Consider the following 57,671-nt stretch of genomic DNA (forward strand, 5'->3'; position numbering starts at 1 on the left):
GGAAGGCGGCGGTGGAACGTCAGCACGGCCCAACCGCGCTGATTCTGTCGCGTCAGAATTTACTGCAACCGGAACGCAACCCTGCGCAGGTTGCAGATATCGCGCGGGGTGGTTATGTGTTGCAGGATTGCGACGGCACGCCGGAAGCGATCATCATCGCCACCGGTTCGGAAATCGAAATCGCTCTTGGTGCAGCGGATAAACTGACGGCGGATGGTCATCGTATCCGCGTGGTATCCCTGCCCTGCACCGACGTGTTCGATAAACAGGAGGCGGCTTATCGTGAATCGGTGCTGCCTTCTGGCGTTAAAGCACGCGTGGCGGTGGAAGCCGGGATTACCGATTACTGGTTCAAGTATGTTGGCCTTGACGGATCCATCGTCGGCATGACCACCTTTGGTGAGTCGGCACCAGCCGGTAAACTGTTCCCGGAATTTGGCTTTACCGTGGAAAATATCGTCAGCCATACCGAAGCCTTACTCAAGCCGCACTAATTGACCCGGCCCCCGCTGTGGGGCCGTTTTTGATCACAGCCTGAAACAGAAAAAAATCTTACTTGACCTCTTTCCGCCCCTCGCAAACTGATTACTATAAGACGTTCCTTTAATTAGCCTGGCGGACGCTTTCCCGTTGAAAAAACGTACACCCTTTTTACTGAGCTTACTGGTTTCGCTGCTTCCGTTAAAAAGCATGGCGCAGGCGTCTCCAGACCCCTTGCTCGCTTCGCAGATCGTTGATCGTTACGCTGAACATATCTTTTACGGCAGCGGTGCCGTTGGCATGGCACTGGTGGCGATTGATGGCAACCAGCGTGTTTTCGCCAGCTTCGGCGAAACCAGCCCCGGCAATAACACCCGGCCACAGCAAGACTCGGTGATTCGTATTGCCTCGCTCAGCAAGCTGATGACTAGCGAAGTGATGGTGAAAATGGCGGAGCGTGGTCAGATTCGTCTCGACGATCCTTTAAGCAAATACGCACCATCGGGCGTGCGTGTGCCAAACTTCAACGGCCAACCGATTCGCCTGATTAATCTTTCGACCCATACCAGTGGTCTGCCGCGTGAGCAGCCCGGTGGCAAACCGCATCGTCCGGTGTTTGTCTGGCCAACCCGAAGTGATCGCTGGCAGTGGCTGTCGCGTGCTGCGCTGAAAGCGGCACCAGGTACCAATGCAGCCTACTCCAACCTCGGTTATGACCTGCTGGGCGATGCGCTGGCGAAAGCAAGCGGTCAACCCTATCCAGCCCTGTTCCAGCAGTTGATCACCCGCCCACTGGGGATGAAGGACACCACCTATACCCCCTCGCCAGATCAATGCAAGCGTCTGATGATTGCTGAAAAAGGTGCCAGTCCGTGTAACAACACCCTCGCAGCGATTGGCAGCGGCGGCGTCTATTCAACGCCGGACGATATGGGCCGCTGGATGCAACAGTTCCTCAACTCTGCGGTCAACAAACGCACGCCGCAAATCGATCGTTTGCAAACGTTGATTTATCGCCGTGACCAGTTGAATAAAGTGGAAGGGATGGATGTCCCCGGACGTGCCGATGCGCTGGGTATGGGCTGGGTCTATATGGGGCCGAAAAACGGTCGCCCAGGCATTATTCAGAAAACCGGTGGTGCGGGTGGGTTCATTACCTATATGGCGATGATACCGCAGCAAAATGTCGGGGTGTTTGTGGTGGTGACGCGCTCGCCGTTAACCCGCTTTACGCCGATGAGCGATGGCGTCAATGATCTGCTGGCCGAACTGGTGGGTAACCAGAATGGCTCACCGATGATGGTACAGGCAATCCGTTAACGCGATTACGGTGCCGTCTCCGACTGGCTGACCCACAAGGTTGGCCAGTCATCGCTGCTGTGCCAGGCATCACAGGTCTTCTCTTCCGCATACTCCGCCAGCACAAATTCATTGCCATCAAACTGCCAGCGCGTAGCGATGCCGCAATCCCCCAGGCCACGCCCCTTGCTAAAGGTATAAAGGAAGCCGCTGCTGGCATCGTATTCGGCATTCACCAGCTCCAGTTGATTATCACTGCGTGACGCTGGTGTGAAGGGTAAGGTCAGCGTCAGACCGCGCGCCACATAGGGTTGACTACGTGTAACTTCAAAGGCCAGATCAATCACGTTATACGCCCCGGTTTCACAGCTCACCAGCAGCAACGCTTTATCGTCGGTGAGCGGCGCGACGCTCACTTCACGCCGCATCGGATCGAGTGAACAACTGTCGGTATTGATGCGCCAGGTACCATAGTCGATCAACCCACTGGCTTCGTCATGGGTGAGTGGCGCAGGCTGCGGCAAAGGCGCAGGCAACCGGGGTAACGCTGGCTGCGGCGGTACATCCCATACCACCCGATCGCCGCGCTTTATCCAGGCACTCAAACCGTTCACCCTGCCCTGCACCTCATCCATCAGCAGCAACGCCGCTTTCATCCCGTGCAATGAAACGGCTGCTTTGGCCTGCCAGGTGAGCTGGAGGGTATCCGCGTCCAGCGTTTGTGCCAGAAACTCATCAATAGCGATAGGATTGCTGGTGGCGAGATGATGCGGTTCCACACTCCAGTGTTTGAGATCGGGTTTCAGCAGACGCTGATCGAGCAACAGATTGTCCTGTAAGGACGCACCGGGAAGTTCACCAGTGTAAGCGCTGCCATAATCAATGCGCAGCAAAGGACGATCATCGACACCCGCATGCCGGGAGAGGGTCATGACCAGGCCATTATCACCAGGAAAACTGCGCGCTACGCAAAAAGCCGCATTGTTGCAGGTCAGCTGCCAGTCAGAAAATGACTTTTGCAGTGGATCCGCCTGCACTCCCGCAGCAAACAGAAAAAGCAATAAAAGCAGCGATTTCATCCAATACGACATTAAGAAAACCGATCCCCAAAATCTTAGAGAGAAGATGATAGCGCAGTGGCAGCGCTGACACCGGGCCTAATATGTGAGCTGGCCCTAAAAGCGGTACTAACTGCCGAAAAAGACGTCGCCTGGGAGCGATCTGTGCGGGTGGTGCGAGGGGTCATCATCCTTGTCCAACGCCGCGCGCTCAATCGGATTTGTCGCACAATGCGTCAGCCAGCCCGGCACACGGTCAGGGATTATGAGAGAGATTGTCTGGAGTCGAGAAAGCGTCACATTATCGCCATGTTGGAGCATGTTAATTTTAACGCTGGCAAAGTGCCAATTCAGTGCGAAGTCATCAAGGAAGAGGATGAATTATGCTTAGTACTTACAATTCCACACGTTCCACAATACAACCTTCACCCGTCAATGAAATCATTACTACAACGCCAGCTATCATTAATCAAATCTCCACCATCAACGAAAAAAATACCGTTCCCTATAGTCAGCAACCGCTGGAGTCACTAATTTCACCGTCATTGTCTCCCGCTGCGACTTCGTTTGGCATACATGTCACCCCGTCATCCTCCAGTCCAGCATGCTTTACTCTCCAGCCAAGAATAAAAGGTTTATCAAATATAAATGGTAAGCAGCATATAGAGCGTTTGTTTAAACTTAATACTTTCACCGACTCCATTTTTCGACTTACCACTGAAATGGCTGGTTCAACTAACCCTCTGGTAATCCAATACAAAGATTGCCTGTTAAATTTCAAAGCCGAAAACGACAACATTATAAAAAGCATAAATAAAAAAGCAAAGGAAACCTACAAAATAAATAAAGCAACTTTAAAGAAGCTAAGTAAAACCATTAACAACAAGAGCATTGGGGAGTTTATTCAAAAAATATTGGCCATCCATCAGGCAAAGACAAGTAAGGTATTTGCAAGATACTTCAGCCAAATCGATATGTTTATGACAGTTTATGAAAAAGAAAAAAACAACACAGAAAAAATCAAATCATTATGGCGGGCCATCATTGATGAAGGAGATAATCCCCTTAGGGATTTTTTGGTGGGGTTTAACTTATGGGATTACCTCCGCGACAATGTAAACCATATGTTGGAGACTAACGACGATGACACTTTTCCTGACTTCATAGCACGTCAATACCAGTTGTATGATGAATTAAAGACCCTTTGTGCTCCTTCAACACCTTCCCAGGAAGAAAACAATCTATATCGCCATCAATTTTGCGATCTGCATCTCAATGATAAAAGTGTTGCCGCAGCAATAGAATCAATGCAGGAAAATAAGGGCTTAACCTTCGTGTTAAGTTGTACGGATCATGGCAAACAGTTATTAGAACAGCTCAATAACTATAAGGTATTGTTAGCTCAGGACAGCAGAACAAAAAGAGAAAAACAAATAGAAGTTGAACTGGCAACAATAGCTCCGGAACGTGCAACGTCGAAAAAAACCAGCTTACTAAAAGCGCTATTTAACTCCATACCAATTTGCATTAATTTACTGGATAGTACTGATGATCTGAGGAGTGAACTACGCGCATCCAGAAATTGGGGGCTGGATATATCAGCATCTCTTGATTCAGGTCTGAAATCAATTTATGACACTGCCTATTCCGGAGTGAGAAAATCACTTACGACGTTACTTAAAAATGAAAAAATCCTTAATGAAGTTGTCAGTGCAATAGGCATAGCACCGGAAGTAAAAGCTGTTACTCCTCAATTCATGACGGAGGAATTATCGGTATCAGAAGCGTTATGTGTTGCTAATACATTGTATAACAACCGCGTCATTGCAGATAATATGGGTAATCTTACTCAATTATATCACGTAATGAGAGAAAAATTCCTCCATCCCGATATGATTCAGGAACTCACCTTTAATCAGTTAGATCACGAAGGTCACGTAGTTATTAAGGCATTACTGCTGGCTGCTCTACAGAACTGTATTGCTGATCCTGAAATGGACTGGATGGCACAGTGGCATATATTACTGGGATTCGCCGATAAAAAACATGCCGAGAATATCGATGCGACCGAGCAAACGGTAATGATGCACGACAATCATAAAATCAGGCATTTTGTTAAACTTGATCATTTCGATACCATTTTAGAGTACGTTTCAAATAGAATAAACAAAGAAAAATTAAGGTGGAAATTTAAACAAAGCATTAAACTTGACCTAAAAATCATCAAGCTGATAAATCCAAATATCACAACCGAAGATTTGCAGATAATATCTTCTGATATGATAAACTATTTACTTTGTGACGGATGTTTTTCTGATGCCGATTTAAGACCTTTCACTTTTCGCACCAAACTTGCCAGCCTGCTAAAAGTGGCACCACAAAAGTTCCTCAGTGATATGGCAGAAATAAATTATACACCGTCATATCATTTTAGACATCACGCTCATCAGACAGATAACCTCTTTACCGCAAAGCAAATCAGTAACGTTGATCATTTAGTGGTTATTATTCAGTACCTCCAGGAGGTGGTAGCTGAAACGACAACGACACTTGAACACCTTGAAAGCGTGGAGTATATCGTAAGGTTTGCTGACCTTAACGGATTCAGTGACGCCGAGCAGAACACGTTGAAAGAAGAATTTATTAAACAAAAGAACAGATTAAATCAGCAACCTTATAATATTGAGTTGAAAGAGAAACTCAAAGAGTTAGCCAGTACGATTTTGGAAAATGTGGAGTTGAATAGTTTAATCGAAGAAGATAATGACGAACCGTTTAACGAAATCATTCCTCTTCTGGACAATTATTTTTCATCCTACCAGGCTAAAGACATTAATAAATTTTATGCCAAGATGCAGGAAATGGGTCTTCCGCTGAACAGTGGCAGTCAGGAAAAAACAACCCAATTCCTGAGCGAAATGCTAAATGATGGTAAAGAGCATCCTAATTATCATTCCGAAGTGATATCCGTTATTGTTCACGAATTATTTTCTTCCATTCCCTTATCAGACCCAGCAGCTACTTCACAAAGTGTACAAGTAGCTACGCAGTTTAATACCCTGTCAACACAGTTATTGGCACAGATGGACAGCATTTTAAACGATGAAATAAAAAAATCGATTGATTTTTTTAACCCGGAACACGATCAGGCTGCATTTAATTTACTGGCTTTATGCCAAATTATTGATAACCCCGATGCTATCGAAAAAGCGTTGAAGGAGTACATTTCCAAACCTAACGAAAAAAATACTCATACCAGGAAACTCCGCTTAACACCCGATCAATTTAAACTGTTAAAACATGGATTATATAACTTATTCAAGTCAAGTAGTAGCGACTACGCTTCAGATATAGAAAAGCTATTCGATAAAATGAAAGAATTAGCAAAAGAAAGCAGCGAAAGATACGCTATCTACATTTACGATCTATATGTGAAATTTAAAAAAGTATTTAGTGACAAAGAAGGTAAAACCCCGAGCCAATTATTTTTTGAGATCCAGGAGCTTGATCAGGAAAAAGGTATCCCTTCACTTATCAAGATGGAACCTGATGTCATTAAACGTACTACCGCCAGACTATCGAAAGAAACCTTTATCTTAGGCGATATGAATGCTACCAGTCATGCTGATTTCCTCCATGCATTAAACCGCAGGCATCAACTTTCCCCCTCGCTCTATTTTAAATTCTTCAGGCTTAAACCCTGGCTTTCATTCGTATCCAAAATACGTGACGATGAGATTGAATGTAACCAAAAAAGAATAGAGGCCCTCAACTTTTCGCTGAATGCGAGCACAATAAATGCGGCGATTCAAGCAGGAGTTCTCTTAACGGAACACGAACGCCAGAGGGCACTCTATCGAGAAAAATGTGAAAGGGAAGATGCCATAAGAGATCAACGTCAGATTGAATACAGAAATGACCGAGACCTATGGAACCAACAGATGACGCTCGAGTCGAATATATTCCTTCAACATGTGATGGATTTCTCCAGGGAGTTTATTTTTTGGTGGCAGCCAAGATATATTGTTTACAAAACCATAGTACGTGACGGGCATAAATCGATAATTATATTTTCCAATGATGAGTTTTTCCAAAGTGAACATAGCCATGAATATGATATTGGTCTGACAATGATACGTACCAAGAATGTCGACATATTGGATGATAAAAAGAGACCTGATCAGAATAAGATTTTAAAAGCCATTAAGAAAACCAACCCCGATTTTAAATTTGCAAATACACAAAGGATACGCACTGAAGCCAACCATAACATCAGAGTAAACATTGTTAAAAATGGAGAAGTTGAACCAAAACATGTCGCGACTCTCACACAAACACATACTTTAAATACTGAAATCGTTATAAACACGATAACTGCTGACTTTATGCATGCGATCCCCAGCGTTTATCCTACCTCTAATAATAACAAACTCTCTTATCATGAATTCTTTTTTCAGCCGGATACCCTTCGTGATATCCATCCAGTTGTAGCGGAGAGTGTATATAAAGAAAAGCAGACCTTTCTGCCACCATATGTTGCTGACCCTAAGCCCTCAAACAGCGCCGCCACCACAGCCATGATACCTGCCGCCAATACTGCCAGATCATGCAACCCCATCGACAATCAACTTAGAGAGATGGTAAGCCCTTTTACCCGATTTCGTCCTGAGAACGTCTCTTTACCTGAACCCTTTCTCAGCTCATTGCAAGAGCGAATGTTGGAGCATCTCGCCCTTACCATCGGGAGAGATATCGTGACAATAAATCATAAAAATGAAGTGACCTACTACTACTCAGGCGGAAATATCGTTTCATATAATCTAAAACTGGAGATTTCTGCTAATGATGCGAAACGGGGAAATTATGCCGCAGCGTTACCCGATAAAATCATAGAAGACGTTCACAAAAGAGAGGTCATATTACTGAAAGTAGACGGCCAGAAATATAACGGCATACAGGTTCAGTCAACCGATGCTGGCTTCGTATCGAGTATGATACCTAACCAACCTGATTACCGTGATTCCGTCATTAATAGTGCGTTGCATAAGCTGGTCGAACCTGTCAGACCTTTAGTTGAGGAAATGTTTCCGGCTGTAATGAATGCGGCCTATGTCACCACACATGGCACAGTTCCTGATGGAAACATAACTACTTACCCATTAGTCAGAAAATTTCTGGAACAGTTAAACCACACAGCTGAACAGGAGAGTGAAGAGGATAACCAGCCGGGAACCTCCGGTTCTGGCAGCCATTAAACTCCAACGGCGCGATAAATCGCGCCGTTACGCTTTATGCCTGGCGTTAGCATCAGGCGTGCAGCCATCCTGCCAGTTGCGCATGTTGCAGTAACATAATGGTTTTACCGTCACGGATACGACCATTTTTCACCATCGCCAGCGCTTCAGGAAACGCCAGTTCGAGCACGGTAATTTCTTCGTCTTCAACACCGCCGCCTTTGTTCGCGCGTTGAGCTTCGCTGTATTCAGCAGCGAAGAAGTGCAGAATCTCGGTAACGCCCCCTGGTGACATATAGGCTTCCCAGAGTTTTTCCACTTTACCCACCTGATAACCGGTTTCCTCAATCGCTTCCTTACGGATGCAGTCTTCAGGCGTATCGTCGTCCAGCAGGCCCGCGCAGGCCTCAATCAGTTCGCCACTCTCATTACCGTTCAGGTAGGTGGCAATACGGAATTGGCGCGTCAGCACCACGCTATTTTTTTCACGGTTGTAGAGCAGGATGGTTGCGCCGTTGCCACGGTCGTAGACTTCACGTTTGTGACGCAGCACTTCGCCATTGTTACGGGTAAGTTCGTAGGTAAAGTTGCGCAGCACAAACCAGTTTTCTGACAGCAACTTGTCTTTGATGATATTGATCTTTAACGGCATGACCACTCCACTGCAAATTTTGAGGGAGCCTGAAAGAGTAAAACGTTATGGCGGGGAAAACTATCTGAATTGTTTCTCGCGCAGATGAAAACAGCGCGATTAATCGCGCCGCTACGCACCTTTCTGGTAGCGGCGCGGTTTACCGCGCTGTAAACATCAAAATCCGTTCTTTTCCTCTTTCATATCTGGCAGGTGATGCGCAATCCCTTTATGGCAGTCGATACAGGTTTTGCCTTCCTCCACCGCTTTGGTGTGCATCTTCGCCGCGACCGTCTTCTGCGCGGTAAAATCCATATATTCAAAGTTATGGCAGTTACGGCAGGCTTGCGAATTGTTGTTCTTCATCCTGCGCCATTCGTTTTGCGCCAGTTCAAGCCGCTTTTCCTCAAACTTTTCAGGCGTGTCGATAATGCCGAACACCTTGGCATACACCTCTTTGCTGGCCTGTAACTTACGCCACATTTTTGGCCCCCACTCGTGTGGCACATGGCAATCCGGGCAGGTCGCACGCACGCCGCTGCGGTTGTTGTAGTGCACCGTCTGCATATATTCCTGATAGACGTTGTTACGCATTTCATGGCAACCGATACAGAATTGCTCGCGATTGGTCATCTCCAGGCCGGTATTAAATCCGCCCCAGAAAATGATGCCTCCGGCGAAACCAATCAGCAGCAACGTGCCAAGCGCCAGGCGGCTGGGACGACGCCACCAGCGCCAGATGCGGAGAATCATCTGCTTCATTGACCAAAGCCCTCAGCCGGACGGAAGGTGTTTTCCACCACCGGTTTGGCATCGGTCTGCGGCACATGGCATTGCAGACAAAAATAGCGGCGCGGTGAAACCGTACTACTGACCAGGCCATCACGATCGGTAAAGTGCGTTGGACTGACGCGGGGCGCACCGGTGGTGAGGTAACTTTGCGTACCGTGGCATTGCAGGCAGCGGTTAACGTTTTTCGTCACCTGGTAGCCATCAACGCTATGCGGGATCACCGGTGGTTGATTGACATAGTTCAGCGGCTTGCGGCTCTGCTCTTTGGGCTGATGGATCGTGCCCTGCTGCGTGGCCGTCACCTCCGGTGACTGTTGCAAGTCCACGCCGTTATCGGCCCAGACCGCGCCGCCCAATGTCAGGGCAGCCAATGTAAGAAGTGTGATAAGAGGTTTCATTGCATCCTGCCTTAAATTTTCACCAGCTTAACGGCGCATTTTTTATAATCGGTCTGTTTCGAAAGCGGGTCGGTGGCATCCAGCGTGACGTTGTTGACCAGCACCCCGGCATCGAAGAACGGTGAAAACACCAACCCCTGCGGTGGCTGATTACGGCCACGCGTTTCGACGGTGGCCATCGCTTCACCCCGACGGGAAACCACGCGCACTTTCTCGCCCCGACGCAGACCACGCGCTTTGGCATCCAGCGGATGGATATACAGCAACGCCTGCGGCACCGCACGATGCAGCTCCGGCACACGGCGCGTCATAGTGCCGGTATGCCAGTGTTCCAGCACGCGGCCGGTACAGAACCACAGATCGTATTCCGCATCCGGTGATTCAGCAGGCGGCTCGTACGGCAGGGCAAAAATGGTCGCTTTGCCGTCTGGTTTGCCGTAGAAGCGCACGCCCTCGCCTGCTTTGACGTAGCTGTCATGACCTTCGCGATAACGCCAGCGCGTCTCTTTGCCGTCAACCACCGGCCAGCGCAAACCACGCGCCTGATGATAAGTGTCGAACGGTGCCAAATCATGGCCGTGACCACGACCAAAACTGGCGTACTCTTCGAACAATCCTTTTTGCAGATAGAAGCCGAAAGCACGGGCATCATCGTTCAGTTGGTCGTCGGCGACCTCACTCAGCGGGAATTGGTTAACCTGGCCATTGGCAAACAACACGTCGTAGAGGGTTTTGTCACGTAGCGCCGGCTGTTGGGCGATCAATGCCTCCGGCCACACTTCCGCCACGCGGAATCGCTTCGAAAAGTTCACCAGTTGCCACAGATCGGATTTGGCGTCCCCAGGCGCTTTGACTTGCTGATGCCAAAACTGGGTGCGGCGTTCAGCATTGCCATAGGCACCCTCTTTTTCCACCCACATGGCGGTGGGCAGAATCAGGTCGGCTGAGAGCGCACTGACGGTCGGATAGGGATCCGACACCACCACAAAGTTGCGCTCATCGCGCCAACCCGGCATACGTTCCTGCGTCAGGTTCGGTCCGGCCTGCATGTTGTTGTTGCACATCGACCAGTAGGCATTGATTTTTCCGTCTTTCAGCGCGCGGTCCTGCGCCACTGCGTGGTAGCCCGGTTTGGCCGGGATGGTGCCGGACGGCAACTTCCACAGTTTTTCTGCCAGCGCGCGATGCTTGTCGTTGGTCACCACCATATCGGCAGGCAAACGATGGGAAAACGTCCCCACTTCACGCGCCGTACCACAGGCTGACGGTTGCCCGGTCAGAGAGAAGGGGCCGGTACCAGGGCGTGAAATTTTGCCGGTCAGCAAGTGCAGGTTGTAGACCAGATTATTGGCCCACACGCCACGCGTATGTTGGTTGAAACCCATCGTCCAGTACGACACCACCTTGATGTTGGGATCGGCATACAACTCGGCCAGTTTCACCAGTTGATCTTGCTCGACACCGCTCATGGCACTGGCTTTTTCCAACGTATACTCCGCGACAAACTTCGCGTACTCGTCGAAACTGATTGGCGTCGAGGCATCGCTGTCCGGATTTTTCGCCTTCGCCTGACGCGGGTCGGTCGGACGCAAACCATAACCGATGTCAGTCGCACCCTGACGCAGCGTGACGTGGTTTTCCAGGAAGGTTTTATCCACCTTGCCGTTCTGAATGATGTAGTTGGCGATAAAGTTGAGGATCACCAGATCGGTCTGAGGCACGAACACCATGCCGTTATCCGCCAGCTCAAAGCTGCGATGGCGATAGGTCGACAGCACGGCAACTTTGACGTTTTCATTGCTGAGACGACGCGCCGTGATACGGGACCAGAGAATCGGGTGCATCTCGGCCATGTTCGATCCCCACAACACAAAAGCATCAGCCTGCTCGATATCGTCATAGCAGCCCATCGGTTCATCCATGCCAAAGGTACGCATAAGCCCAACCACCGCCGACGCCATGCAGTGACGCGCATTGGGATCGAGGTTATTACTGCGGAAACCGGCTTTCATCAGCTTGGAGGCCGCGTAACCTTCCCACAAGGTCCACTGGCCAGAACCGAACATACCAATGGATTCCGGTCCGTTGGCCTTAAGCGCAGCCTTAAACTTCTCCTCCATGATGTCGAACGCCTGTTCCCAGCTAATCGGCGTGAATGTGCCATTTTTGTCGAAACGCCCTTCGGTCATCCGCAATAGCGGCTGGGTCAGACGGTCCTTGCCGTACATAATTTTGGGCAGAAAATAGCCTTTAATGCAGTTCAGGCCACGGTTCACCTCCGCCTGCGGATCGCCCTGTGAAGCAACCACACGACCATCCTGAGTGCCCACCAGCACGCCGCAGCCCGTTCCGCAAAAGCGACAGGGCGCTTTTTCCCAACGAATCGGTGCCGCCAACGCCGTGGCGGCTTTGGTAACGGTAGGGATGACTAATCCCGCAGCGGTTGCAGCTGCCGCCGCCGCATTGGCTTTCATAAAATCACGACGACTCAGTTGCATGAGGTTTCCTTGGCAAGTTCTTCAAATTCGTCCTGCTGGTGATACACCAGCGATACCGCCAACACGCCTGGGATATTGCGCGTGGCTTCAATGTTGCTTAGCAGCGTGGCGCTATCGGACGCGCCCAACGTGACCGCCAGGGTGCCGCGTGCGGCGTCTTGAGCGGCGATGTCGCTGTCGGCCCAGGTCAGTAGCTCCTGCGTGACCGCAGCACAAGCCGCCGGTCGCGCCTGAATCACCAGGCCACAGACGTGCCAACTGTTATTCGGGTTCATGATGTAATCCTGTGGCTGAAACCGGGCAAGGCGCGATGCACGCACCACAACCGGTGCAATGCTGCGGCGTGGTTTCGGGTTGTGCGATACCGTTGGCAGTAAGGCGAAAAACGATGGCCTGCTGCTCACAATTTTCCTGACAACTGCGACAATTCACCCCCTGAAAGGTGATGCAATCACGGCTGATGCGGATACGTTGCTGCCACGGCTGCTGCTCGCGCGGATAAAACAGCGCCTGTGGGCAGGCATCGGCGCAGGCGGCACAGAAGGTACATTCACCTCGTTGAAAATCGATCTGCGGTACCGCACCGGGCGCAAGCTGTACAATCTGCGTTTCGCAGGCGGTTACGCAGTTGCCACAACCGTCACACCCGGTCTGATGGCGCCACCACGGCAATGCAATCGCCCCCGTGACAGCTTTACGCTGCCCGGTGAAGAATTGGCGTCGTGACAGCCCCATCGGTACACCTTAATTCGGGTTAGAAAATTAGGGCTTAAAATAACCTGACACAATGGAGGGCTATATCACCCGAAAGGAGTAATTCCCGGAGTGGGATCAAGGGGGGAGCAGATGGTGATCAGACGGGTCCAGGTGCCAGAAAAAACGCGGCATTACGGTGGCAAAAACAAAAAAGGCCGTCGGAGAGACGGCCTTCTGATAACACATCATGCGCGTTTAGCGTGAAGAATCTTCCGCCAGGATACGCGGTGCGTCATCCGACTCATCGACATGATGATCATGTTCTTTCATCGCTTCTTCGTGTACGCGCTTACGCACACCAAACCAGCCCAGCACCAACACCACCGCAATCAGCGGGATGGAGGCAATGGTGTAGGTGCCATTCGGGTAGTCAAACGCCATCAACACCAGCACGCTGACCAGGAACAGCAGCGTCAACCAGGAGGTGACCGGTGCCCACGGCAGCTTGAAGCTGACATCTTCCGCTTTGCCTTCTTTGATGGCTTTGCGCAGACGCATCTGGCATACCACGATAAAGCCCCACGAAGAGATGATACCCAGCGATGCCACGTTCAGGACGATCTCAAATACCTGAGACGGTACGTAGTAGTTCAGCACCACGCCCACCACATAGACAGCGATGGTCACCAGGATACCGGCAAACGGCACCTGCTGGTTGCTCATCTTCGACATAAACTTCGGTGCAGAACCGCCCATCGACATCGAACGCAGAATACGACCGGTGGAGTACAGACCGGAGTTCAGGCTGGACAACGCCGCACTCAGCACCACGATATTCATAACGCTACCGATATAAGGCACGCCCAGTTTGGAGAAGAAGGTCACGAACGGACTCTGCCCGGCCTGATAAGCATTCCACGGCAACAGCAGCACCAACAGCACCACCGAACCCACGTAGAACAGGCCGATACGCCAAATCACGCTGTTGATCGCTTTTGGCAGCATGGTTTTCGGGTCTTTACACTCCCCCGCCGCCGTGCCTACCAGCTCGATCGAAGCGAAGGCAAACACCACCCCTTGCACCAGCACCAGCGCAGGCAGCAGACCATGTGGGAACAGGCCGCCGTTATCGGTTATCAGGTGGAAACCGGTGGCATTGCCGTCCAGCGGCTTACCGCTGCCGAGGAACACCACGCCAACCACCAGGAACACCACGATGGCCAGCACCTTAATCAGCGCAAACCAGAACTCCATCTCGGCGAACCACTTCACGCCGATCATGTTCATGGTGCCAACAATTGCCAGCGCACCAAGGGCAAACACCCACTGGGGAACATCACCAAACGCGCCCCAGTAATGCATATACAGCGCAACGGCCGTGATATCGACGATACCGGTCATCGCCCAGTTAACAAAGTACATCCAGCCCGCCACATATGACGCTTTTTCACCAAGAAATTCACGCGCATAGGAAACAAAGCTGCCGCTGGAAGGACGATGTAAAACCAGTTCGCCCAACGCACGCAGAATGAAGAAAGAGAAGATACCGCACACCAGATACACCAGTGCCAGAGCCGGACCTGCCATCTGTAAGCGCGCACCTGCGCCTAAAAATAGCCCCGTACCAATAGCACCGCCGATGGCGATCATTTGAACCTGACGATTACCCATAGCTTTGTGGTAACCGGTGTCGTGGGAATTCAGCCAGCGTCGTTTCGCAGCGCGTTGTTCGGCCGCGGTTTTTTTAGTAGGTTTCATAGCTTTCCTGTTTATCCTGACCATCAATCACCGGCTTACCAAACGTTTGCGTAGCACGGTGCGAAATGGGGTAAAACCCCGGTTGCAGGCGGCGGAACGATGTCGCGCAGCGATCCGGGAAATTACGGCGATGAATCCTACCCGTTCTGCAAGAACGAAGCAAAATATACCGCCAGATTGCACAGAATGAATTGAGATTATCCTTCACAGTGCACAAAAAAACCGGCCAGAGCGTCTGGCCGGTGAAGATTGCGGCAGGAAAAAATCGGGGAAATTAACGATAAATCTCGGCGGTACCACTCCACATGCTGGAGTCACCTGGATTTTGCACGCCGATGACACGGTAATGGCTGGCACCCATCTCTTGCGCTTTCTGTGACAACTGACGTGTCGCATCATCCAGTGAGCCACTGACGCCACTGACGGAGACGCTACCGATACTTTGCATATTTTGAGCTTGTTCCGCGTTTAACGCTGTCGCGGCCAGCGAACTAAAACTTGCGGCGGCTAGCAGTGCACCAGCCAGAACAGCATATCGAGTCTTCATGGGATGCTCCTGTTATCTTGCGGGGAAACCGACGGCCTACGCAAAAAGTATTAGTCAGCCAGGCAAAAGCGGGATGGTGCAAGCGGTAAAACTGTTCAATTTTTCGACAGAGGTTTCAGATTTATCCTGGGAAATGTAAATTGCGGTTACTTTATGTGCGAAGAGTAACCTGATGTCGCGAGATAACGTCGCCGACATGACAACGCTGCTTTATAATTCCGCGCTCGCAACAGGGTTTTTATCGTGATGGTTAAACGTCCCGTAATACGCACTATCGCTCGCGCGCTGAGCGCAATTGTCCTGCTTTCGCTGCTCACTTCCGGGCTGGCGTTGATGACACTTTCCAGTAGCTTACGTGATGCTGAGACAGTCAATGTCGCCGGGTCGCTGCGAATGCAAATTTATCGCCTGGCCTGGGACAGCACGCGCGATCCCCAACAGCTAACTCATCATATTGGTTTATATGAACAAACCCTGGACGCTCCGGCATTGAGCAATCTGGAGCGCGCGTGGGTACCGATCGAAGTTCGCAACCGTTACCACTATCTGCGCGATAACTGGCCGGAACTGAAGCAACGATTACAAACGCAGAACACCCTGATTTATCAACAGCAGGTCGCCAGCTACGTCGGTGAAATCAATCGTTTTGTGTTGTCCGTACAGCATTACGCCGAGCTAAAAATGCATCTGGTGGTTGCCAGCAGCCTGTTTGGTTTTCTGGCGATTGTCGGGCTGGCACTCTGGACCATCCGTTTTATTCGCAGCAACGTGGTGGGGCCGCTCGACGCGCTGGTCACCGCCAGTCAGTTTGTCGAACAAACTCGCTTCAGCTTTCCTCCCCTGCCCGTGGCACAGCCTAACGAACTTGGTGTGCTGGCCCATGCCTTCACGGCGATGGCGGCCAGATTACAATCACACTATCGCCTGCTGGAAGATGCGGTGCAGGAGAAAACCGAGAGCCTGACGCAGGCTAACCGCACGCTGTCTCTGCTCTATGAAAGCTCGCAAATGCTTACCAGCAGCGCCCTCAATCCCGATGTATTTCAGGGTTTTATCGAGCAACTTCAGCAGCGCGAAGGTTTTAACGTGGTGGTGCTGGAGAGTGACAACCAGACATTCCAGACCGGAAGCAGTGATGCCAACTGCCGCTGGCAGCGCATCACATTGCGTCAGGATGAGCAGCCCTTCGGCGAATTGCGTTGGCAATCGCCGCAACGCGCGTCGTCCGGGGAATTGATGCAGAGCCTGGCGAATATGTTGGCTCGCGCCCTGTGGGTCTGGCAGACGCAGAAGCAATATCAGCAAATGCTGTTAATTGAAGAGCGCGCGACCATTGCCCGCGAACTTCACGATTCGCTGGCGCAGTCACTCTCCTTTTTACGGATTCAGCTTACGCTGCTGCGACGCACGGTCGATGGCAGCCAGTTGGCAGCGCAAAGTATTATCAGCGAGTTTGACCGGGCGCTGGCAGACGCTTATCAACAATTACGTGAGTTGCTGACCACCTTCCGCCTGACTATTGAGCAGGCAGATTTGGTAGCAGCTATGCAGGCAATGATCGTACCCTTACAGGAACAATCCCAGGCGGCGATCCAGTTTGACTATCAACCTGGGCTACAAAGCCTCGATGCACAACAGCAGGTGCATGTTTTACAGATTGCGCGCGAGGCCTTACTCAACGCCATTCGCCATGCCGGTGCGCAGCAGATTCGCATTTGCTATCAGCGTATCGCTGAGGAGGATCATCTGTTAACCATCGAAGATGACGGTATTGGTATCCGTAGCACGGAAGAACCGCCGGGCCATTACGGCCTGACAATTATGGCAGAACGGGCAGCACGCCTTGCCGGCACGCTGCTGATTACCCCGCAGGAACGCGGCACGCGTGTCACCTTACGTTTCCCGCCTCGCCCGACCTACCTGCTGGAATAACACGATACATGGACTGTTTATTGGAGAGAATATGGACCAGCCCAAACTGACAATCATGATAGTTGATGACCATCCCCTGATGCGCCGCGGCGTTCGCCAGTTGCTGGCGCTGGAGCCACGGCTTCAGGTGGTGGCCGAGGCCAATAATGGCACGGAGGCGCTGGCAGAGGCCCGTCGCCTGTCGCCTGATGTGATTCTGCTCGACCTGAATATGAAAGGGATGTCCGGGCTGGATACGCTAAAAGCGTTACGCCATGAGGAGATCTCTGCCCGCATCCTGGTGTTGACCGTTTCCGATGCGCGTAGTGATATCTACGCCATGATTGATGCCGGGGCAGATGGCTATTTGCTGAAGGACAGTGAACCGGAGCAATTGCTGCAACAAATCCTGTCCGGCGCCCAGGGGGAGAACGTATTCAGTGAGGTGGTGGAGGAGTATCTCGCCAATCGCCCACACAGCTCCAATCCGTTCCGCCAGTTGACCGAGCGCGAACTCGACGTACTACAGGAAGTGGCGCGTGGTTTGTCGAATAAAGAGATTGCCACCACGCTGCATATCTCTGAAGAGACGGTCAAAGTGCATATTCGCAATCTGCTGCGCAAACTGGATGTACGCTCACGCGTGGCCGCCACCGTGCTCTGGCTGGAGAGCCGGAACGTCTAGCACATCACATAAAACCGTCGGGACATTTACACTTTCTCCATAATTTCTCCACGATTATCTAATTTGCGCCGCGTAGAGTAAGCAGCGGCAGGAGATTCTCCCGAGATAGCGCATCCCCTCCGCCAGCGTGGGCCCACACGGGTTCACGCTTCTGATAATAAAAGTAAAAAATACGCAGCTGAGGAGTGTCGGTTCCATGTCGAATTTTTTTATCGACCGCCCCATTTTTGCCTGGGTTCTGGCGATTTTACTCTGCTTATGCGGCACTCTGGCGATCATCTCGCTGCCGATTGAGCAATATCCTGACCTCGCACCACCGAACGTGCGCATCACCGCCAACTACCCCGGTGCTTCAGCGGAAACGCTGGAAAACACCGTTACCCAGGTGATTGAGCAGAACATGACCGGCATCGACAACCTGATGTATATGTCATCGAACAGCAGCAATACCGGTCAGGCCCAAATCACCCTCACCTTTACCGCAGGCACCGATCCGGACGAAGCACGCCAGCAGGTTCAGAACCAGCTACAGACAGCCCTGCGCCAGTTGCCCTCGGCAGTGCAATCCCAGGGTGTCACCGTCAACAAAACGGGTGACAGCAATATCCTGATGATTGCGTTTGTTTCTACCGACGGAAGTATGGACAAACAGGATATTTCAGATTATGTCGCCAGTAACATTGAGGATCCCCTCAGCCGTATCGATGGTGTCGGTGAAGTTGATGCCTACGGTTCGCAATATTCCATGCGTATCTGGCTCGATCCGAACAAACTGAACGCCTACGCGTTAACAACCGATGATGTCGTCAGCGCTATTGAATCGCAAAACGCTCAGGTTGCGGTAGGTCAGTTGGGAGGCTTGCCCTCGGTTGAAAAACAGGCGCTGAATGCGACGGTCAATGCCCAGTCGATGCTGCAAACCCCGGAACAGTTCAAAGCCATTACGCTAAAAACCAACACTGACGGTTCTGTGGTTACCGTGGGTGATGTGGCGGATGTTGCGATGGGGGCAGAGAAATATGACTATCTCAGCCGTTACAACGGCCAGGCAGCGTCCGGTTTGGGCATTAAGCTGGCTTCCGGCGCCAATGAGATGAACACCGACAAACTGGTACGCGCCCGCATCGCCGAATTATCACAATACTTTCCACACGGGTTGGAAGCAAAAATCGCCTACGAAACCACGCCGTTCGTCAAAGCGTCGATCACCGATGTGGTGAAAACGTTGCTGGAAGCGATTCTGCTGGTGTTCCTGGTGATGTATCTGTTTATGCAGAACTTCCGTGCCACGCTGATCCCCACCATCGCAGTTCCCGTGGTGTTACTCGGTACCTTTGCGGTGCTGTATGCCTGCGGCTACAGCATTAACACCTTGACCATGTTTGCCACGGTACTGGCCATTGGTCTGCTGGTGGATGACGCCATCGTGGTAGTAGAAAACGTCGAACGTCTTATGAGTGAAGAAGGTCTTTCACCCCGCGCGGCCACGCGTAAATCAATGGGACAGATTCAGGGGGCTCTGGTTGGCATCGCGCTGGTACTGTCGGCGGTATTTGTCCCGATGGCGTTTTTCGGTGGCACCGTTGGCGCGATTTACCGCCAGTTCTCCATTACCATCGTCTCCGCCATGATCCTGTCGGTACTGGTGGCATTGATTTTGACCCCCGCCCTTTGTGCCACGCTGCTCAAACCGCTGGAACAAGGGCAACATCACGGTCGGCGTGGTTTTTTTGGCTGGTTCAACCGTCATTTCAACACCAATGCAGCACGCTATGAACGGGGTGTGGCACGGATTCTGGTTAAAAGCGGTCGCTGGATGCTGCTTTATTTGGCGATCATTGGCCTGATGGCATTTATGTTTATCCGTCTGCCCACGTCGTTCCTGCCGCAGGAAGACCGTGGCGTATTTCTGACGCAGGTACAACTTCCGGCGGGATCAACACTCCAGCAAACCTCTAACGTGGTCGCTAAGGTGGAAAAATATTATATGACCGCCGAGAAAGATAACGTCTTATCGGTGTTTTCCACCATTGGTGCTGGCCCTGGCGGTAACGGTCAGAACGTGGCGCGTATGTTTATCCGCCTGAAGGATTGGGATGAGCGTCCGGGAGCTGACCGTACGTCTTTTGCCATCATTGACCGCGCCACCAAAGCCTTTAACAAAATTCGGGAAGCCCGGGTGATTGCCAGCAGTCCTCCGGCGATTACCGGCCTCGGCAGTTCATCTGGCTTTGACCTTGAAATACAGGATCATGGTGGAATGGGTCACACCGCCCTGATGGCAATGCGCGATAAATTACTGGATGCGGCAGCACATGACCCGGCGTTATCACGCGTACGCCATAATGGCCTGGATGACAGCCCGCAGTTGCAGATTGATGTTGACCAGCGCAAAGCGCAGGCATTGGGCGTTTCGATCGATACCATCAATGACACCCTCACCACCGCCTGGGGCTCATCCTATGTGAATGACTTTATCGACCGCGGTCGTGTTAAGAAGGTCTATGTCCAGGCCGCGCCGGAATTCCGCATGCTGCCAGACGATATCAATAAATGGTATGTGCGTAACAGCAGCGGCACTATGGTGCCCTTCTCGGCCTTTGCCACCAGCCGTTGGGAAGTCGGCTCGCCACGCCTGGAGCGCTACAACGGCTACTCCTCACTGGAAATCGTCGGTGAAGCGGCGAATGGCGTCAGCAGCGGGACGGCAATGGATGCGATGGAGAAACTGGTCAGTCAGCTGCCTTTGGGCGTTGGTTTCCAGTGGACCGGTGCCTCTTATCAGGAGCGGCTCTCCGGTTCGCAGGCCCCGGCGCTGTATGCCATTTCGCTGCTGGTGGTGTTCCTGAGTCTGGCGGCGCTGTATGAAAGCTGGTCGATCCCGTTCTCAGTGATGCTGGTAGTGCCACTGGGCGTGGTGGGGGCATTGATTGCCACCTGGCTGCGTGGACTGGAAAACGATGTTTATTTCCAGGTCGGGTTACTGACCGTCATTGGCCTGTCGGCGAAGAACGCCATTTTGATCGTGGAGTTCGCCAATGAGATCAACAGCAAAGGTCGTGAGCTGATTGAGGCCACACTGGAAGCCTCGCGTCAGCGTCTGCGTCCGATTTTGATGACTTCGCTGGCGTTTATCTTTGGCGTGCTGCCGATGGCGATCAGCGCGGGTGCGGGTTCTGGCAGCCAGCACGCGGTGGGTACCGGCGTGATGGGGGGCATGATCTCCGCAACGGTGCTGGCCATCTTCTTTGTGCCGCTGTTCTTTGTGCTGGTGCGCCGCCGCTTCCCGCTGAAAGAGAAGCCGCATGATTAAGCCCTGATCCGTAGCGGCGCGATTTATCGCGCGCCTTTAACCTTCATGCAGCAATAACAATGCGCGATAAATCGCGCCGCTACTGGATGAAGCAATGTGTTCTGGTCATGGACGATAAAAAAATTAAGGCAGCCGTTGGCTGCCTTAATTTATGTTTGGTAAGAATTACAGCAAGTTGGGGATTTGCCCTGCTTTTCTCTTCGCGTGTTACTTGCGCAACATCGCGTCAATAAATTCTTTCCAGTTCCCCAGTTCAGTGTCAACCATAATACCCTCTCTTATTGTGCTGGCGATAATACGCCGTTTTTTTCTACAGGTGAATACGTTTCCACCTGTTATCTGTATCGGCAAAAGCAGGCAAAAGCGTTAATTTGCTCAAATTGCGTACTGACGCACATTTCAGCAAACCCCTAACGCAACGGGAGAAAATTCCTGGTGACAAGGCGTAGCACATTTTTCGACTTAGGATAATTCTGATCAGGCTTATGGTACGGAAGGGAACTATTCAGGACGTTAATGAAAGCGGTTACTGGTCCTGAATATATCCCGTTGAGTAGCGGCGCGATTAATCGCGCAACAGGGGGAAAAACAAAAACAGCGCGATAAATCGCGCTGCTACGAACACATAAGATCCAGACCTCCGGGTCGCCCCGGAAGTCCACTTTAAGCATCAGAAACGATCAAGGTTCATCACTTTGGTCCAGGCAGCCACAAAGTCATGCACAAACTTCTCGCGGCCATCGCTGCTGCCATACACTTCCGCCAGCGCGCGCAGAATCGCGTTAGAACCAAACACCAGGTCAGCACGGGTGGCGCTGTATTTGGCGACGCCGCTGCTACGGTCACGCCCTTCATACAGACCTTTCGCCTGATCTACCGCTTTCCATTCGGTCCCCATGTCGAGCAGATTGACAAAGAAGTCATTGCTCAACACGCCTTTGTTGGCGGTAAACACGCCGTGTTCGCTACCATCAAAGTTGGCACCCAGCACACGTAAGCCACCTACCAGTGCCGTCATTTCCGGTGCGGTCAGGGTCAGTTGTTGCGCTTTATCAATCAGTTGCGTTTCCGCCTCTTGCGTAGTGCCTGCACGCTGATAATTACGGAAACCATCGTAACCCGGCTCCAGCAGGGCAAATGCCTCGACATCCGTCTGCTCCTGGGTGGCATCGACACGACCGGCAGTGAACGGCACCTTAACCGCAACATTCGCCGCTTGCGCCGCCTGCTCAACACCGACCACACCGGCCAGCACAATCACATCCGCCAGCGATGCTTTACCGGAGGCCTGTTGGATTGCTTTCAGTTTCGCCAGCGCAGGCTGGATACCGGCATTCACTTCCCAGCTGTTCTGTGGTGCCAGAGCCACGCGTGCGCCATTGGCACCACCACGTTTGTCACCACCACGGAAAGTCGACGCGGAAGCCCAGGCCACCGCAACCAGCTCACCTACGGTCAGACCGGAATCGGCAATCGCCGTTTTCAGGTTGTCGATATCGGCTGCGGTTGGATTGTGTGACGGGTTCGGCAGCGGATCTTGCCAGATCAGTGCTTCTTTCGGCACTTCCGGGCCTAAGTAGCGTGCAATCGGCCCCATATCGCGGTGAGTCAGTTTGAACCACGCACGGGCAAAGGCTTCGTTAAATGCCTGCGGATTGTTCAGGAAACGACGCGAGATCTTCTCGAACTCCGGATCAAAACGCAGCGTCAGGTCAGTCACCAACATGGTCGGCTTACGTTTTTTCGCCGGGTCAAAGGGATCTGGAATGATATCCGGTCCATCCACGGCTTCGTACTGAATCGCCCCCGCCGGGCTATGGGTTTTCACCCACTCATATTTGAACAGGTTCTCGAAGAAGTAGTTGCTCCACTGGGTCGGCGTTTGCGTCCAGACCACTTCAAGGCCCGAGGTGATGGCATCCGCACCGACACCGCTGTTGTAGCTGCTTTGCCAGCCAAAACCCTGAGATTCCAGCGGAGCCGCTTCCGGCTCAGCACCGACATGGCTGGCAGCACCGGCACCGTGGGTTTTGCCCAGCGTATGACCACCGGCGATCAACGCCACGGTTTCTTCATCATCCATACCCATATTGCCGAAGGTGGCACGGATAGCAGGTGCCGCCGAGGCCGGATCGCCACTGGCGTTCGGACCTTCCGGGTTGACGTAAATCAGACCCATTTCGGTGGCTGAGAGGGGATTTTTTGCCAGCGCTTCTGGATGGCGGTGGGCCAGCCAGGTTTTTTCATCGCCCCAGTTCACATCCAGATCCGGTTCCCAGACATCTTCACGTCCGGCACCGAAACCGAAGGTGCGGAAACCCGCATTTTCCAGCGCCACGTTACCGGCGAGGATATAGAGGTCAGCCCAGGAAATTTTCTGACCATATTTTTGTTTCACCGGCCACAACAGGCGGCGCGCTTTATCCAGGCTGACGTTATCCGGCCAGGAGTTCAGCGGCGAAAAGCGCTGCTGACCGCGCCCGGAACCACCGCGCCCGTCGGTCATACGGTAAGTCCCCGCGCTATGCCAGGCCATACGAATAAACAAACCGGCATAGTTACCCCAGTCGGCAGGCCACCAGGGTTGAGAGTCGGTGAGCAGCGCTTTCAGATCGGCTTTCAGGGCAAAATAGTCAAGCTGGCTAAAGGCTTCACGATAGTTGAAGTCTTCACCGAGGGGATTCGAACGATTGGAATGCTGATTCAGTAAATCGACACGCAACTGCTTGGGCCACCAGTCACGGTTGTTGGTTCCGCCCCCCGCAGCAGGCAGGTCTGCACCCTGATGAAAGGGGCATTTGGCTGCTGTCGGGTTTGTTTCGTTTGAATTGCTCATGTTGCTCTCCGCTTTTTTAATTTGCGACTAGATTAAAACACCTCAATTGATAGGTAATACTCATTTAGATCAAACGATTTGATAGTTATTATCTTTATACAATAGTGGGCCTGCGCTTAATTGCCAGTGAGGATACAAGATCGCTGTTATCCCGTCTGGCAACCTTGTTACAATCCCTGGCCGACCACGCAATCCATCTTCACGCTAAAAGAGTAGTCAAATACTATGTTCCAGCTCTACGGCATTAAAAATTGTGACACCATTAAAAAAGCCCGCCGATATTTAGAGGCTTCTGGCATTGATTATCGCTTCCATGATTATCGGGTAGATGGCGTGGACGATGCGCTGTTGCAGTCGTTTATTGACACGCTGGGTTATGAGCCGTTGCTCAATACCCGTGGCACCACCTGGCGCAAACTGCCGGAAGCAGAACGCGAAGCGGTACAGGATGCTGACAGCGCCAAAGCCCTGATGCTGGCGCAACCTGCCATCATCAAGCGCCCGGTGCTGGCGGCGGCCAATGGCGACCTGCTGGTGGGCTTTAATGAATCCCTTTATCACGCGTTTATCCAGGAGAAGTCATAACATGTTTTGTCCGGTTATTGAGCTGGCTCAGCAGCTGATTCGCCGCCCTTCCCTCAGCCCGGATGATGCGGGTTGTCAGGCGCTGCTGATTGCCCGACTGGAGGCGATTGGCTTCCAGGTGGAGCCGATGCACATTGGCGATACCCTTAACTTCTGGGCAACGCGTGGTGAGGGTGAAACCCTGGCATTTGCCGGCCATACCGATGTGGTGCCGCCCGGTGATGCTAACCGCTGGATTAACCCCCCGTTTGAACCCACCATTCGTGACGGCATGTTGTTTGGTCGCGGTGCCGCCGATATGAAAGGATCGCTGGCGGCGATGGTGGTGGCGGCAGAACGCTTTGTTGCGGCCCATCCCAATCATAAGGGGCGTCTGGCCTTTTTGATCACCTCCGATGAAGAAGCCAGCGCCGTTAACGGCACGGTGAAGGTGGTTGAACGCCTGATGGCGCGCAATGAACGCATGGACTACTGCCTGGTGGGTGAGCCATCCAGCACCGAAGTGGTCGGTGATGTGGTGAAAAATGGCCGTCGCGGCTCCATCACCGCCAATCTGACCATTCACGGCGTGCAGGGGCATGTGGCTTACCCGCATCTGGCGGATAACCCGGTGCATCGCGCCATGCCTGCGTTAAATGAACTGGTGGCCACCGAGTGGGATCAGGGGAATGAATTCTTCCCACCAACCAGCATGCAGATTGCCAACGTCAAGGCAGGCACCGGCAGCAACAACGTGATCCCTGGCGAATTTTTCGTTCAGTTCAACTTTCGCTTCAGTACCGAACTGACCGACCAGATGATCCGTGAGCGTGTTGCCGCTCTGCTGGATCGCCACCAGTTACGCTACACGCTGGAGTGGAATCTTTCCGGTCAGCCGTTCCTGACATCACGCGGCAAGCTGGTGGATGCCGTGGTGAACGCGGTGGCACACTATAATGAAATCAAGCCGCAGTTGCTGACCACCGGCGGCACCTCCGACGGACGTTTTATCGCCCGCATGGGGGCGCAGGTGGTGGAACTCGGTCCGGTGAACGCCACCATTCATAAAATCAATGAATGCGTGAAGGCGTCAGATTTGCAGATGCTGAGCCGTATGTATCAGCGCATCATGGAACAGCTGATCGCCTGAGACACGCATAAGGAGTGGGCAAATGGAATGGTTGAAAGAGTATTGGTGGATCCTGGTGATCCTGCTGATGGTCGGTATTTTGATGAACGTCTACAAAGACCTGAAACGTATCGACCATAAAAAATTTATGGAAAACAAACCGGATCTGCCGCCACATCGTGATTTCAACGACAAGTGGGACGACGACGACTGGCCCAAGAAAAAATAACCGTTACCCCATCTTGCACATCCCCTTCTCCCGCTCGCGGGAGAAGGTCGGGATGAGGGAGCAAGCCGCACCAAACTGCGCGATAAATCGCGCCGCTACGGGGCTATTGGTTACACCATCATCACCACATCATCATCGCCGGGTTTCGCACCGCTCAGCGCTTCGTCAAAGTAGCGACGCGGCACGGTATAGCGCAGATGATTCAACGCCAGTTCCATACTGCGATCGTCGATGGCATGAGGCAAATCCTCCACAATATCCAGCGTGACGTCACCGCCCAACGCCGTTAAACGCTGTGCCGCGTCCTCAGCATGCTGCATCGGGATCTGATCATCATAGTCGCCGTGAATCAGATGGATAGTGGTACGGGTACTGGCGCGTTCCGGTAACGTCACGTAACGTCCACTGAACGCCACCACGCGTCCGGCCAGATCCGGCTGGGCCTTCACGCCTTCCAGCACCATAGTGCTACCCTGCGAGAAACCAATCAGCGCCGTGGCTTCCGGTCGGACCCCACTTTGTTGCTGCCAGTGGCGCACCGATTCAATAAATTCCGGCATCGCCCCATCGACGCCCTGCTGTTCGGAACGATCGTGCGCCGGGATCTCGGCATACCATTTACGCCCCTGCGGTACGCTGCCGGGCAAGGGTGCCCCCACCGCCACCACCAGCGCTTCCGGGAAGGCACGCGCAAACCAGCTACCGATCTGCGCCATCGAGTCCGGGTTATCGTTGACACCGTGGTATAGCAGAAACAGCTGCGCGGGGTCGGTGCTCGGTTGCTGAACAATCACATAATGTAGTGCCATAATATCCTCCTGTGATCACTATACGCCGCTGTGAGCACAGTGATATTGGGAAAATTTGAATGAGATAATGGATTTATTGCAATGACGTGAGCCGTTGTTGCCAGTGAGATGCCGCACTGGCATCCCTGTCTGCCAGCGCCTGAGCCGCCTCAGCCCGTAGCTGCGCCATCAAGGCTTTGCGCCCGCCACTCCCCACCTGACTCAGCGCTTGTTTTTGCACAAGTATGGCGTGCAACAACGGCTGTGGATGTTGTCGCACCAGACGCTGCAAAGCCGCGTAGCTGGCCTCCCACGGACGTTGTGCCCAGGCAAAACCGGCCAGCAACGCCAGATCACCGTCATCGGGTTGCTGCTGCCCCTCCGGTTCCAGCGGCAGATCCAGTTCAATCAACTGTTGCAGCCACGGCCAGTCACGCGCCAATCTGCGGGCCGCCCGCTGTTGCAACATTTCGCCTGCTGGCGTCAGTGCCAGCATCGCCATCGCAGCGTAACATCCGCTACTGGCTTCGCGCTGTGAACCGATGCGTACCAGGGTAAAGCCGCAGCGTTGCCAGAAACGCCACAAGGCCTCGGTATAGCCAAAACTCACCGAGAGATAATCGCAACCCTGCGCTTGCTGACGGGCCGTCGCGACCAACGCGGTTCCAATACCACGCTGCCGCTGCGCCGCCATCACCGCGATACGGCTGATGCGTCGCGATCGCAAGGTCGCAGCCTCAACGAAACCGGCATGGGCGGCCAGCGATTGTGCCACCAGGTTTCCACGGGGACGACGCAACCCTGCCCATACTGACCAGGCCAGCGCGGGATCCAGCCCACCTTCCTCTACCAACCACAACGCCCCCTGAACGTTGTCTGGCGTACCCGCCAGCCAGAAACGCTGACCGGGCGCATCCAGCATCCGCCGCAAGTCGAGCGGCGAAGTACGATAGTGGGCACTGGCTAACAAGCGATACCCCGCAGCCAGGGCTTCGGCATGCTGTTCCGGCGAGGCGGGAAACAGCGAGATCGCAGACGGCGGCGCACTCTCCTGCGCGTCCTCAAATAACAGGACATGACTGAGCCAGGCTTCTAACGGATCGTGCGGCGACCAGCGCAGTGGCTCATCCAGCGCGAAATAATGTACATCCGACAACGAGGCACAGAAGCGCAGCATAAAACCGCGCCCGGTCCCTTCATAACCCTGTACCGTGGTCGTCAGCAACACACGCGGAAAGCGTGCCACCAGCTTTGCAAGCAGCGGTGCCGGAATCGCCGCCGCTTCATCGATAATCAGCCACTCCGCCTGCGGAGGAGGATTGATCGCCAATAACGCATCCGGGGCAATAAACTGAAAATGCTCACCGGCAAACTGCGCCAGCACGTCGGTGGAGACTTTCGCGGGGGCGGTGACAAGGCAGGGGTGTTTTTCCCGCGCCAGCATACCCGCCAGCGCAGATTTGCCACGCCCACGCGCGGCGGTGATGACCGCCACTCCGGCGGGCATGGCCAGTAATTGTTGCAGGATACGCTGCTGTTGTTGCGGCGCCCGACAGTGCCACTCCGGCCAGGCGATCGCCTGCGGTGCACGCGCGGGATAGCCTTCCCGCAGCAACATCACCTGGGGGTCATCAAGCATGCTCTGTTGTAATTGACGGGTGAAATGCGGCGTGGCGATCGCGACGGAGACATCCGCCCAACGCAGGCTGTCGGCATCCGCCTGGCTGGCCCATGCCTGCCACGGCGGCGTCAACAACAACAGCCAGCTTCCGGCTTTCAGGGTACCCGCCAACGCGGCAAACGCTTCGGCATGGAAGCCATGACGGGCATCAAAAATAGCGTGCAGGAATTCCCGTCCCAGCAACGTGCGTAACGCCGCTGGGGCATGGGATGTCGCGCTGAGATCGGTTTGTTCGCTGATGCATAGCCAGTCACCTGCTAAAGTGCTGCGCCACTGGGCAGCCTGCTGGCTCGTCCATGCGCTGCTGCCGCTGATCACGCACAGACGGCGAATGCCTGCCCGCTGCATCGCCGTGCTGACTTCACGCAGGTTCATCCTTTGCTGGCAAAGGTGTTGCATTGACCAGGGTTGCCGCTGTCAAAACCCTGTTTGAACCAGGTATAACGCTGCTGCGACGTACCGTGGGTAAAGCTATCAGGCACCACCCGCCCCTGGCTTTTTTGTTGCAAGCGATCATCACCGCTCGCCTCCGCCGCATTCAGCGCTTCCTGCAAATCCCCCACTTCGAGGATGTTCTGTTGCTGCATATAATGGCCCCAGACACCGGCAAAGCAGTCGGCCTGGAGTTCCATCTTCACCGATAATTGATTAACCTGCGCCTGGCTGGCGCCCTGCTGCATCTGACGCACTTTGGGTTCAATCCCCAACAATTTCTGCACATGATGACCCACTTCATGCGCAATCACGTAGCCCTGTGCAAAATCGCCACCCGCGCCGAGTTTGGTTTTCATGTCATCGTAAAAAGACAAGTCGATGTAGACGGTCTGATCCGCCGGGCAGTAGAAAGGTCCCATTACCGACTGGCCAGTACCGCAGCCGGTGCGCGTGGCACCGCGATACATCACCAGTTTTGGCGGCACATATTGTTTGCCCATCTGCTGAAACAGTTTGTCCCAGGTATCTTCAGTGGTCGCCAGGATCACCGAGGTGAATTTTGCCGCTTCATCCTGTGCCGGTTTCGCCGGACGCTGTTGTTGCGTGGTGGGCGTCAGATTGCCGCCACCTTCAAGCAGCGCCGTCAGGTCATAGCCGTAGTAACCGGCCACCGCCACGATGATTAATAGGATGATGCCGCCTTTACCACGCGGCAGCCGGATCTGTCGACCACCGCCGTAGCCCGGCGATTGATCGCGTCGGTCTTCCACATTGTCGCTTTCGCGACGTCCCTGCCAGCGCATGGCATGCTCCTGTTTTGATCAAAATTGGCTTTGCATGATTTTAGATGGCGGCAGGAGGAAGCACCAGCGCGTAACGGCGCGATTTATCCTGCTATTCGGGACGCAACACAAAAAAAAGCAGCGCGATAAATCGCGCCGCTACATGGGGTGCCGTCAATGGTTACCGATTAATTAATCCAGTTTCACGCCCAGACGGTGCGCCACTTCTTCATAGGCTTCGATCAGGCCACCCAGGCTCTGACGGAAACGGTCTTTGTCCATTTTATCCATCGTCTCTTTGTCCCACAGACGTGCGCCGTCTGGTGAGAACTCATCGCCGAGTACGACTTCGCCTTTGAACAGACCAAACTCCAGTTTGAAGTCGACCAGGATCAGACCGGCGTCATCAAACATTTTGCTCAGCACGTCGTTCGCTTTGTAGGTCAGCTCACGCATGCGCGCCAGATTCTCTTTGCTCACCCAACCAAAGGTTTCGCAGTAAGATTCGTTCACCATCGGGTCGTGTTTGGCGTCATCTTTCAGGAAGAGATCAAACAGCGGCGGATTGAGCAACATGCCCTCTTCCACGCCCAGACGTTTAACCAGTGACCCTGCCGCACGGTTGCGCACCACGCACTCCACCGGCACCATCTCCAGCTTTTTCACCAGCGCTTCGTTATCCGACAGCAGCGCTTCCATCTGGGTCGGAATGCCCGCTTCCTGCAATTTGGTCATGATGAAATGGTTGAATTTGTTGTTCACCATTCCTTTGCGATCAAACTGCTCGATTCGTGCACCGTCTCCTGCTGACGTATCGTTGCGGAATTCAAGTACCAGCAGATCCGGATTGTCGGTGCTGTATACGGTTTTCGCTTTACCGCGATACAACTCAGCTCGCTTTTGCATCTTGTTAACTCCAAACATGAAAGAACCCGTGTTCAACAGCGGTTGCCCACTGCACGGCGGCAATACGCAATCGTTTACCTCGCCGGGCGCTATTATGCCAAAATCTCAAAAAAAAGGCCGGATATTCTCCGGCCTGAGGCAATTTATTTGTTCAGTGCGCCCTGCATCACCGCCACCAGCGCATCATTCTGCGACTGGGTCAGCACATGACCTTTAGGATCAATGAACTGTAGGCTGCTGCGGTTATCGAGATCACCGACCTGCAATTTATAATCGCCGTTCGGTAAGCCCGGATCTTTCGCACCAATGTCATCCCACGCGCCACTGCCCGGCTGTTTGTAGGTGACGTTCAGACTGCCCTGCGAGCGGTTGCTGTCGGTCACTTCCATGCCTGCGCGCTTCAGCGCCGCTGGCAGACGCTGCCAGGTCAGGTTGAACGGCGAACGCAGAATCAACAACGGCAAGCCAGTGTCATCAGCACCACTCTGAACGGCAATCTGGCCTACACCACGACCGGCTGCGGCATCCTGAGCTGCGGTATCGATCTTATCCATACCGGTGCTGAGGTCGTTCAACATCTGCGCGGTGTAGCGCTGGATTTGAACCGGCGTCGTCACCGTCTGGCCTGACTGTTGCAGCTCAAGCAGACGCACCGTCAGCACCTGCTGATAGCCCTGATTCTGCACGCTGACCTGGTAACGGCCACGATACTGATTGTCTTCATCCGCACGGTTCCACTGCACCCAATCGGTGGTCAGCTGCTGGGCAGCATCATCACGCTGGGCAATCGGGAATTTGTACGACTGCACCACGTTCACCACCTGAGACCAGATGGAGCCACGGCTGCTTTCCACTGCCAGAACACCGGTATTGCCGGTGAACTGCGCGCGTGTACCGTTCATCAGCGCCAGCGGCTGGGCAGGCGGACGGATATCCAGCTCTTTACCTACCGCGCCTTTGGCAACGGCGTGCGGTACATCGTAATCACCATTCTGCACAGGCAGAATCATTCCCGCCGGGGCTTTTAAATCATGCAGTTCAGGCGCCTGCAAGTAAGATTCATCACCACTGACCTGGCGCTTATAACGCTGATCGCTGGAACAAGCTGACAGCAGCATCAGGGTGGACAAACCCACCACAGTCGCCAGCGTCGAGCGCTTCACTGTATAACGCATTGATTCTCCCTAATTATCGCAGACCCGCTTTGATCAATGCCTGCGCCGTTTTGCTCTGACCGGCTTCGGTCAGCGGCGTCATTGGCAAACGCAGCGTGTCATCCGCGATTAATCCTAGTTGTTTCGCGGCCCATTTCACCGGGATAGGATTGGGTTCACAGAAAAGCGTCTGGTGCAGGTGCATCAGACGCTGATTCAGGCGACGCGCTTCGGCGAAGTTGCCCTGCTGCGCCAGTGCGCACAGTTCAACCATTTCACGAGCCGCAATGTTGGCTGTGACCGAAATAACGCCTTTACCGCCCAGTTGCATGAAGTCCAGCGCGGTGCCGTCATCGCCACTTACCAGAATGAATTCATCATCAACCAGCTCTTGGATCTGACTAACCCGCGATAAGTTCCCGGTTGCCTCTTTGATTCCGATAATATTTTTGATTTCGGCCAGACGCGCAACGGTTTCCGGCAGCATGTCGCAACCGGTACGTGAAGGCACGTTATACAGCATCTGGGGCAGATCGGTGCTTTCCGCAATCGCTTTGAAGTGCTGGAACAAGCCTTCCTGCGTCGGACGGTTGTAATACGGGGTCACGGTCAGGCAACCCACCACACCGGTGCCGGTAAAGCGTTTGGTGAGCGAGATCCCTTCAGCAGTGGCATTTGCGCCGGTTCCGGCAATCACCGGAATACGGCCATCGGCCAGTTCGAGGGTCATCATCACCACATCGCCATGCTCTTCATGGCTGAGGGTGGCTGATTCGCCGGTGGTGCCAACAGAAACAATCGCCGCGGTGCCGCTGGCGACATGATAATCAATCAGTTTTTTCAAACTCGCGCGGCAGACATTGCCTTTGTCATTCATTGGCGTTACGAGCGCAACAATACTTCCGGTGAACATGGGCGATCCCCTCGACAAACAAGTGCTTCATGGTACGTTTTACGCTGTGGGAAAAGCAAGCGAGCCACGCCATTCCCGCGCTTGTCAGCAGTTTTTTTTATGTTTACCTTATGGTTATTAGCGAACACACAGGAAATGTCATTTTGTCGCAGCCACAACCTCACCATCTGGTGATCACCGCATTGGGCGTTGATCGTCCGGGTATTGTGAATACCATCACCCGCCATGTCAGCAGCTGCGGCTGCAACATCGAAGACAGTCGCCTGGCGATGCTGGGTGATGAATTCACCTTTATTATGCTGCTCTCCGGAAGCTGGAATGCCATTACCCTGATTGAATCCACCCTGCCGATGAAAGGGGCTGAGCTGGAGTTGTTGATCGTGATGAAGCGCACCAATGCGCGCGCCACGCCACCTATGCCTGCCACCGTCTGGGTTCAGGTTGAAGTTCCGGATTCCCCGCATATCATCGAGCGGTTTACCGACCTGTTCGATAAACATCAAATGAACATTGCTGAATTGGTTTCGCGCATTCAACCGGCGCAGGATGGTGTACCGCCTACCCTGTATATTCAGATGACGGCGCACAGCGCTGAAGGCGCGCGCATCGAACCGGCGTTTAATCAGCTCTGTCAGGAACTGCACGCCCAGGGTACGATTCGCTTATATAGCGTGGCGGATGATGCCGTACCGCACTGATGCGACCTCCGGGTTATTTCGTCACACACTCTGTCCGGATTGGATAAACAGTGTGCGGAAATAACCCTGACGGTAAACTCCACCTGGCACTTTTGGCCCTGATGGTGTATTACCCACAGCATGAAGAAAAAAATGGAGAGTTGTGATGAATCCACTGAAAGCCGGTGATACCGCACCGAAATTTAGCTTGCCCGATCAGGATGGCGAACAAGTAAATTTGGCCGACTTCCAGGGACAGCGCGTTCTGGTCTATTTCTACCCGAAAGCCATGACGCCGGGCTGCACCGTACAGGCCTGCGGCCTGCGCGACAACATGGATGAATTGAAAAAGGTCGGTGTGGAAGTGCTGGGTATCAGCACTGACAAACCGGAGAAGCTATCGCGTTTTGCCGAAAAAGAGCTGCTGAACTTTACGCTGCTGTCTGATGAAGACCATCAGGTATGCGAACAGTTTGGCGTCTGGGGTGAGAAAACCTTTATGGGTAAAACCTACGACGGCATTCACCGCATCAGCTTCCTGATTGATGGTAATGGCAAGGTGGAGAAGGTGTTCGACGATTTCAAAACGTCTAACCACCACGACATCGTGCTGGATTACCTCCAGTCAGCCTGATGAGCAACGGGTGCGTACTACGCACCCGTTTTCTTTAATTCACGATAGTTTCTTCCGGCCAGGCCCGAACCACCGCTTTGATTAACGTAGCCAGTGGGATGGCGAAGAACACGCCCCAGAAGCCCCACAACCCACCGAAAATCACGACCGACAGAATGATCACCAGCGGATGCAGGTTGACCGCTTCCGAGAACAGAATCGGCACCAGGACGTTACCATCCAACCCCTGAATCACCAGATAAACCACAAACATGGTCCAGAAGTCGCTGCCCAGGCCCCACTGGAACAGCCCTACGCCAATGACCGGGATGGTCACCAGCATCGCACCGATATAAGGGATCAGGACCGATACCCCAACCAGCACCGCCAGCAGCAGCGCGTAGTTAAGGCCGAGCAGCAGAAACGCCAGCCAGCTCACCACGCCCACCGCCACCATCTCCAGCACTTTGCCGCGAATATAGTTGGTGATCTGTTGGTTCATTTCCTGCCACACCACGCCTGCCAGACCACGGTTGCGCGGCAATACGCGACGCACCGCATTTAACATCTGCTCTTTGTCCTTCAACAGGAAAAACACCATCAGCGGCACCAGCACCAGGTAAATCATCAACGTCATCAGCCCAACCAACGACGCCAGTGAATATTTCACCAGCGACTCACCTAGCCCGGTCAGGCGGCTGCGTAAGTTTTCGACCACGATGTCGATGATGCCCGCATCCACCAGTGCCGGATAACGCTTCGGCAGTCCGGCGGCAAACAGGTAAAGTTTGTTGAGCATATTGGGGAGATCGCGGGTGAGGTTGATGCCCTGCTGCCATGCGACGGGTGCAACAATCAACACCATCACTAGCACGATACCGCCGAACAGCACCAGCACGATGCTGGAAGCCCAGGTGCGGCTACATCCCACCCGCTCTAAACGGACTGTTGGCCACTCCAGCAGATACGCCAGCACCAGCGCCACCAACAGCGGGGCCAGCAAGCCACTAAAGAAGAAGAGGATAAGAAACGCCGCCAGCAAAATTGCCACCAGGCCAATTGCCTGGGGATCGCTAAAACGACGTCTGTACCATTGAATAAGCAGAGCCAGCATACCTTTCCTTTCCCGTAACGGTGCGATTTATCGCGCAAACCCGTGCACTATACGGGAAAAATCTGCGCGATAAATCGCGCCGCTACAAATCCATAATGTCTCTTTAACGCGTAATACTACTGACCAGCGCATCCTGCCCGGCCAGCATCACACAATTTCGTCCGGCATTTTTCGCCTGATACAAGGCCGCATCGGCCTGTTTCAAACTCTGCTCCTGTGAGCCGTTGTCCGGCTGCCACAGCGCGATACCCACCGAGATGGTGATATTCCCCACCGCATCAATCCAGCTATCAGCAATGCTTTGACGCAACCTTTCAGCGATGATTCTCGCCTCTTCCGGCGCAGTCCCCGGCAGCAACATCAAAAACTCTTCGCCGCCATTACGACAAACCACATCGGTCTGACGGGCACTGCTACGCAACGCCTGCGCCACTTTTTTGATCACCTCGTCACCCACGTCATGACCAAAGTTGTCGTTGACCCGTTTGAAGTGATCAATATCCAGCGCCAGCACTGCAAACGGCTGACGCATGGCAAGGAAGTAATCCAGCACCGCACCGAGGCCGCGTCGGTTAAGCAAATTTGTCATCGGATCCGTCTGGACTTCGGATTTCAGCCGTCCGATTTTATCCTGCACCAGACCGATACCGGTCAGCATCGCGCGTTTAACCTGTGCGGCTTCAAAGTACCAGGCGCGGATACCATTGATCTCACCGGACACGCTTTGGGTATCCATCTGGCTGGCCTTACGCGCCAATTGCCACAGCGGTAAGGCAATCAGACGCGAAAGAATGACTGCCGCCAGCAGGGTTAACAACGCAAAAGGCACCGAGTTTTTCAACACTTTCAACAACAGGCCGGAGAGCGGTGCCAGCGTCACGTCGGTCGGTTTCAGCGCTACCACCATCCAGCCGGTGGTGGGCACAATCGCATAACCGGCCAACTTCGATGTCTCTTCGTCAATCAATTGCAATGAACCGTTAGTCCGATTCTGACGTTCCTGGTCACTGATAATCCCCGGTACCGTTTTACCAATCAGTTGACTGTTCTGGTGATACAGCACCTGGTCATTACGATCCAATACATAGACATGCGTGCCATCGCGATAAAACTGCTCGCCGAGTAACGCATTGAGAATACTTTTCTTTTTCAGATAAATCGTGCCGCCAATGTAGCCCAGATAGCGTCCATCGTTGCTCCAGATTGGCCAAGAAACAAACACAATCAGGTTATTCGCTACCGAAAGCGTCGGTTTACTGACCATCGGTTGGCGTTTCGCCAGGGCTTCACGCGATGCCTGACTGGTGAGATGCATACCTTTTAACATCATCGATTCCGGTGAAATGGCTTTCACTACGCCATCGGTATCGACTATCGCCACCGAGTTGAAGCTGTTGGTTTGCTCGCGCAGGCGATTCACCTCTTCCTGAGCCAGCTCAGAGTTATCAAAATCATTGCCCAGTTTTGTCGCGCTGTAGTGCAACTGTGATTCAGCCAGTTGAAAGAAGACTTCAGTGGTGGAAGCCAGTTTGGTGGCATAAGCGCGATTGGCTTCGAGGGTGCTTTCGATCAGGACCATGCGTTGCACCCGCCATGTTGCGTACAAGGCATTAGCGAGCGTGATAACAATACTGGTGATCGCCAGCAGCATGATTAGCGTGCGCAGATCAGTTTTAGGCCAGATGCGCGTTAACATGGCGCACCCGCCATCAGGAGTCTGTTCATCATTGGTGTGCCTGGCAGTCTTGTTATTGTTGGACGTACTTACCCTGGTGAGGTAACGGAGAATTGTACACCCACAACCCAATTTGAGCACTAAGCATCCTGCCGACACCCCAATTCTTTTGCTTTTATCTGGCGCTAATTAGTCAATTAATCCGTTTATATCGTAAAAGGGAAACGGTCCGGGATAATCGCCAATGGCACACAAATGTGTGGTCATCCCTTGCTGAGGATGCCAGCGGTGCAACAAAAACCCTGGCGGTTCCAGCACAAAATTGGCCGGGCCAGTTTCAGACAAATCGAACGCCACCTGATGCGACACCCCAGGCGCGGTGCAGGCCAGAGTACCGGCGAAACGCGCCTGAATGGAGCGATGCAGATGGCCGCTTAACACCCGCTCCACCTGCGGATGCTGGCTGATTACCGCTGCCAACGCCTCGGGATTGCGCAAAGGTTGTCGATCCATATGGCTGATGCCGGTGATAAAAGGTGGATGGTGCAGCATCACCAGCGCAGGCGCGTGCGGTTCCTGTTGCAGCTTTTCATCCAGCCACTGAAGTTGTGCTTCATCGACATAACCCCACGGCTGTTGCGGCACGCTGGAGTCCAGCGCCAGCAGATTTAATCCTTTGACATGGCTCTGCCAGTTGAGGGTTTCCCCCTGTTGCAGATAACTATGCTCAGGAAACGCGGCACGTAATGCCTGACGATCATCATGGTTTCCCGGCATCAGCAGGTATGGCAGCGCTAACCCTGCCAACGCCTGACGCAGGGTTTGATACTCCTCCGTCAGACCGAAATCGACCAGATCGCCAGTGATCACCACCACATCCGGGCGTGGTTGCAGTCGGTTAAGCGTCTCAATCACCCGCAACAGCGCGGCCTGGGTGTCCACTTTTTTATAGGAGAGGCGTCCCTGCGCCTTAATATGTAAATCGCTGATTTGCGCAACCAGCGTCATGGTTTCAGACAATCTTCGTTCCTCAGGAAGCAGAAAAATGGAGGGCGGCGTCCTGTGCCAGCGACCAGCTCACCGCCTGTCCGGCATGCCAGCTTTCCCGCGCGTGGCGATCCACCTGGATCGGGGCCGCCAGGCCGATATCAATCATCAGCCGCTGTGACGCGCCGAGAAAGGTACTGGCGACGACAAAGCCCTGACGGGGGTAGCGATGATCACTGGCAAGTAGCACGTCTTCCGGGCGGCAAAAACGTTGTGGATTACCGCGTGCGTCAACATCGACACAATTAATGGCACCAACAAAATCGGCGACGAACTTTGACGCCGGATGCTGATAAATGCGTTGTGGCGTATCGATTTGTACCAGCCGCCCCTGCTCCATCACCGCAATGCGATCGCCAAGCGCCATCGCTTCCTGCTGGTCATGCGTCACGTATACCGCGGTGATCGCCAACTTTTTCAGCAGCGTGCCAATCTCCAGCCGCAGACGATCGCGCAGGCGTGCATCCAGCGCCGCCAGGGGTTCATCAAATAACAGGACTTTAGGACGCGCCGCCAGCGCGCGCGCCAGGGCGACACGTTGCTTCTGCCCGCCGGAAAGTTTGTCGATACTGCGCTGCGCCAGCGCGCTGAGATCCACCAGCGCCAGCATCTCCTGCACCCGCGCCTCTCGCTCAGCACGCGGCACACCCTGTACTTTCAGGCCATAGGCCACGTTGTCGGCCACATTGAGATTGGGAAACAGCGCGTAGTTCTGGAACACCATGCCAACATTACGTTTTTCGATCGGTAAATCGGTGACGTTGCGTCCGTCAAACCACACCTCACCACCGGCATCGCAGCGTTCCAGCCCGCTGATAATACGCAACGTGGTGGTTTTACCGCAGCCTGAAGGGCCAAGCAGCACCAGGGTTTCCCCGGCATTCACCGTCAGGTCGAGCGGGTGCAGCGCCAGGTGATGATGAAAACGACGCGAGCAATGGTGAAGCCGAACCGTGACAGAGGCGTTATTCATGCCGACTCCTTGTGTTGGCGCGCAACCGCGCGGTTGAGCCATTGGTTGAGTGCATTCAGCAGCAGCAACAACGGCAGAATCATCAGGATAAAAATCAGGGTATAGGCGGACCCTACTTCCAGTCGCATCGAGGCATAGCTGTCAGCAAGGCCGACCGGCAGGGTTTTGGTCAGCGGCGTATGCAGCATCCAGGTGATGTTGAACTCCCCCACCGACAGAGTGATAACCATAAAAGCACCGGCAAGAATGCCGTTGCGACAGTTCGGCACCACCACGGTAAAAAAACGCTGCCAAAGGCTGGCACCGAGGCTGGCGGAAGCTTCTTCCAGCCGTGGCATATCCACGGCCTGCATCACCGCCAGCACCGGACGCATCATAAACGGCAGGGTAAACAGCACATGACCAATCAGGATAAATAGCCAGCTATCACGCAGGCCGGAAAACTGACCATATAACAGAATGATACCGAGCGCCGTGGCTAACCCCGGCAGCGCCACCGGCAGCATCAGGCACTCTTCAATACGAGCCGCCCAACGGCGTGGCGCTTTCAATAATCCCCAGGCGGCGGGAACGCCAATCACCAGCGTTACCAACAGACAGCACAAGGCAATCAGCAACGACAGCCAGAAAGTACCGGCATACATCTGCCATACCTGATCCACCCACTTCAGCGTCAGGCCGCTACGCAGGCCAATAAAATAGTTGTTGGTCACCCCGGCCAGCATCGACAACACTACCGGCACGATCATAAACAGCGCGGTGAGAGTGGTGATCAGCAGTTGCAGGGTAAAAAGTCCACGACGATTCATGCCGCCTCCTTCTCAGTGCGATGCGCCAGACGGCGTGCCAGCATCAGCGCCAGCCAGGCGATGCCGCCCATCACCACCGACAACGCAGCCGCGGTGGCGAAGTTGGCGTAGTTGGTGAATTCGCCATAGATAGTCAGCGGCAGCACCACCAAATCGGTGCCGAGGGTAAAGGCAGTACCAAACGCCCCCATGCTGGTGGCGAAACAGAGCGCGCCAGTGGAGAGCAACGCCGGTTGCAGCCCCGGCACGATCACATCCCAGGTGATGCGCCACTGACTGGCCCCGAGCGAACGGGCCGCCTCTTCCAGCGAGCGATCAAGTTTTTCACTGGCCGCCACCAGGGTGACAATGGCGCGCGGCAGCGAGAAGTAGAGATAGCCGATAAACAACCCGACCAGCGAATAGGCCAACGTCCAGCGTTCATGCAGCAGGCTCATACTGACCTGTGCCAGCAGCCCTTGTCGTCCGGCCAGCATCACCACCAGAAAACCCACCACCACGCCAGGAAACGCCAGCGGGAAGGTCAATAACGCTAATAAGGTGCTGCGACCAGCAAAGCGCTGACGTGCCAGAAAGCAACCAACAGTCGCCGCGATAAGCAGCGTCGCTAACGTCACGGCCAGCGACAACAGCACGGTATTGAACAAACTCAGCAGATACTGCGGTTGACTGATCACCGTCCAGTAGCCGCTATGCAGCGTGGTGCGATCTGCCTGCATACCGATTTGCAGCAAACGGGCAAAAGGCAGTAGCCAGAAAGCGCAGAAGAACAGCAGCGCAGGCAGCGTTAACCATAGCCAGCGGCTGCCCGGCAGTTTACGTGTCTGGCGGCGCGAGGCCGCCAGGGTGTCGGACAGCGACATTAATGGATCTCACTCAGGTAGCGGGCAGAGAACGCCTTCTGCGCATCGGCCATCTGCTGGTAATCAACGGTTTTGGCTCGTGCATAATCGCTGTCTGGCAGAAAGTATTGCTTCGCTGCTGCCGACATCGCGGAGGTACGTACCGGACGCAGGAAGGCATTTGCCCAGATCGCCTGCCCTTTATCAGACAGCACGTAATCGATCACTTTTTTGCCGTTGGCCTCATGCGGCGCGTTCTTCACCAGGCTGATAACGTACGGCACCGTTACGGTCCCTTCTTGCGGGATGACAAAAGCCACGTTGGCGTGATCTTTGTATTTGGCGCGATAGGCGTTGAAGTCGTAGTCGAGCAGGATCGGGATCTCGCCAGAAATCAGGCGGGCATAAGCGGTTTGCTTGGGTACGATCGGCTGATTGGCCTGCAATTTTTTAAACCAGTTCAGACCCGGCGTGAAGTCGTGCATATTGCCGCCCAGCGCCTGGTTAACCGCCACCGCCGCCACATAACCGACGAAAGCGCTGGCGGGATCAAGGTAGCCGATCATCCCTTTGTATTCCGGCTTTAACAGATCATTCCAGGATTGCGGAATCGGCGCGCCGCCCAGCGCATCGACGTTGACCATAAAACCCATAGTGCCGGAATGCAGCGCCACCCATTTCCCGTTGGGATCTTTCATTCCGGCCGGTATTTCATCCCAGTGCTGCGGTTTGTAGCTGGCAGTAACGCCGGCGTTATCCGCCTGGATGCCAAAACTCACGCCGTAATACACCACATCCGCCACCGGATTGCCCTGCTCTGCCACCAATTGCGCCAGCGCCTGGCCGGAGTTTTTGTTGTCCTGCGGCACCTGAATGCCAGTATCTTGCGCGATGGCTTTCAACTGGGTACCCCAGTCAGCCCATTCCGGCGGGCAGTTGTAGCAAATCGCGGTCTCCGCCGCCTGGGTCAACCCACTGAATAACGAACCGATAGTCAGGGCCAGCGCCCCGGCGACGATTTTGGCTTTTTTGTGTAATTTCATGATGGTTCCCTGGTGTTGGCAAGCAAAGAAGCAAAGGGTGCAGCCACGCTTTCGCCGGGCCGCAGTTGATGAGCCAGTACGCGAGTTCCGCGGCTGGCTGGTTGTAAAAGCATGTCGATGGCGCAGGCACCCAGCCATTCACCAGGCTGCGTCACACTCGCCAGTGACGGGACAAGTTGTTCACCGATAGCGATGCCATCAAAACCCATCACCGAAAGCTGCTGCGGAACACGTACCCCGGCACGCTGGGCAGCGCCAATCAGGCTGATGGCCAGCAAATCGTTGGTGCAGATAACCGCAGTTAACGCCGATGGCCCCTGCAACCAGGGTTGCAGCAGGGCAAAATCAGAATGGGTATGGCTGGGCATTTCAATTACTGGCAGGGCAGCCTGCTGCATGGCATCGCAGTAGCCCTGATAACGCAGGCGGGCACGGTCGGATTGCAACATCGGACCGGCAATCATGCCGATGTGTTGATGCCCGAGCTGCCGCAGATAGTCTGTTGCTTCGCGCAACGCCCGGCGGTTATCGACACACACCGCAGGCCAGTCGTTTTGTTGCGGCACATTATGCGCCAGCACAAACGGCATCTGTGCCTCATGCAGGGTATGCAGCACCGCGCTGTTGTCGGCATCCGCCACGGTCAAAACCAGCCCGGCAACCCGCTGGCGCAACATATGTTCGACAATTGCCGCTTCGCGCTCAGGCTGATAATCACTGGTCGCCACCAACAGCCCAAATCCCGCATCACGCGCCTCGCGCTCCATAGCCTGAAGCTGCTGGGAAAAGATCGGGTTAAGCAATGAAGGTAGCAGTACGCCAAGCGTGGTGGAGCTTTGCGTACGCAGCTGGCGGGCAATATGATTCGGGCGAAAACCCAACTGTTCCGATGCAGCCAGGACCTTATTCAGGGTAGCTGGTCGCAGCAGATGGGGATCAGAGAAGGCGCGTGCCGCCGTGGCGCGCGAGACGCCAGCCAGCTTTGCCACACTCACTAAATCGGACATGTTCGCCTCGTAGGTTGCCAATGAGATCGATCTCATTGGCGCTTAACTTAGCGGTGAACTGTGACAACCACATCGCGCGGAGATGACAACAAGATGACAGCAGCGCATGCTGCCGTCTGGGGAAAATTACAGCATCAGGAAGGCATAACCTTCGTTTTGCAGCGTCGCCACGGTGGTGCCGCTGGAGAGGGTATGCGTTACCATCGGGTCAATCCATTCACGCTCCAGTTGATGGAAAGCCACCGACTGATCGCAAATCGACACCTTGACCCCGGCCTTTTCCAGTTCGCTGATCAACTTCAGGTTAGGGTTATCCACGCCGTAGGCTTTGCGGAACTGTTCATTGTTCAGCGCTGCCGGGACTGCATCGCTATTGATCGACACCACAAAGTTCAGTTGTTCCAACGGCACACCGGCAGCGTAATAAAGATTCGTTACCCGCGCTACCCGCTCCAGCCCGAGATTCGGCTGGCGAATATCCCCCTCACTGCGGTTAATCTGGAACACGATTTTATTGCTCAAACCAGGCGTGCTGGCCGGATTGTATGCAGGCGTGTCAACAAAGTGGATCTTGCCGTAACCCGCGATTGCTGGCGTGCTCCAGAAATCGGCCGGTTCGGTTTTCTTATCCGCAAAGCGGTCGCTGAATTTATCGACCATATCGGGAATCTGGAGCACATTGCCGCCAACAAAACCGGCCAGTGCTGCCACAACAATGTATGTCGCTGGACGCATTTCACTTCTCCTCAACCATCATCAAAATGCCTGTTTACATTTGCAACCACGCATAACCCTGATTTTGCAGCGTCGACACCGTGGTCGGGCTGGAGAGCGCGTGAATCACCGATTTATCGATCCAGTCATTGGGATAATGATGAAACGCCACCGACTGATCGCACACCGACACCTTTACCCCTTGCTTGTTCAACTCCGCAATCAGCGGCAGATTGGGGTTATCGGTGCCATAAAATTGTTTGAAATGCGTGTTATCCAGCATCGCCGGGGTGGCATCTCCGGTGACCGATACCACAAAATGCAGCTGATCGGCCGGTACGCCCGAGGCGATGTAGAGATTAACCACCCTTGCTACGCGCTCAAGGCCGAGATTAGGCCGGGCAATATCACCTTCGTTTTTAGTGAGCTGAAAGACGATCTTGTTGCTCAGTCCAGGCACAGGTTTAAAAGCGGCATCGGCTTCGTAATGGATCTTGCCGTACCCTTCGATACCCGGGGTACTCCAGAAACCTTCCGGGTCCGCTGGTGGAGCAGAAAAGTGGTTCATGACACGTTGATAGATGTCATCGCTTCTGCTGACGACAGCACCGACAAAACCCCCAACAATCGCGATCAGGGCCCAGGAGACAGCAGTACGCATAGAGACACTCCGGCAGGCATGGAAAGTCCGTTTGAACAAAGTACGTTATCTATACCACACCAGGACAACGCCTAAAGCAGGCGGATTTACTGCCCGCGCACGGTTTACTTGCAGGAAAAATAATTAGCGAGACTAATTGAATAACAACCTTGATGGAGCCTGAGCGAGGAGTTGAAAAATAGCTGGTCGGAAGTTTTGCCGGTAACAGGGATTGTCATGACAAACACCGACTTAAAATATGGCCGTCTTAATGTACAGTGCCGCATTTAACCTTTTGCGGCATGATAAAGAATGTCGATGGATAAAATGGGCCAGTTCAGGCTTAGATAGCTTGTTTTTCAGAGAAAACCTGGAAAAACTTATGCCAGGTTCAATAATTTTGAGTAACTTTACCAATCTTTAATCTGAGCCAACCGAAAACAGCCTGCTGGCGTCCAGGTCGCTTTATTCAAATTTTTGCTGCTTTTATCAACAGGCAACAGCAACATTTTGCATTCATCACATCCCCCTGCTTTGCTTGCTTGTATGCTGCGGGTGGTTAAGATAAACAATCATCCCAACATTGGTAGCGGCGCGATTTATCGCGCATCTTTCAAAACTGCGCGATAAATCGCGCCGCTACCAATGTGCGTTAACTGAACGGCTTTACAGAACATTTGCACCACTTAACGGTCCAATTTCCGGACACTTTTTACAGGATCAAGGCATGTTTAACCGGTTGAAAAAATCAGCGCTGGCAGCCCTTATTCCTGCGCTGCTTCTCACGCCTGTGCTGAGCGTCAGGGCTGACGTGAGCGACTCTCTGCCCGATATTGGCACCACGGCAGGCGCAACGCTGTCGATTAACCAGGAATTACAGATCGGTGATTTCTATGTACGACAACTGCGGGCCAGTGCACCACTGATCAACGATCCGCTGTTAAATCAATATATCAATCAACTCGGACAGCGGCTGGTGGCGCACGCCGATTCAGTGCGTACACCGTTTCATTTTTATCTGATCCAGAATGATGAGCTGAACGCCTTCGCCTTCTTCGGTGGCAACGTGGTGCTGCACTCGGCGCTGTTCCGCTTTACCGATAATGAAAGCCAGCTGGCATCGGTGATGGCGCATGAAATTTCGCACGTCACCCAGCGCCATCTGGCGCGTGCGATGGAAGAGCAAAAACGCAATGCACCGCTGACCTGGGTCGGTGCGCTTGGCTCGATTCTGCTGGCTATTGCTAACCCGCAAGCGGGTATGGCCGGGTTAATGGGTACCCTCGCCGGAACCCAGCAGGGTATGATTAGCTTTACGCAAGCGAATGAACAGGAGGCCGATCGCATCGGCATTCAGGTGTTGCAGCGTGCCGGGTTTGATCCCCAGGCGATGCCAAATTTCCTGCAAAAACTGGCTGACCAGAGCCGCTTCTCTTCCAAACCCCCGGAAATTCTGCTAACTCACCCCCTGCCCGATAGCCGCCTGGCGGATGCGCGCAACCGCGCGAACCAGATGCGACCGGTGGTGGTGCAATCATCGCAGGATTTTTATATGGCGAAGGTACGCGCACTTGGCATGTATTCCACCGGTCAAAACCAACTGACAGATGACCTGCTCGATCAATACGCCAAGGGCAATACCCGCGAACAGCAGGCTTCACAATACGGCAAAGCGGTGCAGTTTTTACAGGCGAAAAGCTTTGAAAACGCGAAGAAAATCATCTCCCCGATGCTGACTAAACAACCGGATAATGTCTGGTTTCTCGATATCATGAGCGACATCGACATCGGTCTGAATCAGCCACAACAGGCCATCAAGATGTTGAGCAGCGCCAAGGGCAGCAACAGCAATCCGGTGATTCAGCTTAACCTCGCCAATGCCTATGTCGAAGCCAAACAACCGGCCAATGCCAGCCGTATTCTTCATCGTTATACCTGGTCGAATCCCAACGATCCTAACGGCTGGGATCTGCTGGCGCAGGCATCGGCAGCCCAGGGTTTACAGGATGAGGAGTTGTCGGCACGCGCGGAGGGTCTGGCGTTAAATGGTCAGATGGATCAGGCGATCAGAGCGCTTAGCAGCGCCAGCGCCCAGGTGCCGCTCGGTAGCCTGAAACAGGCGCGTTATGACGCGCGTATTGATCAATTCAGAGAGCTGCAAAAACGCTTCCAACAGTATCAAAAAGGATCGTAATCATGGTGACCATTTATCATAATCCACGTTGCAGCAAGAGCCGCGAGACGCTGGCGCTGCTGCAACAGCAGGGAGTGCAGCCGGAAGTGGTGCTGTATCTGGAAACACCGCCTGATGCGCAAACGCTGAAAGCGTTGCTGAAAAAACTGGGTATTACGAGTGCACGCGAGCTGATGCGCCGCAAAGAAGATCTGTATAAATCGCTGGGGTTAGCTGAACCCGGTCTTAGCGAGGATCAGCTGATTCAGGCGCTGGTTGAGCATCCCAAACTGATCGAGCGCCCGATTGTAATCAACGGTGAACAGGCGCGCCTTGGCCGCCCGCCCGAAGCGGTGCTGGAGATTATTTAAAGCCCCAGCGCTTCTTTAACAAAGGGAATGGTGAGTTTACGCTGCGCGCTGATGGAGGCGCGATCCAGTCGATCCAGGGTTTCAAACAGAGTACGCATTTCGCGGTCGAGGCGTTTCAACAGGAAACGCCCGACATCCTCCGGCAATTCAAAGCCGCGGATCCCGGCACGCAATTGCATCGCCTGCAACTTGTCGTCATCCGACAATGGCTGTAAACGGTAAATCTGGCCCCAGTCGAGACGTGATGCCAGATCCGGCAACCCGAGATTGAGCTGGCGCGGCGGGCGATCGCCGGTGATCAACAGACGGGTTTTGCCGATTTCCAGAATGCGGTTATAGAGATCAAAGATCGCCATCTCCCACTCGGCGTCCCCGGCGATGCACTCGATATTATCGATGCACACCAGCGCCAGATGCTCCATCCCTTCCAGCACTTCCGGTACGAACCAGGTGCGTTTATCCAGTGGGACATAGCCGACCGCTTCACCGCGTGCCGACATTTCAGCACAAGCAGCGTGCAGCAGATGGCTGCGGCCACCGCCTTCGCGCGACCAGAAATAGAGATAGCTGCCGTGTTGTTGCACCAGCGCACCCTGAAGTGCGGCTAACAGGGACGGATTTTCCCCAGGCCAAAAGCTGGCAAAGGTTTCGTCATCAGGTAAGTAAAGTGGCAGTGAAAGCTGTGCCGGCGTGTTCAGAAGCACCTCAGCGTATGAACGGGCAGAAAACGGGGCAAGTCTATCACGATCCTTGCCAGAGATGAACCGGGCTTCCCTGCCCGGCAAACGCGCTTAGGGTTCGCGTTGCTCTTCAGCATCCAGAACCACTTCTTCCGGACGTAACAAGCTGATTACGCGGAAGATCAGGCTGAGTGCCACGCCAACAATGGTCGCCAGCGCCATACCTTTCAGTTCGGCGGCACCGATATGCACTTTGGCACCGCTGACGCCGATGATCAGGATCACCGAAGTGAGGATCAGATTCTGCGCTTTGTTGTAATCCACTTTGGATTCAATCAGCACACGAATACCTGAAGCACCGATCACCCCGTACAGCAGCAGTGACACGCCACCCATCACCGGCACCGGAATCGCCTGAATCGCGGCGGCCAGTTTGCCGACGCAGGAGAGCAGAATCGCCAGGATTGCCGCCCCGCCGATCACCCAGGTGCTGTAGACACGGGTGATCGCCATGACGCCGATGTTCTCACCGTAGGTGGTGTTGGGGGTTGAACCAAAGAAACCGGAGATCATGGTGGAAAGGCCGTTGGCGAACATGGAACGATGCAGGCCCGGATCGCGGATCAGATCTTTTTTCACGATATTCGCCGTCACCACCAGGTGACCAACGTGCTCGGCGATCACCACCAACGCCGCAGGCAGAATGGTCAACATCGCCGCCCACTCAAAACGTGGCGTATAGAACGTCGGCAGTGCAAACCACGGCGCATTCTCAACCGACGCCCAGTTTACGATGCCCATATAAGAAGAAAGCGCGTAGCCAACCAGCACACCAATCAGAATCGGGATAATGGCAAAGAAGCCACGGAACAGCACGGAGCCAAACACGGTAACACCCAGCGTCACCAGCGAAATAAACACGGTGGTGCCATCCGGTGAGGTGCCCTCAGCAGGCAGCAGACCAGCCATATTGGCCGCCACGCCCGCCAGCTCAAGGCCGATAACCGCCACAATCGCACCCATTGCCGCAGGCGGGAACATCACGTCCAGCCAGCCGGTGCCCGCCTTTTTCACTATCAGGGCAACAACACAGAACAGGAAACCGCAGAGGATGAAGCCGCCCAGCGCGACTTCATAGCCCAACGGTAACAGCAGCAGCACCGGAGAAATAAAGGCGAAGCTGGAGCCGAGATAAGCCGGGATTTTCCCTTTACAGATGAAGAGATACAGCAGCGTCCCTACCCCGTTAAACAGCAGCACCGTGGCCGGGTTGATGTGAAACAAAATCGGCACCAGCACGGTTGCGCCAAACATGGCGAACAGATGTTGCAGACTGAGTGGAATGGTTTTGAGTAGCGGCGGTCGTTCGCTAACGCCGATGGCGCGACGAGTCATTCAGTGATCCCCTTGAGTTGTGTGGTGCATTTTTGCCAAAAAAAAGCCGACTCTCTGGCCGGCTGCTTTATTTATTTGGTTCCGAAAATCTTGTCGCCGGCATCGCCGAGACCAGGAATAATGTATCCCTTCTCGTTCAGGCCTTTGTCGATTGAAGCGGTATAGAGTTCAACGTCCGGATGCGCTTTTTCCAGCGCGGCAATACCTTCCGGTGCAGCCACCAGCACCAACACCTTGATGCTGTTACAACCGGCTTTTTTCAGCAGGTCGATAGTGGCGATCATCGAGCCGCCGGTTGCCAGCATCGGATCCACCACCAGCGCCATGCGCTCTTCGATGTTGGAAACCAGTTTCTGGAAGTACGGTACCGGCTCCAGCGTCTCTTCATCACGGTAAACGCCGACCACGCTGATACGCGCGCTCGGTACGTGTTCCAGCACGCCTTCCATCATGCCCAGACCGGCACGCAGAATCGGTACGACGGTAATTTTTTTGCCTTTGATTTGTTCGATTTCTACCGGGCCATTCCAGCCTTCAATCGTAACGCGCTCGGTTGCCAGGTCGGCAGTGGCTTCATAAGTCAGCAGGCTGCCAACTTCTGACGCCAGTTCGCGGAAGCGTTTAGTACTGACATCATGCTCACGCATCAGGCCCAGTTTATGTTTGACCAGCGGGTGTTTGACTTCCACGATCTTCATGATTGTTCTCCCGGAATTGAGTTGAGCTAAAAAAAAATCGCGGGATTATACCGCCTTTTTCCTGCTGCGCCATATGTCATTGGTCAATACAACGCCTTCCACCATCTGAGATTAAGGATTAGCGAAAAAGCGGTGCCGTGCAAAGGGGGCGTGAGATGGGACTCGCAAACGTTTGCCTGCGCTGGTAGAATTACGCCGCTTTATTTTAACCACCAACCGCAACTCGCGTGGGGATTCCGCAGTGACCGACAAGACCTCTCTCAGCTACAAAGACGCCGGTGTTGATATTGACGCAGGTAACGCTCTGGTTGACCGCATTAAAGGCGTAGTGAAAAAGACCCGCCGCCCGGAAGTGATGGGTGGACTGGGGGGCTTTGGCGCGCTTTGTGCGCTGCCGCAGAAATACCGCGAGCCAGTGCTGGTCTCCGGCACCGACGGCGTCGGCACCAAGCTGCGTCTGGCGATGGATCTTAAGCGCCATGACAGCATCGGTATCGATCTGGTGGCGATGTGCGTGAACGATCTGGTGGTGCAAGGCGCTGAGCCGCTGTTCTTCCTCGACTACTATGCCACCGGCAAACTGGATGTCGACACCGCTTCCTCGGTGATCACCGGTATCGCTGAAGGTTGTTTGCAATCAGGCTGTGCGCTGGTTGGCGGTGAAACCGCAGAGATGCCTGGCATGTATCACGGCGAAGATTACGACGTGGCGGGTTTCTGCGTCGGCGTGGTGGAAAAATCAGAGATCATCGACGGCTCGAAAGTGCAGGATGGCGATGTTCTGATCGCGCTGGGTTCCAGTGGCCCGCACTCTAACGGTTACTCGCTGGTACGTAAGATCCTGGAAGTCAGCCAGACTAACCCGGAAACCAAACAGCTGGAAGGCAAACCGCTGGCCGATCATCTGCTGGCACCGACCCGCATTTACGTGAAAAACATCCTGAGCCTGATCGAACAGGTTGATGTGCACGCCATTGCGCACCTGACCGGTGGTGGCTTCTGGGAAAATATTCCGCGCGTACTGCCGGATAACACCCAGGCGGTGCTGGAAGAAAGCAGCTGGCAGTGGCCGGCAGTGTTCAACTGGTTGCAGCAGGCCGGTAATGTTAGCCGTCACGAAATGTACCGCACCTTTAACTGTGGCGTGGGCATGGTGATTGCGCTGAGCGCAGCCGAAGCTGATAAAGCGGTACAGCTGATGACTGACGCAGGCGAGCAGGCGTGGAAGATTGGTGTGATCAAAGCGTCTGATTCTGAAGAGCGTGTGGTTATCAACCCATGAAAAAACTGGTTGTACTGATCTCCGGCAACGGCAGCAATCTTCAGTCCATCCTTGACGCCTGCGCAAGCGGGCGTATTAACGGCAGCGTGGCTGCCGTTTTCAGTAATAAATCCTCGGCGCTGGGGTTAACCCGTGCGCAGGAAGCCGGTGTGCCGACTCATGCGCTGGCTGCCAGTCAATTCGCTGACCGTGACGCCTTTGATCGCCAGCTGATGCAGGAGATTGATGCTTACGCCCCTGATTTGGTGGTGCTGGCGGGATATATGCGTATCCTCAGCCAGGCATTTGTCGCGCATTATCATGACCGTCTGGTCAATATCCACCCTTCCCTGTTGCCAAAATATCCCGGCCTGCATACCCATCGTCAGGCACTGGAGAATGGCGACGCAGAGCATGGTACTTCGGTGCATTTCGTCACCGATGAACTGGATGGCGGGCCGATTATTTTACAGGCGCGCGTACCGGTGTTTGCCGATGATACGGAAGAGGATGTTACCGCCCGCGTGCAGCACCAGGAACACGCCATCTATCCGCTGGTGATTAGCTGGTTTGTGGAAGGACGTTTGCAGATGCGCGAGGGTGCGGCCTGGCTGGATGATCAACCGCTGCCACCGCAGGGCTACGCTCACGATTGATCTCAGATTCAATACTGACTTCGCGCGATAAATCGCGCCGCTACCGTATTTGCAACCCTTCGTAGCGGCGCGATTTATCGCGCTTGTTCTTTGTATTTTCCTCAACCAAATCGACCGGTAATGTAATCTTCCGTACGCCGCGCTTGCGGTGAAGTGAAGATCCGATCCGTCTCATCAAACTCCACCAACTGCCCGTTATGCATAAACGCGGTGTAATCGGACACGCGCGCCGCCTGCTGCATGTTGTGCGTTACCAGCACCAGCGTGAAATGTTGCTTGAGCGTCGTCATTAATTCTTCAATCACCAGCGTGGAGATGGGATCGAGCGCGGAAGTTGGCTCGTCCAGCAATAAGACTTCCGGTTCAATGGCGATCGCGCGTGCAATCACCAACCGTTGCTGTTGACCGGTCGAGAGGGTTAAGGCGTTTTGCCCCAGCTGATCTTTCACTTCACTCCATAACGCCGCCGCGCGTAGCGCACGTTCGCAGGCTTCATTCAATATCCGGCGGTCACGCACCCCTTGCAAACGCAGGCCATACACCACGTTTTCATAGATTGATTTGGGGAACGGGTTAGGTCGCTGAAACACCATGCCGACACGGCGACGCAGTGCAGCCAGATCCTGCTCCGATTGCATAATGGCATGCTGCCCCAGCCAAATCTCCCCTTCCATGCGGCTACCATCAATCACATCATTCATGCGATTAAAACAACGCAGCAACGTCGATTTGCCACAGCCGGAAGGGCCGATCAGCGCCGTGATATGGTTCTTCGGCAGTTGCAGGTCAATGTTATTCAGCGCCTGGCGCTCGCCATACCACAGCGAAAGCTGATTAACCTTGAGGGCAATGTCGTAATCAGGGGTCATGTGGAGAACCTTTTAATGCGTCATAAGCCGGTAACGCTCACGCAGGCGGTGGCGCAACACCATCGCCAGCAGGTTGAGCGACAGGATAATTACCACCAGCAACAGGGCGGTGGCATAAACCAGCGGGCGGTCAGCGTCGATATTCGGGCTTTGAAATGCCAGATCGTAAATCTGAAAACCGAGGTGCATAAACTTGCGGTCAAGATGTAAATACGGAAATACTGCGTCCACCGGGAGTTCCGGCACCATCTTCACCACGCCAACCAGCATCAATGGGGCGGTTTCCCCGGCCGCACGCGCGACCGCCAGAATCAAACCGGTCAGCATCGCTGGCACCGCCAGTGGCAATACCACGCGCCACAGGGTTTCCGCCTGAGTGGCTCCCAGCGCCAGCGATCCCTGTCGCAGGCTGTCCGGAATGCGTGATAATCCTTCCTCGGTGGCGACGATCACCACCGGCAACGTCAGCAACGCCAACGTCAGCGCCGCCCATAACAAACCCGGGGTGCCAAATGTCGGGTTTGGCAGTGCGCGTGAGTAAAACAATTGGTCGATAGTGCCGCCAATCAGCCAGACAAAAAAGCCAAGGCCAAACACGCCGTACACAATCGATGGCACACCCGCCAGATTGACCACCGCAATTCGTACCAGCCGGGTCAGAGCATTACGTCCGGCATATTCATGCAGCCAGAGTGCCGCCACCACGCCAAGCGGCATAACGATGACCGACATCAGCAGTACCATCAGCACGGTGCCAAAAATTGCCGGTAGCGCGCCACTTTCGCTTTCGCCCGCCGCCGGATTATTGCTGACAAATTGCCACACCTGGCTGAAGAAATGCTGGACTTTCTGGCCGAAGCTCATGCTATTCGGGTACCAGGCCGCGACAATTTGCGCCAACGGAATCACATGGTCCTGCCCCTGTACATCGCGCAGCACCAGCACATCCCGCTGGCTTTCACTTTGCAGCTGGCTCAGTTGATTAGCCAGGGCGCTAAAACGCCGTTGCAGCGCGGCGCTGTTGGCATCGTATTCGGATTGCCGCCGCGCACTGAACGCCCCTTTGCGTTGCTGCTCTTCCGCCTGTTGTTGCAGGTTTTCCAACTGGGCATTGAGACGCGCCATATCAATACGCCGGATCTGGCTCGCCTGACGTAGCTGCTCATGGGCCGCTTTTAAACGCTGATGCAGCAGCGCATCGCGATCGCGCGCCGTCAGCACTTCATTATTTTCACGCAATTCGATAAACCAGCCGTAAGCATTCCCGCCGCTGCGCCGCTGCAACACCATCACATCCGGCGGCTGACGAATTTCGGCCTGGTTTTGACTGTCAATGACGCGGAAATCAGGCGGAGAAAAATCACGATTCCCGGTTTTCACCACATAACGCCAGCCGCTGCCATGCTGCTGGCGCTGCACTGTCTCGCCCAGCAGCTTCACCGGTTCACCATCGGGTGGCTGGAACTGATATTGATCGACCGGCTGGGGCCAGAAGGCGCGCATACCCTGCCAGGCCAGCAGCCCAATCAGCAAGGTAAAAGCCAACAAACAGACGGCCACCGCACCGGCGGTGAGCCAGCGCCAGCGATCATTTTGGCGCATCGCCTTCATCCCTGCCCCTCATGCTGGTTGTAACGCTGGCGCAGACGCTGGCGAATGACCTCCGCCACCGTGTTAATAATCAGGGTAAAAATCAACAGAATCAGTGCGCTAAGGAACAAGATACGATAATGGGCACTCCCTGCTGCCGCCTCCGGCATCTCAATGGCGATATTGGCTGACAACGCGCGCAGCCCGGCAAACAAGCCACCTTCGCTCACCGGCGTGTTGCCGGTCGCCATCAGCACGATCATGGTTTCACCCAACGCCCGACCAAAACCGATCATCAATGCGGCAAAAATACCCGCTGAAGCCCCCGGCAGCACCACGCGCGTCAGGGTTTGCCACGGTGTCGCCCCCAATGCCAGCGACCCTTGCCCCAATGAGAGCGGCACACTGAACAAGGCATCTTCCGCTAAGGTAAAGATTAGCGGCACCAGCGCGAACCCCATCGCCAGCGCGGCCACCAGCAGGTTGCGTTGCTCATAATGGGCCAGACGCTCCCCGATATTTGGCCAGATATAAGTGGGTAGCCACAGCGTAAACAGGGTGACGGCCAGCAATATCGGCAGCAATAACAACACTTCGTAGCCCGGCTGACGCCAGCGTGCGGGCAGACGCGGGCTGAACAGGCCACATAACAGCAAGGTCGCTGCCAGCACCAGTGGCAGCAACAGCACGCCAATCAACGCATTGCTGATGTGCGGTGCCAGCCAGATCCCGGCAATCAAACCGATGACCACGCTCGGCAGCGCCCCCATCATCTCAATGCCCGGCTTGACCCAACGACGCAAACCCGGCGTCATAAACCATGCGGTATACATCGCCGCTGCCAGCGCCAGCGGCGTGGCAAACAGCAGCGCCAGGCTGGCCGCTTTCAACGTGCCAATCACCAGCGGCATCAGACTAAATTTCGCCTGATAGCTGTCCCCTGCGGCGGTGGATTGCCACACCCAATCGGGCTGCGGGTAGTTTTCGTACCAGATTTTTTGCCACAAATTACGCCAACTGAAATCCGGCCAGGGATCGTCGAGGCGCAGACGCTGCCATTGCCCTGCCCGCTCCAGCAGCAGCGTGTCACCGCGTGGAGAGAACGCAGCCGCCTGAACGCCGGGAGCCAGTTTGCGGGTGACAATCGGTCCCGGCTGTTTGCTGGCAAACAGGCTAACCTCGCCTGCCGCATTCAGAGTGGCGAATACGCGACGCTGGGACTCAGTGACAATTAAGCTCGCGCCCGTGCTGGCATTGAAGGTGCGTATTTCCTGTAAACGCGGCCCCTGCGGCCCGGCAATGGCAAACCACTGGCTGACGCCGCGCGTATCCTGAATCAATAAGGTACGCCCCCCAGCCAACAGATGCAGGCTTTGCGGTTTCTCCGTCAGGGTTTGCGTTTCGCGCAATTGCGCGCCATCCGTGCTGACTTGCCAGACGCGCAACAGGCGGCCTTCGCTGGTATACAGCACGCTGCCATCGGGTGAGAGCAACAGGCGATCGGCCTGCTGCTGCGGCAGAAGAATTTGACCAACGCGGTTTGAGTTATCCAGTGTCAGGAGAACAATTCCGGCAGCGGTTTGCGCCGCAATCCGCCATTGGTTGTCCGTGAGCGTAGCCAGCGCCATGTGCGACACCGCCCCCTGGGGAAGATGTAACGGACGATCGCCGAGTGGAAAGCGCCATTCGCCGTTAACCGGCTGCATCAGCAGTAAATCGCCCTGCATATTCAGCAGCAGGCTGTGATGGTAGGCGCTCTGCGCTACCGCATCCGGTTTGCCCTGCAACGCCAGCGCAGGTCCGGCAGGTTGTCCATCCAGCGGAATAAAACGTGCTTCGTTACGGCTGATACGCCAACCGAGCGGCCCGTCGCTGCCCATTGCCAACACCGGGGCTTTGTCCCACAGCTGTTGACTGGCAACCACCTGCACACCTGGCGTGCTAAAAAGGGGCAATACGACCCAGATTAACCAGAAGAACAGCAGTAACATCAGTAGCAAAATTCCCACACCGCAAGCGGTGACGATACGCTTAACCCACCGGTCAATGGCACGGCGGCGTTTATCGCTAAAGTGGACGGGAATGCTTGTTATGCTCATGCAGATCAGGGTTAGGCTCGTAGACAAGCCGCTATGTTGCCCGTAGCTGATTGATAAGACAACTGTTGGCGTTGGACAAGCCTGCCATACTCTCGCCATAATGGTGAGGGAGACTGTGCGAAACAGCGCAATCGCGCCTTTTCGCCGGGCATCCCGTCCAGCAACAGCATCACGGAGTCAGAATGGGTCAGGAAAAGCTGTATATAGAAAAAGAATTAAGCTGGTTATCGTTCAACGAACGCGTGTTACAGGAAGCAGCGGATAAAAGTAACCCGCTGATTGAACGTATGCGTTTCCTCGGGATCTATTCGAACAACCTTGATGAATTTTATAAAGTTCGCTTTGCCGATTTAAAACGCCGCATTCTGATTGGGGAAGAACAAGGTTCACCCAGCACGCCACGCCACCTGCTGAAGAAGATTCAACAACGGGTACTGAAGTCTGACCAGGAATTTGATGCGCTTTATAACGATCTGCTGCTGGAAATGGCGCGTAATCAGATCTTCCTGATTAACGAACGCCAACTGTCACCCAACCAGCAGGTATGGTTACGTTACTATTTCAAGCATCAGCTGCGTCAGCACATCACGCCAATTCTGGTCAATCACGACACCGACTTAATCGAATTCCTGAAAGATGATTACACCTACCTGGCGGTAGAAATTATTCGTGGGGACGATAAACGCTACGCACTGCTGGAGATTCCGTCCGATAAAGTGCCGCGCTTCGTTAACCTGCCTGCTGAGTCGCCACGTCGTCGTAAACCGATGATCCTGTTGGACAATATCCTGCGTTATTGCCTTGATGATATCTTTAAAGGCTTCTACGACTATGATGCGCTGAACGCCTATTCGATGAAGATGACGCGCGATGCAGAGTACGATCTGGTCACGGAGATGGAATCCAGCTTGCTGGAGCTGATGTCTTCCAGCCTGAAGCAGCGTCTGAATGCGGAACCGGTGCGCTTCGTGTATCAACGGGATATGCCAGATGAAATGGTGGAGATGCTGCGCCATAAACTTTCCATCTCCAACTACGATTCGGTGGTGCCGGGTGGCCGTTACCACAACTTTAAAGATTTTATTAGCTTCCCGAATGAGGGCAAAAGCAATCTGGAAAATCGTCCGTTGCCACAGATCCGTCATATCGGTTTTGATGGCTTCCGCAACGGCTTTGATGCGATTCGTAACCGCGATGTGCTGCTCTACTATCCGTATCATACCTTTGAGCATGTGCTGGAACTGCTGCGTCAGGCGTCTTTCGACCCGAGCGTGCTGGCGATCAAAATCAACATCTACCGTGTAGCCAAGAACTCACGCATCATGGATGCGATGATCCACGCCGCCTACAACGGCAAAAAAGTGACGGTGGTGGTAGAGTTACAGGCGCGTTTCGATGAAGAAGCCAACATCCACTGGGCCAAGCGTCTGACCGAAGCTGGCGTCCACGTTATCTTCTCTGCGCCGGGTCTGAAAATTCACGCCAAGCTGTTCCTGATTTCGCGTCGCGAAGGGGAAGAGATTGTGCGCTACGCGCATATCGGCACCGGTAACTTTAACGAGAAGACCGCGCGCCTTTATACTGACTACTCTTTGCTGACGGCGGATGCTCGTATCACCAACGAAGTGCGTCGGGTGTTTAACTTTATTGAAAACCCTTATCGCCCGGTGAGTTTCGACCATTTAATGGTTTCGCCGCAAAATTCGCGCAGTATGCTTTATCAATTGATTGATAACGAAATTGCCAACGTGCAGCAGGGAATTCCAGCGGGCATTACGCTGAAAATTAATAACCTGGTAGATAACGGGTTGGTAGATCGGTTGTATGCTGCTTCAGCGGCGGGGGTGAAAGTGAACCTGCTGGTACGCGGCATGTGCTCGCTGATCCCTGATTTACCGGGTATCAGCGAAAATATTCGCGTGATTAGCATCGTTGACCGCTATCTTGAGCATGACCGCGTCTATATTTTCGAAAGCGGCGGCGATAAAAAAGTGTTCCTCTCCTCTGC

The 57,671-nt window shown here is 54.1% G+C and carries 49 protein-coding genes (1 of these 49 running past the window's edge); 16 read left to right on the forward strand and 33 right to left on the reverse strand.

Going from position 1 to position 57,671, the window contains the following annotated elements; translation table 11 throughout:
- The coding region (locus tag L579_RS10820) for a transketolase-like TK C-terminal-containing protein (protein ID WP_036626426.1) at positions 1–494 on the forward strand (494 nt) is incomplete at its 5' end.
- A 136-nt stretch (positions 495–630) separates the two neighbouring features.
- Positions 631–1,800 (forward strand): D-alanyl-D-alanine-carboxypeptidase/endopeptidase AmpH, encoded by a 1,170-nt coding sequence (gene ampH / locus L579_RS10825; RefSeq protein ID WP_021184281.1) that lies wholly within the window; start codon positions 631–633, stop codon positions 1,798–1,800.
- Between the two features lie 5 nt (positions 1,801–1,805).
- Here the strand turns inward: ampH and L579_RS10830 are convergent, their stop codons facing one another.
- On the reverse strand, positions 1,806–2,870 hold the full coding sequence (locus L579_RS10830; protein ID WP_021184282.1) for a DUF1176 domain-containing protein: 1,065 nt from the start codon (positions 2,868–2,870) through the stop codon (positions 1,806–1,808).
- 350 nt (positions 2,871–3,220) lie between these two features.
- Between L579_RS10830 and L579_RS10835 the strand changes: the two genes are divergently transcribed.
- On the forward strand, positions 3,221–8,092 hold the full coding sequence (locus L579_RS10835; protein ID WP_021184283.1) for a hypothetical protein: 4,872 nt from the start codon (positions 3,221–3,223) through the stop codon (positions 8,090–8,092).
- Between the two features lie 52 nt (positions 8,093–8,144).
- Here L579_RS10835 and nudK read toward each other — a convergent pair whose 3' ends face one another.
- The 8 genes from nudK to L579_RS10875 all read right to left on the reverse strand — a co-directional run bounded on the left by nudK (position 8,145) and on the right by L579_RS10875 (position 15,391).
- Positions 8,145–8,723, reverse strand: coding sequence for a GDP-mannose pyrophosphatase NudK (gene nudK, locus L579_RS10840; RefSeq protein ID WP_021184284.1), 579 nt, complete (start codon positions 8,721–8,723; stop codon positions 8,145–8,147).
- A 156-nt stretch (positions 8,724–8,879) separates the two neighbouring features.
- Positions 8,880–9,464: a cytochrome c-type protein NapC gene (gene napC, locus L579_RS10845; protein ID WP_036626430.1), complete on the reverse strand. Its 585-nt coding sequence runs from the start codon at positions 9,462–9,464 to the stop codon at positions 8,880–8,882.
- Positions 9,461–9,892, reverse strand: coding sequence for a nitrate reductase cytochrome c-type subunit (napB, locus tag L579_RS10850; protein ID WP_021184286.1), 432 nt, complete (start codon positions 9,890–9,892; stop codon positions 9,461–9,463). Before napB ends, napC begins: the two co-directional genes overlap by 4 nt.
- An 11-nt stretch (positions 9,893–9,903) precedes the next feature.
- Complete coding sequence (gene napA / locus L579_RS10855) at positions 9,904–12,390, reverse strand: nitrate reductase catalytic subunit NapA (RefSeq protein WP_021184287.1); 2,487 nt, start codon at positions 12,388–12,390, stop codon at positions 9,904–9,906.
- The gene (locus L579_RS10860) at positions 12,381–12,665 is read right to left on the reverse strand and encodes a chaperone NapD (RefSeq protein ID WP_021184288.1); all 285 of its coding nucleotides are present in this window, start codon (positions 12,663–12,665) and stop codon (positions 12,381–12,383) included. The genes napA and L579_RS10860 overlap by 10 nt, the downstream gene beginning before the upstream one ends.
- Positions 12,652–13,125, reverse strand: coding sequence for a ferredoxin-type protein NapF (gene napF / locus L579_RS23305; RefSeq protein WP_021184289.1), 474 nt, complete (start codon positions 13,123–13,125; stop codon positions 12,652–12,654). The genes L579_RS10860 and napF overlap by 14 nt, the downstream gene beginning before the upstream one ends.
- A 216-nt stretch (positions 13,126–13,341) precedes the next feature.
- Complete coding sequence (gene ansP / locus L579_RS10870; protein WP_021184291.1) at positions 13,342–14,844, reverse strand: L-asparagine permease; 1,503 nt, start codon at positions 14,842–14,844, stop codon at positions 13,342–13,344.
- Positions 14,845–15,118: 274 nt separating this feature from the next.
- Positions 15,119–15,391 carry a YdgH/BhsA/McbA-like domain containing protein gene (locus L579_RS10875; RefSeq protein ID WP_021184293.1) on the reverse strand — a complete coding sequence of 91 codons (273 nt, stop codon included), beginning with the start codon at positions 15,389–15,391 and terminating at the stop codon, positions 15,119–15,121.
- Positions 15,392–15,634: 243 nt separating this feature from the next.
- Here L579_RS10875 and narQ point away from each other — a divergent pair, with 243 nt between their 5' ends.
- The 3 genes from narQ to acrD all read left to right on the forward strand — a co-directional run bounded on the left by narQ (position 15,635) and on the right by acrD (position 21,300).
- Positions 15,635–17,323: a nitrate/nitrite two-component system sensor histidine kinase NarQ gene (narQ, locus tag L579_RS10880; protein WP_036626433.1), complete on the forward strand. Its 1,689-nt coding sequence runs from the start codon at positions 15,635–15,637 to the stop codon at positions 17,321–17,323.
- Between the two features lie 31 nt (positions 17,324–17,354).
- Complete coding sequence (gene narL, locus L579_RS10885) at positions 17,355–17,987, forward strand: two-component system response regulator NarL (RefSeq protein ID WP_021184295.1); 633 nt, start codon at positions 17,355–17,357, stop codon at positions 17,985–17,987.
- A gap of 196 nt (positions 17,988–18,183) precedes the next feature.
- Positions 18,184–21,300 carry a multidrug efflux RND transporter permease AcrD gene (gene acrD / locus L579_RS10890; protein WP_021184296.1) on the forward strand — a complete coding sequence of 1,039 codons (3,117 nt, stop codon included), beginning with the start codon at positions 18,184–18,186 and terminating at the stop codon, positions 21,298–21,300.
- A gap of 207 nt (positions 21,301–21,507) precedes the next feature.
- Here the strand turns inward: acrD and ypfM are convergent, their stop codons facing one another.
- Both ypfM and katG read right to left on the reverse strand, forming a co-directional pair.
- Positions 21,508–21,567: a protein YpfM gene (gene ypfM, locus L579_RS24340; protein ID WP_139810981.1), complete on the reverse strand. Its 60-nt coding sequence runs from the start codon at positions 21,565–21,567 to the stop codon at positions 21,508–21,510.
- 403 nt (positions 21,568–21,970) lie between these two features.
- On the reverse strand, positions 21,971–24,136 hold the full coding sequence (gene katG, locus L579_RS10895) for a catalase/peroxidase HPI (protein WP_021184297.1): 2,166 nt from the start codon (positions 24,134–24,136) through the stop codon (positions 21,971–21,973).
- A gap of 225 nt (positions 24,137–24,361) precedes the next feature.
- Here katG and L579_RS10900 point away from each other — a divergent pair, with 225 nt between their 5' ends.
- Genes L579_RS10900 through L579_RS10910 form a run of 3 tightly spaced genes read left to right on the forward strand, consistent with a single transcriptional unit; the run spans position 24,362 to position 26,058 of the window.
- Positions 24,362–24,721 (forward strand): ArsC family reductase, encoded by a 360-nt coding sequence (locus L579_RS10900; protein WP_021184298.1) that lies wholly within the window; start codon positions 24,362–24,364, stop codon positions 24,719–24,721.
- Between the two features lies 1 nt (position 24,722).
- Positions 24,723–25,850, forward strand: coding sequence for a succinyl-diaminopimelate desuccinylase (dapE, locus tag L579_RS10905; RefSeq protein ID WP_021184299.1), 1,128 nt, complete (start codon positions 24,723–24,725; stop codon positions 25,848–25,850).
- A gap of 22 nt (positions 25,851–25,872) precedes the next feature.
- Entirely contained in the window at positions 25,873–26,058 is a 186-nt protein-coding gene (locus L579_RS10910) for a YpfN family protein (RefSeq protein ID WP_021184300.1), read from the forward strand.
- Positions 26,059–26,168: 110 nt separating this feature from the next.
- On the opposite strand, the gene ypfH is transcribed toward L579_RS10910, so the two are convergent.
- The 6 genes from ypfH to dapA all read right to left on the reverse strand — a co-directional run bounded on the left by ypfH (position 26,169) and on the right by dapA (position 32,717).
- Positions 26,169–26,867 carry an esterase gene (ypfH, locus tag L579_RS10915; RefSeq protein ID WP_021184301.1) on the reverse strand — a complete coding sequence of 233 codons (699 nt, stop codon included), beginning with the start codon at positions 26,865–26,867 and terminating at the stop codon, positions 26,169–26,171.
- A 73-nt stretch (positions 26,868–26,940) separates the two neighbouring features.
- The gene (locus L579_RS10920; RefSeq protein WP_021184302.1) at positions 26,941–28,902 is read right to left on the reverse strand and encodes a tRNA(Met) cytidine acetyltransferase TmcA; all 1,962 of its coding nucleotides are present in this window, start codon (positions 28,900–28,902) and stop codon (positions 26,941–26,943) included.
- Complete coding sequence (locus L579_RS10925; RefSeq protein ID WP_021184303.1) at positions 28,899–29,765, reverse strand: KPN_02809 family neutral zinc metallopeptidase; 867 nt, start codon at positions 29,763–29,765, stop codon at positions 28,899–28,901. The genes L579_RS10920 and L579_RS10925 overlap by 4 nt, the downstream gene beginning before the upstream one ends.
- Before the next feature lie 171 nt (positions 29,766–29,936).
- A complete protein-coding gene (gene purC / locus L579_RS10930) occupies positions 29,937–30,650 on the reverse strand; it encodes a phosphoribosylaminoimidazolesuccinocarboxamide synthase (RefSeq protein ID WP_013510031.1) in 714 nt (237 codons plus the stop codon).
- Between the two features lie 143 nt (positions 30,651–30,793).
- Positions 30,794–31,825, reverse strand: coding sequence for an outer membrane protein assembly factor BamC (bamC, locus tag L579_RS10935; RefSeq protein ID WP_021184304.1), 1,032 nt, complete (start codon positions 31,823–31,825; stop codon positions 30,794–30,796).
- 13 nt (positions 31,826–31,838) lie between these two features.
- Positions 31,839–32,717, reverse strand: coding sequence for a 4-hydroxy-tetrahydrodipicolinate synthase (gene dapA, locus L579_RS10940; protein WP_013510033.1), 879 nt, complete (start codon positions 32,715–32,717; stop codon positions 31,839–31,841).
- Between the two features lie 143 nt (positions 32,718–32,860).
- On the opposite strand from dapA, the gene L579_RS10945 reads away from it, so the two are divergent.
- Together L579_RS10945 and bcp are read left to right on the forward strand one after the other, a co-directional pair.
- Positions 32,861–33,415: a glycine cleavage system transcriptional repressor gene (locus tag L579_RS10945; protein ID WP_021184305.1), complete on the forward strand. Its 555-nt coding sequence runs from the start codon at positions 32,861–32,863 to the stop codon at positions 33,413–33,415.
- A gap of 145 nt (positions 33,416–33,560) precedes the next feature.
- Positions 33,561–34,028 carry a thioredoxin-dependent thiol peroxidase gene (bcp, locus tag L579_RS10950; protein WP_021184306.1) on the forward strand — a complete coding sequence of 156 codons (468 nt, stop codon included), beginning with the start codon at positions 33,561–33,563 and terminating at the stop codon, positions 34,026–34,028.
- 34 nt (positions 34,029–34,062) lie between these two features.
- Here bcp and L579_RS10955 read toward each other — a convergent pair whose 3' ends face one another.
- From L579_RS10955 to L579_RS11000, 10 genes are all read right to left on the reverse strand, one after another.
- Positions 34,063–35,121, reverse strand: a complete 1,059-nt coding sequence (locus L579_RS10955; protein ID WP_021184307.1) for an AI-2E family transporter — start codon at positions 35,119–35,121, stop codon at positions 34,063–34,065.
- A gap of 103 nt (positions 35,122–35,224) precedes the next feature.
- The gene (locus tag L579_RS10960; RefSeq protein ID WP_021184308.1) at positions 35,225–36,817 is read right to left on the reverse strand and encodes a sensor domain-containing diguanylate cyclase; all 1,593 of its coding nucleotides are present in this window, start codon (positions 36,815–36,817) and stop codon (positions 35,225–35,227) included.
- A 168-nt stretch (positions 36,818–36,985) separates the two neighbouring features.
- A complete protein-coding gene (locus tag L579_RS10965; RefSeq protein ID WP_081692778.1) occupies positions 36,986–37,804 on the reverse strand; it encodes a phosphodiesterase in 819 nt (272 codons plus the stop codon).
- Between the two features lie 22 nt (positions 37,805–37,826).
- Positions 37,827–38,816 carry an ABC transporter ATP-binding protein gene (locus L579_RS10970; RefSeq protein WP_021184310.1) on the reverse strand — a complete coding sequence of 330 codons (990 nt, stop codon included), beginning with the start codon at positions 38,814–38,816 and terminating at the stop codon, positions 37,827–37,829.
- Positions 38,813–39,625: an ABC transporter permease gene (locus L579_RS10975; protein ID WP_021184311.1), complete on the reverse strand. Its 813-nt coding sequence runs from the start codon at positions 39,623–39,625 to the stop codon at positions 38,813–38,815. The genes L579_RS10970 and L579_RS10975 overlap by 4 nt, the downstream gene beginning before the upstream one ends.
- Positions 39,622–40,488, reverse strand: coding sequence for an ABC transporter permease (locus L579_RS10980; RefSeq protein WP_021184312.1), 867 nt, complete (start codon positions 40,486–40,488; stop codon positions 39,622–39,624). Before L579_RS10980 ends, L579_RS10975 begins: the two co-directional genes overlap by 4 nt.
- Positions 40,488–41,510 carry an ABC transporter substrate-binding protein gene (locus L579_RS10985; protein WP_021184313.1) on the reverse strand — a complete coding sequence of 341 codons (1,023 nt, stop codon included), beginning with the start codon at positions 41,508–41,510 and terminating at the stop codon, positions 40,488–40,490. The genes L579_RS10980 and L579_RS10985 overlap by 1 nt, the downstream gene beginning before the upstream one ends.
- Complete coding sequence (locus L579_RS10990) at positions 41,507–42,517, reverse strand: LacI family DNA-binding transcriptional regulator (RefSeq protein WP_021184314.1); 1,011 nt, start codon at positions 42,515–42,517, stop codon at positions 41,507–41,509. The genes L579_RS10985 and L579_RS10990 overlap by 4 nt, the downstream gene beginning before the upstream one ends.
- 126 nt (positions 42,518–42,643) lie before the next feature.
- Complete coding sequence (locus L579_RS10995) at positions 42,644–43,252, reverse strand: DsrE family protein (RefSeq protein ID WP_021184315.1); 609 nt, start codon at positions 43,250–43,252, stop codon at positions 42,644–42,646.
- A 34-nt stretch (positions 43,253–43,286) separates the two neighbouring features.
- Positions 43,287–43,892, reverse strand: coding sequence for a DsrE family protein (locus L579_RS11000; protein WP_036626447.1), 606 nt, complete (start codon positions 43,890–43,892; stop codon positions 43,287–43,289).
- A 706-nt stretch (positions 43,893–44,598) separates the two neighbouring features.
- Here L579_RS11000 and L579_RS11005 point away from each other — a divergent pair.
- Positions 44,599–46,065: a beta-barrel assembly-enhancing protease gene (locus L579_RS11005; RefSeq protein ID WP_021184319.1), complete on the forward strand. Its 1,467-nt coding sequence runs from the start codon at positions 44,599–44,601 to the stop codon at positions 46,063–46,065.
- 2 nt (positions 46,066–46,067) lie between these two features.
- Positions 46,068–46,415, forward strand: a complete 348-nt coding sequence (gene arsC / locus L579_RS11010; RefSeq protein ID WP_021184320.1) for an arsenate reductase (glutaredoxin) — start codon at positions 46,068–46,070, stop codon at positions 46,413–46,415.
- Here the strand turns inward: arsC and hda are convergent.
- The 3 genes from hda to upp form a co-directional block, all read right to left on the reverse strand.
- The gene (gene hda / locus L579_RS11015; protein ID WP_021184321.1) at positions 46,412–47,119 is read right to left on the reverse strand and encodes a DnaA inactivator Hda; all 708 of its coding nucleotides are present in this window, start codon (positions 47,117–47,119) and stop codon (positions 46,412–46,414) included. The two genes, arsC and hda, sit on opposite strands and share 4 nt — an antisense overlap.
- Positions 47,120–47,206: 87 nt before the next feature.
- Positions 47,207–48,490, reverse strand: coding sequence for a uracil permease (gene uraA / locus L579_RS11020; protein WP_021184322.1), 1,284 nt, complete (start codon positions 48,488–48,490; stop codon positions 47,207–47,209).
- 71 nt (positions 48,491–48,561) lie between these two features.
- Entirely contained in the window at positions 48,562–49,188 is a 627-nt protein-coding gene (upp, locus tag L579_RS11025; RefSeq protein WP_021184323.1) for a uracil phosphoribosyltransferase, read from the reverse strand.
- Positions 49,189–49,429: 241 nt separating this feature from the next.
- Here upp and purM point away from each other — a divergent pair, with 241 nt between their 5' ends.
- Together purM and purN are read left to right on the forward strand one after the other, a co-directional pair.
- A complete protein-coding gene (purM, locus tag L579_RS11030; protein ID WP_013510051.1) occupies positions 49,430–50,470 on the forward strand; it encodes a phosphoribosylformylglycinamidine cyclo-ligase in 1,041 nt (346 codons plus the stop codon).
- A complete protein-coding gene (gene purN, locus L579_RS11035; RefSeq protein ID WP_021184325.1) occupies positions 50,467–51,105 on the forward strand; it encodes a phosphoribosylglycinamide formyltransferase in 639 nt (212 codons plus the stop codon). The genes purM and purN overlap by 4 nt, the downstream gene beginning before the upstream one ends.
- A gap of 101 nt (positions 51,106–51,206) precedes the next feature.
- Here the strand turns inward: purN and pstB are convergent, their stop codons facing one another.
- The 3 genes from pstB to L579_RS11050 are packed head-to-tail and all read right to left on the reverse strand — an operon-like array spanning position 51,207 to position 55,663.
- A complete protein-coding gene (pstB, locus tag L579_RS11040; RefSeq protein ID WP_021184326.1) occupies positions 51,207–51,974 on the reverse strand; it encodes a phosphate ABC transporter ATP-binding protein PstB in 768 nt (255 codons plus the stop codon).
- Between the two features lie 12 nt (positions 51,975–51,986).
- On the reverse strand, positions 51,987–53,585 hold the full coding sequence (gene pstA / locus L579_RS11045; RefSeq protein WP_021184327.1) for a phosphate ABC transporter permease PstA: 1,599 nt from the start codon (positions 53,583–53,585) through the stop codon (positions 51,987–51,989).
- Positions 53,582–55,663 carry an ABC transporter permease subunit gene (locus L579_RS11050; protein ID WP_021184328.1) on the reverse strand — a complete coding sequence of 694 codons (2,082 nt, stop codon included), beginning with the start codon at positions 55,661–55,663 and terminating at the stop codon, positions 53,582–53,584. Before L579_RS11050 ends, pstA begins: the two co-directional genes overlap by 4 nt.
- Positions 55,664–55,845: 182 nt before the next feature.
- On the opposite strand from L579_RS11050, the gene ppk1 reads away from it, so the two are divergent.
- Positions 55,846–57,671, forward strand: the 5' portion of a protein-coding gene (gene ppk1, locus L579_RS11055) for a polyphosphate kinase 1 (protein WP_021184329.1). It continues 235 nt past the right edge of the window; the window shows 1,826 of its 2,061 coding nt (coding positions 1–1,826); the start codon lies at positions 55,846–55,848; the stop codon falls past the right edge of the window.

Source organism: Pantoea sp. AS-PWVM4 (assembly GCF_000468095.1).
GTDB lineage: Bacteria > Pseudomonadota > Gammaproteobacteria > Enterobacterales > Enterobacteriaceae > Pantoea > Pantoea phytobeneficialis.

What these genes read in the sequence shown, in the direction of transcription:
- L579_RS10920 (WP_021184302.1), bottom strand. Translation starts at nt 28,902, where the DNA reads ATGAACCTGCGTGAAGTCAGCACGGCGATGCAGCGGGCAGGCATTCGC.
- dapE (WP_021184299.1), top strand. Translation starts at nt 24,723, where the DNA reads ATGTTTTGTCCGGTTATTGAGCTGGCTCAGCAGCTGATTCGCCGCCCT.
- L579_RS10970 (WP_021184310.1), bottom strand. Translation starts at nt 38,816, where the DNA reads ATGAATAACGCCTCTGTCACGGTTCGGCTTCACCATTGCTCGCGTCGT.
- bcp (WP_021184306.1), top strand. Translation starts at nt 33,561, where the DNA reads ATGAATCCACTGAAAGCCGGTGATACCGCACCGAAATTTAGCTTGCCC.
- ansP (WP_021184291.1), bottom strand. Translation starts at nt 14,844, where the DNA reads ATGAAACCTACTAAAAAAACCGCGGCCGAACAACGCGCTGCGAAACGA.
- L579_RS11005 (WP_021184319.1), top strand. Translation starts at nt 44,599, where the DNA reads ATGTTTAACCGGTTGAAAAAATCAGCGCTGGCAGCCCTTATTCCTGCG.
- purN (WP_021184325.1), top strand. Translation starts at nt 50,467, where the DNA reads ATGAAAAAACTGGTTGTACTGATCTCCGGCAACGGCAGCAATCTTCAG.
- L579_RS10965 (WP_081692778.1), bottom strand. Translation starts at nt 37,804, where the DNA reads ATGACGCTGGTTGCGCAAATCAGCGATTTACATATTAAGGCGCAGGGA.
- L579_RS10960 (WP_021184308.1), bottom strand. Translation starts at nt 36,817, where the DNA reads ATGTTAACGCGCATCTGGCCTAAAACTGATCTGCGCACGCTAATCATG.
- L579_RS10860 (WP_021184288.1), bottom strand. Translation starts at nt 12,665, where the DNA reads ATGAACCCGAATAACAGTTGGCACGTCTGTGGCCTGGTGATTCAGGCG.
- L579_RS10980 (WP_021184312.1), bottom strand. Translation starts at nt 40,488, where the DNA reads ATGTCGCTGTCCGACACCCTGGCGGCCTCGCGCCGCCAGACACGTAAA.
- L579_RS10875 (WP_021184293.1), bottom strand. Translation starts at nt 15,391, where the DNA reads ATGAAGACTCGATATGCTGTTCTGGCTGGTGCACTGCTAGCCGCCGCA.
- napF (WP_021184289.1), bottom strand. Translation starts at nt 13,125, where the DNA reads ATGGGGCTGTCACGACGCCAATTCTTCACCGGGCAGCGTAAAGCTGTC.
- upp (WP_021184323.1), bottom strand. Translation starts at nt 49,188, where the DNA reads ATGAAGATCGTGGAAGTCAAACACCCGCTGGTCAAACATAAACTGGGC.
- L579_RS10910 (WP_021184300.1), top strand. Translation starts at nt 25,873, where the DNA reads ATGGAATGGTTGAAAGAGTATTGGTGGATCCTGGTGATCCTGCTGATG.
- bamC (WP_021184304.1), bottom strand. Translation starts at nt 31,825, where the DNA reads ATGCGTTATACAGTGAAGCGCTCGACGCTGGCGACTGTGGTGGGTTTG.
- L579_RS10830 (WP_021184282.1), bottom strand. Translation starts at nt 2,870, where the DNA reads ATGTCGTATTGGATGAAATCGCTGCTTTTATTGCTTTTTCTGTTTGCT.
- L579_RS10975 (WP_021184311.1), bottom strand. Translation starts at nt 39,625, where the DNA reads ATGAATCGTCGTGGACTTTTTACCCTGCAACTGCTGATCACCACTCTC.
- L579_RS10955 (WP_021184307.1), bottom strand. Translation starts at nt 35,121, where the DNA reads ATGCTGGCTCTGCTTATTCAATGGTACAGACGTCGTTTTAGCGATCCC.
- L579_RS11000 (WP_036626447.1), bottom strand. Translation starts at nt 43,892, where the DNA reads ATGCGTACTGCTGTCTCCTGGGCCCTGATCGCGATTGTTGGGGGTTTT.
- napB (WP_021184286.1), bottom strand. Translation starts at nt 9,892, where the DNA reads ATGAAACCTCTTATCACACTTCTTACATTGGCTGCCCTGACATTGGGC.
- ypfH (WP_021184301.1), bottom strand. Translation starts at nt 26,867, where the DNA reads ATGGCACTACATTATGTGATTGTTCAGCAACCGAGCACCGACCCCGCG.
- L579_RS11050 (WP_021184328.1), bottom strand. Translation starts at nt 55,663, where the DNA reads ATGAGCATAACAAGCATTCCCGTCCACTTTAGCGATAAACGCCGCCGT.
- arsC (WP_021184320.1), top strand. Translation starts at nt 46,068, where the DNA reads ATGGTGACCATTTATCATAATCCACGTTGCAGCAAGAGCCGCGAGACG.
- L579_RS10990 (WP_021184314.1), bottom strand. Translation starts at nt 42,517, where the DNA reads ATGTCCGATTTAGTGAGTGTGGCAAAGCTGGCTGGCGTCTCGCGCGCC.
- L579_RS10985 (WP_021184313.1), bottom strand. Translation starts at nt 41,510, where the DNA reads ATGAAATTACACAAAAAAGCCAAAATCGTCGCCGGGGCGCTGGCCCTG.
- L579_RS10995 (WP_021184315.1), bottom strand. Translation starts at nt 43,252, where the DNA reads ATGCGTCCAGCGACATACATTGTTGTGGCAGCACTGGCCGGTTTTGTT.
- L579_RS10925 (WP_021184303.1), bottom strand. Translation starts at nt 29,765, where the DNA reads ATGCGCTGGCAGGGACGTCGCGAAAGCGACAATGTGGAAGACCGACGC.
- katG (WP_021184297.1), bottom strand. Translation starts at nt 24,136, where the DNA reads ATGAGCAATTCAAACGAAACAAACCCGACAGCAGCCAAATGCCCCTTT.
- dapA (WP_013510033.1), bottom strand. Translation starts at nt 32,717, where the DNA reads ATGTTCACCGGAAGTATTGTTGCGCTCGTAACGCCAATGAATGACAAA.
- pstB (WP_021184326.1), bottom strand. Translation starts at nt 51,974, where the DNA reads ATGACCCCTGATTACGACATTGCCCTCAAGGTTAATCAGCTTTCGCTG.
- napA (WP_021184287.1), bottom strand. Translation starts at nt 12,390, where the DNA reads ATGCAACTGAGTCGTCGTGATTTTATGAAAGCCAATGCGGCGGCGGCA.
- narL (WP_021184295.1), top strand. Translation starts at nt 17,355, where the DNA reads ATGGACCAGCCCAAACTGACAATCATGATAGTTGATGACCATCCCCTG.
- L579_RS10900 (WP_021184298.1), top strand. Translation starts at nt 24,362, where the DNA reads ATGTTCCAGCTCTACGGCATTAAAAATTGTGACACCATTAAAAAAGCC.
- L579_RS10835 (WP_021184283.1), top strand. Translation starts at nt 3,221, where the DNA reads ATGCTTAGTACTTACAATTCCACACGTTCCACAATACAACCTTCACCC.
- uraA (WP_021184322.1), bottom strand. Translation starts at nt 48,490, where the DNA reads ATGACTCGTCGCGCCATCGGCGTTAGCGAACGACCGCCGCTACTCAAA.
- purC (WP_013510031.1), bottom strand. Translation starts at nt 30,650, where the DNA reads ATGCAAAAGCGAGCTGAGTTGTATCGCGGTAAAGCGAAAACCGTATAC.
- pstA (WP_021184327.1), bottom strand. Translation starts at nt 53,585, where the DNA reads ATGAAGGCGATGCGCCAAAATGATCGCTGGCGCTGGCTCACCGCCGGT.
- napC (WP_036626430.1), bottom strand. Translation starts at nt 9,464, where the DNA reads ATGAAGCAGATGATTCTCCGCATCTGGCGCTGGTGGCGTCGTCCCAGC.
- nudK (WP_021184284.1), bottom strand. Translation starts at nt 8,723, where the DNA reads ATGCCGTTAAAGATCAATATCATCAAAGACAAGTTGCTGTCAGAAAAC.
- acrD (WP_021184296.1), top strand. Translation starts at nt 18,184, where the DNA reads ATGTCGAATTTTTTTATCGACCGCCCCATTTTTGCCTGGGTTCTGGCG.